This is a genomic window from Clostridium sp. SHJSY1 (assembly GCF_031626875.1).
Lineage (GTDB): Bacteria > Bacillota > Clostridia > Clostridiales > Clostridiaceae > Clostridium.
The window spans coordinates 1-57,671 of record NZ_JANDMF010000033.1; the positions used below are offsets into that span (position 1 = coordinate 1).

At 28.8% G+C, this 57,671-nt stretch carries 58 protein-coding genes (1 of these 58 running past the window's edge); 48 read left to right on the top strand and 10 right to left on the bottom strand.

Annotation, left to right across the window (positions count from 1 at the left end):
- The first annotated feature begins 115 nt into the window (after positions 1-115).
- Entirely contained in the window at positions 116-1,120 is a 1,005-nt protein-coding gene (locus NNC19_RS14905; protein WP_310939460.1) for a non-reducing end alpha-L-arabinofuranosidase family hydrolase, read from the top strand.
- A 97-nt stretch (positions 1,121-1,217) separates the two neighbouring features.
- A complete protein-coding gene (locus tag NNC19_RS14910) occupies positions 1,218-1,952 on the top strand; it encodes a polysaccharide deacetylase family protein (protein ID WP_310939461.1) in 735 nt (244 codons plus the stop codon).
- An 87-nt stretch (positions 1,953-2,039) separates the two neighbouring features.
- On the opposite strand, the gene NNC19_RS14915 is transcribed toward NNC19_RS14910, so the two are convergent.
- Positions 2,040-2,894: an ABC transporter substrate-binding protein gene (locus NNC19_RS14915; protein WP_310939462.1), complete on the bottom strand. Its 855-nt coding sequence runs from the start codon at positions 2,892-2,894 to the stop codon at positions 2,040-2,042.
- A 199-nt stretch (positions 2,895-3,093) separates the two neighbouring features.
- Between NNC19_RS14915 and NNC19_RS14920 the strand changes: the two genes are divergently transcribed.
- The 12 genes from NNC19_RS14920 (at position 3,094) to NNC19_RS14975 (ending at position 15,801) form a co-directional block, all read left to right on the top strand.
- Entirely contained in the window at positions 3,094-3,402 is a 309-nt protein-coding gene (locus tag NNC19_RS14920; protein WP_310939463.1) for a helix-turn-helix domain-containing protein, read from the top strand.
- A gap of 199 nt (positions 3,403-3,601) precedes the next feature.
- Entirely contained in the window at positions 3,602-4,303 is a 702-nt protein-coding gene (locus NNC19_RS14925; RefSeq protein WP_310939464.1) for a pirin family protein, read from the top strand.
- Positions 4,304-4,333: 30 nt separating this feature from the next.
- Positions 4,334-4,933: a nitroreductase family protein gene (locus NNC19_RS14930; RefSeq protein WP_310939465.1), complete on the top strand. Its 600-nt coding sequence runs from the start codon at positions 4,334-4,336 to the stop codon at positions 4,931-4,933.
- A gap of 110 nt (positions 4,934-5,043) precedes the next feature.
- Positions 5,044-6,516 carry a PRD domain-containing protein gene (locus NNC19_RS14935; RefSeq protein WP_310939466.1) on the top strand — a complete coding sequence of 491 codons (1,473 nt, stop codon included), beginning with the start codon at positions 5,044-5,046 and terminating at the stop codon, positions 6,514-6,516.
- A gap of 140 nt (positions 6,517-6,656) precedes the next feature.
- Entirely contained in the window at positions 6,657-7,673 is a 1,017-nt protein-coding gene (locus tag NNC19_RS14940; protein ID WP_310939467.1) for an oxidoreductase, read from the top strand.
- 33 nt (positions 7,674-7,706) lie between these two features.
- Complete coding sequence (gene rpiA, locus NNC19_RS14945; protein WP_310939468.1) at positions 7,707-8,390, top strand: ribose 5-phosphate isomerase A; 684 nt, start codon at positions 7,707-7,709, stop codon at positions 8,388-8,390.
- Positions 8,391-8,422: 32 nt separating this feature from the next.
- Complete coding sequence (locus NNC19_RS14950; RefSeq protein WP_310939469.1) at positions 8,423-9,409, top strand: Gfo/Idh/MocA family oxidoreductase; 987 nt, start codon at positions 8,423-8,425, stop codon at positions 9,407-9,409.
- 91 nt (positions 9,410-9,500) lie between these two features.
- Positions 9,501-9,998: a cupin domain-containing protein gene (locus NNC19_RS14955; RefSeq protein WP_310939470.1), complete on the top strand. Its 498-nt coding sequence runs from the start codon at positions 9,501-9,503 to the stop codon at positions 9,996-9,998.
- A gap of 189 nt (positions 9,999-10,187) precedes the next feature.
- Positions 10,188-10,988, top strand: coding sequence for an SDR family oxidoreductase (locus NNC19_RS14960; RefSeq protein ID WP_310939471.1), 801 nt, complete (start codon positions 10,188-10,190; stop codon positions 10,986-10,988).
- A gap of 26 nt (positions 10,989-11,014) precedes the next feature.
- Positions 11,015-11,839: an SDR family oxidoreductase gene (locus NNC19_RS14965; protein ID WP_310939472.1), complete on the top strand. Its 825-nt coding sequence runs from the start codon at positions 11,015-11,017 to the stop codon at positions 11,837-11,839.
- Between the two features lie 144 nt (positions 11,840-11,983).
- On the top strand, positions 11,984-14,227 hold the full coding sequence (locus NNC19_RS14970) for a glycoside hydrolase family 3 C-terminal domain-containing protein (RefSeq protein WP_310939473.1): 2,244 nt from the start codon (positions 11,984-11,986) through the stop codon (positions 14,225-14,227).
- Positions 14,228-14,247: 20 nt separating this feature from the next.
- The gene (locus NNC19_RS14975; protein WP_310939474.1) at positions 14,248-15,801 is read left to right on the top strand and encodes a glycoside hydrolase family 30 protein; all 1,554 of its coding nucleotides are present in this window, start codon (positions 14,248-14,250) and stop codon (positions 15,799-15,801) included.
- A 60-nt stretch (positions 15,802-15,861) separates the two neighbouring features.
- Here the strand turns inward: NNC19_RS14975 and NNC19_RS14980 are convergent, their stop codons facing one another.
- Positions 15,862-16,866 carry an acyltransferase family protein gene (locus NNC19_RS14980; RefSeq protein ID WP_310939475.1) on the bottom strand — a complete coding sequence of 335 codons (1,005 nt, stop codon included), beginning with the start codon at positions 16,864-16,866 and terminating at the stop codon, positions 15,862-15,864.
- Positions 16,867-17,132: 266 nt separating this feature from the next.
- On the opposite strand from NNC19_RS14980, the gene NNC19_RS14985 reads away from it, so the two are divergent.
- Together NNC19_RS14985 and NNC19_RS14990 are read left to right on the top strand one after the other, a co-directional pair.
- Positions 17,133-17,933, top strand: coding sequence for an HAAS domain-containing protein (locus NNC19_RS14985; RefSeq protein ID WP_310939476.1), 801 nt, complete (start codon positions 17,133-17,135; stop codon positions 17,931-17,933).
- Positions 17,934-18,241: 308 nt separating this feature from the next.
- Positions 18,242-19,678 (top strand): amino acid permease, encoded by a 1,437-nt coding sequence (locus NNC19_RS14990; protein WP_310939477.1) that lies wholly within the window; start codon positions 18,242-18,244, stop codon positions 19,676-19,678.
- Between the two features lie 120 nt (positions 19,679-19,798).
- Here the strand turns inward: NNC19_RS14990 and NNC19_RS14995 are convergent, their stop codons facing one another.
- Together NNC19_RS14995 and NNC19_RS15000 are read right to left on the bottom strand one after the other, a co-directional pair.
- Positions 19,799-20,683, bottom strand: coding sequence for an ABC transporter substrate-binding protein (locus NNC19_RS14995; RefSeq protein ID WP_310939478.1), 885 nt, complete (start codon positions 20,681-20,683; stop codon positions 19,799-19,801).
- Positions 20,684-20,871: 188 nt separating this feature from the next.
- On the bottom strand, positions 20,872-22,146 hold the full coding sequence (locus NNC19_RS15000; protein WP_310939479.1) for an L-serine ammonia-lyase, iron-sulfur-dependent, subunit alpha: 1,275 nt from the start codon (positions 22,144-22,146) through the stop codon (positions 20,872-20,874).
- Positions 22,147-22,319: 173 nt separating this feature from the next.
- Between NNC19_RS15000 and NNC19_RS15005 the strand changes: the two genes are divergently transcribed.
- The 7 genes from NNC19_RS15005 to NNC19_RS15035 all read left to right on the top strand — a co-directional run bounded on the left by NNC19_RS15005 (position 22,320) and on the right by NNC19_RS15035 (position 28,697).
- The gene (locus NNC19_RS15005; protein WP_310939480.1) at positions 22,320-23,186 is read left to right on the top strand and encodes a LysR family transcriptional regulator; all 867 of its coding nucleotides are present in this window, start codon (positions 22,320-22,322) and stop codon (positions 23,184-23,186) included.
- 143 nt (positions 23,187-23,329) lie between these two features.
- Positions 23,330-23,722 carry a cupin domain-containing protein gene (locus NNC19_RS15010; protein ID WP_310939481.1) on the top strand — a complete coding sequence of 131 codons (393 nt, stop codon included), beginning with the start codon at positions 23,330-23,332 and terminating at the stop codon, positions 23,720-23,722.
- Positions 23,722-24,873 carry a sensor histidine kinase gene (locus NNC19_RS15015; protein ID WP_310939482.1) on the top strand — a complete coding sequence of 384 codons (1,152 nt, stop codon included), beginning with the start codon at positions 23,722-23,724 and terminating at the stop codon, positions 24,871-24,873. The genes NNC19_RS15010 and NNC19_RS15015 overlap by 1 nt, the downstream gene beginning before the upstream one ends.
- A 3-nt stretch (positions 24,874-24,876) precedes the next feature.
- Positions 24,877-25,515 carry a response regulator transcription factor gene (locus tag NNC19_RS15020; protein ID WP_310939483.1) on the top strand — a complete coding sequence of 213 codons (639 nt, stop codon included), beginning with the start codon at positions 24,877-24,879 and terminating at the stop codon, positions 25,513-25,515.
- A gap of 84 nt (positions 25,516-25,599) precedes the next feature.
- On the top strand, positions 25,600-26,535 hold the full coding sequence (locus tag NNC19_RS15025) for an ABC transporter ATP-binding protein (protein ID WP_310939484.1): 936 nt from the start codon (positions 25,600-25,602) through the stop codon (positions 26,533-26,535).
- Positions 26,536-26,544: 9 nt separating this feature from the next.
- Entirely contained in the window at positions 26,545-27,633 is a 1,089-nt protein-coding gene (locus tag NNC19_RS15030; protein ID WP_310939485.1) for an ABC transporter permease, read from the top strand.
- Positions 27,624-28,697 (top strand): ABC transporter permease, encoded by a 1,074-nt coding sequence (locus NNC19_RS15035; RefSeq protein WP_310939486.1) that lies wholly within the window; start codon positions 27,624-27,626, stop codon positions 28,695-28,697. Before NNC19_RS15030 ends, NNC19_RS15035 begins: the two co-directional genes overlap by 10 nt.
- Positions 28,698-28,777: 80 nt before the next feature.
- Here the strand turns inward: NNC19_RS15035 and NNC19_RS15040 are convergent, their stop codons facing one another.
- On the bottom strand, positions 28,778-29,818 hold the full coding sequence (locus NNC19_RS15040) for a substrate-binding domain-containing protein (protein WP_310939487.1): 1,041 nt from the start codon (positions 29,816-29,818) through the stop codon (positions 28,778-28,780).
- Positions 29,819-29,960: 142 nt separating this feature from the next.
- The gene (locus tag NNC19_RS15045) at positions 29,961-31,013 is read right to left on the bottom strand and encodes a galactose ABC transporter substrate-binding protein (RefSeq protein ID WP_310939488.1); all 1,053 of its coding nucleotides are present in this window, start codon (positions 31,011-31,013) and stop codon (positions 29,961-29,963) included.
- 253 nt (positions 31,014-31,266) lie between these two features.
- Here NNC19_RS15045 and NNC19_RS15050 point away from each other — a divergent pair, with 253 nt between their 5' ends.
- The 4 genes from NNC19_RS15050 to NNC19_RS15065 all read left to right on the top strand — a co-directional run bounded on the left by NNC19_RS15050 (position 31,267) and on the right by NNC19_RS15065 (position 34,760).
- Entirely contained in the window at positions 31,267-31,647 is a 381-nt protein-coding gene (locus NNC19_RS15050) for a response regulator (RefSeq protein WP_310939489.1), read from the top strand.
- Between the two features lie 3 nt (positions 31,648-31,650).
- On the top strand, positions 31,651-32,523 hold the full coding sequence (locus NNC19_RS15055; protein ID WP_310939490.1) for a hypothetical protein: 873 nt from the start codon (positions 31,651-31,653) through the stop codon (positions 32,521-32,523).
- Between the two features lie 142 nt (positions 32,524-32,665).
- Complete coding sequence (locus NNC19_RS15060; RefSeq protein ID WP_310939491.1) at positions 32,666-33,268, top strand: zinc dependent phospholipase C family protein; 603 nt, start codon at positions 32,666-32,668, stop codon at positions 33,266-33,268.
- A 52-nt stretch (positions 33,269-33,320) separates the two neighbouring features.
- Positions 33,321-34,760, top strand: coding sequence for a DEAD/DEAH box helicase (locus tag NNC19_RS15065; protein WP_310939492.1), 1,440 nt, complete (start codon positions 33,321-33,323; stop codon positions 34,758-34,760).
- A 39-nt stretch (positions 34,761-34,799) separates the two neighbouring features.
- Here the strand turns inward: NNC19_RS15065 and NNC19_RS15070 are convergent, their stop codons facing one another.
- Entirely contained in the window at positions 34,800-35,441 is a 642-nt protein-coding gene (locus tag NNC19_RS15070) for a hypothetical protein (RefSeq protein ID WP_310939493.1), read from the bottom strand.
- 70 nt (positions 35,442-35,511) lie between these two features.
- The gene (locus NNC19_RS15075; RefSeq protein ID WP_310939494.1) at positions 35,512-36,492 is read right to left on the bottom strand and encodes an alpha/beta hydrolase; all 981 of its coding nucleotides are present in this window, start codon (positions 36,490-36,492) and stop codon (positions 35,512-35,514) included.
- A 387-nt stretch (positions 36,493-36,879) separates the two neighbouring features.
- Here NNC19_RS15075 and NNC19_RS15080 point away from each other — a divergent pair, with 387 nt between their 5' ends.
- The 19 genes from NNC19_RS15080 (at position 36,880) to NNC19_RS15170 (ending at position 54,727) form a co-directional block, all read left to right on the top strand.
- Complete coding sequence (locus NNC19_RS15080) at positions 36,880-37,341, top strand: MarR family winged helix-turn-helix transcriptional regulator (RefSeq protein ID WP_310939495.1); 462 nt, start codon at positions 36,880-36,882, stop codon at positions 37,339-37,341.
- Positions 37,341-38,321, top strand: a complete 981-nt coding sequence (locus NNC19_RS15085) for a beta-ketoacyl-ACP synthase III (RefSeq protein ID WP_310939496.1) — start codon at positions 37,341-37,343, stop codon at positions 38,319-38,321. The genes NNC19_RS15080 and NNC19_RS15085 overlap by 1 nt, the downstream gene beginning before the upstream one ends.
- 63 nt (positions 38,322-38,384) lie before the next feature.
- Positions 38,385-38,609, top strand: a complete 225-nt coding sequence (gene acpP / locus NNC19_RS15090; protein WP_310939497.1) for an acyl carrier protein — start codon at positions 38,385-38,387, stop codon at positions 38,607-38,609.
- A gap of 109 nt (positions 38,610-38,718) precedes the next feature.
- Positions 38,719-39,660: an enoyl-[acyl-carrier-protein] reductase FabK gene (gene fabK, locus NNC19_RS15095; RefSeq protein ID WP_310939498.1), complete on the top strand. Its 942-nt coding sequence runs from the start codon at positions 38,719-38,721 to the stop codon at positions 39,658-39,660.
- Positions 39,653-40,588 carry an ACP S-malonyltransferase gene (gene fabD / locus NNC19_RS15100; RefSeq protein WP_310939499.1) on the top strand — a complete coding sequence of 312 codons (936 nt, stop codon included), beginning with the start codon at positions 39,653-39,655 and terminating at the stop codon, positions 40,586-40,588. The genes fabK and fabD overlap by 8 nt, the downstream gene beginning before the upstream one ends.
- 18 nt (positions 40,589-40,606) lie before the next feature.
- On the top strand, positions 40,607-41,347 hold the full coding sequence (gene fabG / locus NNC19_RS15105) for a 3-oxoacyl-[acyl-carrier-protein] reductase (RefSeq protein ID WP_310939500.1): 741 nt from the start codon (positions 40,607-40,609) through the stop codon (positions 41,345-41,347).
- Between the two features lie 9 nt (positions 41,348-41,356).
- Complete coding sequence (gene fabF, locus NNC19_RS15110; protein WP_310939501.1) at positions 41,357-42,595, top strand: beta-ketoacyl-ACP synthase II; 1,239 nt, start codon at positions 41,357-41,359, stop codon at positions 42,593-42,595.
- 15 nt (positions 42,596-42,610) lie between these two features.
- Entirely contained in the window at positions 42,611-43,111 is a 501-nt protein-coding gene (gene accB, locus NNC19_RS15115) for an acetyl-CoA carboxylase biotin carboxyl carrier protein (RefSeq protein ID WP_310939502.1), read from the top strand.
- A gap of 5 nt (positions 43,112-43,116) precedes the next feature.
- Positions 43,117-43,539, top strand: coding sequence for a 3-hydroxyacyl-ACP dehydratase FabZ (gene fabZ / locus NNC19_RS15120; RefSeq protein WP_310939503.1), 423 nt, complete (start codon positions 43,117-43,119; stop codon positions 43,537-43,539).
- Between the two features lie 9 nt (positions 43,540-43,548).
- Positions 43,549-44,901, top strand: a complete 1,353-nt coding sequence (locus NNC19_RS15125; RefSeq protein WP_310939504.1) for an acetyl-CoA carboxylase biotin carboxylase subunit — start codon at positions 43,549-43,551, stop codon at positions 44,899-44,901.
- Positions 44,894-45,760 carry an acetyl-CoA carboxylase, carboxyltransferase subunit beta gene (accD, locus tag NNC19_RS15130; RefSeq protein ID WP_310939518.1) on the top strand — a complete coding sequence of 289 codons (867 nt, stop codon included), beginning with the start codon at positions 44,894-44,896 and terminating at the stop codon, positions 45,758-45,760. The genes NNC19_RS15125 and accD overlap by 8 nt, the downstream gene beginning before the upstream one ends.
- The gene (locus tag NNC19_RS15135) at positions 45,753-46,568 is read left to right on the top strand and encodes an acetyl-CoA carboxylase carboxyltransferase subunit alpha (RefSeq protein ID WP_310939505.1); all 816 of its coding nucleotides are present in this window, start codon (positions 45,753-45,755) and stop codon (positions 46,566-46,568) included. Before accD ends, NNC19_RS15135 begins: the two co-directional genes overlap by 8 nt.
- 129 nt (positions 46,569-46,697) lie before the next feature.
- A complete protein-coding gene (locus NNC19_RS15140) occupies positions 46,698-47,636 on the top strand; it encodes a DUF4003 family protein (RefSeq protein WP_310939506.1) in 939 nt (312 codons plus the stop codon).
- Between the two features lie 25 nt (positions 47,637-47,661).
- Positions 47,662-48,078 (top strand): HutP family protein, encoded by a 417-nt coding sequence (locus NNC19_RS15145; protein WP_310939507.1) that lies wholly within the window; start codon positions 47,662-47,664, stop codon positions 48,076-48,078.
- A gap of 330 nt (positions 48,079-48,408) precedes the next feature.
- On the top strand, positions 48,409-49,605 hold the full coding sequence (locus NNC19_RS15150; protein ID WP_310939508.1) for an acetate kinase: 1,197 nt from the start codon (positions 48,409-48,411) through the stop codon (positions 49,603-49,605).
- A gap of 386 nt (positions 49,606-49,991) precedes the next feature.
- Positions 49,992-51,083: a BMP family protein gene (locus NNC19_RS15155; protein ID WP_396136438.1), complete on the top strand. Its 1,092-nt coding sequence runs from the start codon at positions 49,992-49,994 to the stop codon at positions 51,081-51,083.
- 96 nt (positions 51,084-51,179) lie between these two features.
- Complete coding sequence (locus tag NNC19_RS15160) at positions 51,180-52,718, top strand: ABC transporter ATP-binding protein (protein WP_310939509.1); 1,539 nt, start codon at positions 51,180-51,182, stop codon at positions 52,716-52,718.
- A complete protein-coding gene (locus tag NNC19_RS15165; RefSeq protein WP_310939510.1) occupies positions 52,708-53,778 on the top strand; it encodes an ABC transporter permease in 1,071 nt (356 codons plus the stop codon). Before NNC19_RS15160 ends, NNC19_RS15165 begins: the two co-directional genes overlap by 11 nt.
- A 1-nt stretch (position 53,779) precedes the next feature.
- Entirely contained in the window at positions 53,780-54,727 is a 948-nt protein-coding gene (locus NNC19_RS15170) for an ABC transporter permease (protein ID WP_310939511.1), read from the top strand.
- Between the two features lie 86 nt (positions 54,728-54,813).
- Here the strand turns inward: NNC19_RS15170 and NNC19_RS15175 are convergent, their stop codons facing one another.
- Positions 54,814-55,305 (bottom strand): CarD family transcriptional regulator, encoded by a 492-nt coding sequence (locus NNC19_RS15175; RefSeq protein ID WP_310939512.1) that lies wholly within the window; start codon positions 55,303-55,305, stop codon positions 54,814-54,816.
- A 119-nt stretch (positions 55,306-55,424) separates the two neighbouring features.
- The gene (locus NNC19_RS15180; RefSeq protein WP_310939513.1) at positions 55,425-55,838 is read right to left on the bottom strand and encodes a hypothetical protein; all 414 of its coding nucleotides are present in this window, start codon (positions 55,836-55,838) and stop codon (positions 55,425-55,427) included.
- Positions 55,839-56,084: 246 nt separating this feature from the next.
- On the opposite strand from NNC19_RS15180, the gene NNC19_RS15185 reads away from it, so the two are divergent.
- Together NNC19_RS15185 and NNC19_RS15190 are read left to right on the top strand one after the other, a co-directional pair.
- Positions 56,085-57,260, top strand: coding sequence for a histidine kinase (locus NNC19_RS15185; RefSeq protein ID WP_310939514.1), 1,176 nt, complete (start codon positions 56,085-56,087; stop codon positions 57,258-57,260).
- Positions 57,235-57,671, top strand: the 5' portion of a protein-coding gene (locus NNC19_RS15190) for a response regulator transcription factor (protein ID WP_310939515.1). 241 nt of this gene lie beyond the right edge of the window; the window shows 437 of its 678 coding nt (coding positions 1-437); its start codon is at positions 57,235-57,237; its stop codon lies beyond the right edge, outside the window. The genes NNC19_RS15185 and NNC19_RS15190 overlap by 26 nt, the downstream gene beginning before the upstream one ends.

Sequence of the window (57,671 nt, forward strand, 5' to 3'; positions counted from 1 at the left end):
ATGTGAAGTTTGTCTCTATTTTTTTATAAAATTTTTTAACTGTAAATATATGTTATGATATTTTCTCAACTATAGTTAATAAATCAATAATTTAAAAAATAAGGAGAGATTTTAAATGGTAAAGAAAAAAATAATGAAAAAAGTAGGTCTACTTTCAATTGGATTAGGTATGTTCTTAGGGACAATGACTTCAGGAGCTTCTTTAGTTGCTAATGCTGCAGCAAATCCAAATCCTACTTGGTATGTAGGGGCAAGATGTTTCTTTAATGGGCCAACAGGCGCATGGGATGATATTTCTGTTAAGGATCCATCTATTGTTTATGCTAATGGTAAATACCATTTATTTTATACTGGTTATGCTCAAAGTGGTACATTTCAGATGGGATATGCTTCTGCACCTACAATTAGTGGGTTAAGCACTGCTCAGCATAAAAAGTTAGACTTAAATGGATCATGGGGACGTAATGGAAGTTATGGAGCACCACAAGTATTTTATATGGAGTCTAAACATATGTGGTACCTTATTTACCAAGGTAGTCTAGGAGCTTGTTATGCAACAACTACTAATATAGATGATCCAAATTCATGGAGTGGACCAAAATCCATGGGAGCTAGTGGAAACATGGGTTGGGATTATTGGGTTATTTGTGATGATCAAAACGCATATATGTTTAATACACCATCAGATGGTTCACATAATATTTACTGTCGTAAGACATCTCTTGCGAACTTTCCAAATGGTTGGGGACCAGCTACAGTTGCAGTAAGAGATACTTTTGAAGGAGCTTGTGTTTATAAATCTAAAGCAGATAATAAGTATTATTTGATAGTTGAAGATATGAAGGATAATAGATACTATGAACTTCATCAAGCTAATAGTTTAAATGGTCCATGGACAAAGGTTAGTGAAAAATGGGCATCATCTCATAATTTATCTTACACTGCAGATAAGTGGACAAATCGTGTTTCTCATGGTGAAATACTTCGTTCAGGCATAAATCAAAAATTAGAGATTAATGATATTAATAGAGCTGATTTCTTAATTCAAGGTTCTATGGATGGTAATGTTGCATATGAAAAAATCAAATGGGATCTTGGGATTATAAAAAATTACAAATAATTATTAAAAGCAAATGCTAAAAAAGAAACTCTAGTATCTTTGTGGAATAATACTAGAGTTTCTCTAAACTTTAATTTCGAAAGGTGGACATATTAATATGAAAAAAATATTTTTTGTACTTGTTACTATACTATTTTTAAGTATTCCGTATAATTGTAAGGCAGCAACAAATATAAAGATACCTGTTATGCTATATCATGTAGTTTCTTCAAATCCAAGTGGACAATATCAATTTAGTTTAACAGAATTTAAAAAGCAGATGGAATACTTAAAGGCTAATGGATATACAACATTATCTATAGATCAATATTACAACATTATTAATAAAACAGCCTCTATACCAAATAAGCCTGTATTACTTACCTTTGATGATTGTACTAGTGACTTCTATACAAATGTATATCCTATTTTAAAACAATATAATATGAAGGCAACTGAATTTGTAGTTACCAACTGGATTGATACTATGGGGCATATGACTACAAATCAGATAAAACTTGTAAGTAGTAATGGCATAGATATACAAAATCATACTACAAATCATTCGAATATTACTACTCTAACACATAATCAAAAATATGCTGCTATTAATGATGCAACTAATAAGATTAAGTCTATAACTAATAAGGCATCAGTTTACTGCGCATATCCTTATGGAAGTTATGATACAGATACTACTTCAATACTTAAAAGTTTAGGGTATAAAACAGGGTTTAAAGTAGGTGGTGGATTAAGCACAGATACAAGTGATAAGTATGCTATGCCTCGTACTATGATAATTAATGGTGATACTTTAAATGTATTTATAAGAAAACTTTCATCAGGAAATTAGAAGTGATTAAAAAGTTAGTTATGAAATAATACAAAGATTAAAATACTCTCCTTATAATAATACTATTATAAGGAGAGTATTTATCTGTTAATTATTAATATAGTGAGATGTTAATCCATACTGAGTTAAAATATTATACAAAGTTCCATCTGATTTCATTTCTTGTAACTTTTCATTAAAAGCATTTACTAATGTAATATCTTCTTTCTTAAAAGGATAGGACACATCCATAGTTAATTCTGTTTTATATTGATTTGGAGAGAGAACTTTAAAATTTGAATTAGATTCTTTTAAAATAAGATTATTAGCTTGCATAGAATCTGTTATTATAGCATCAACTAATTTGTTTTTTAATGATAATATTAAAGAGGTATTATCATGAAATGCAATATAATCTTTCAATAGATTTTGTTTTTTCCAATCACTAGCTAAATCTAAAAAAACTGTATTACTAAATGTGCCAACAGTTTTATTCTTTAAATCAGTTTTAGAAAATATTTTTGTGTCATTTCTAGTTAATATTGTTTCACCTTCAGTGTAAATTGGGTTAGTGAAATTTAATATATTTTTTCTATCTTTTGTTATATATATAGCTTTAGCAATCATATCAGCTTCAGGGTTGTTAAGCAAACTTTCTACAATATAAGGAAAATTCACATATTTAACCTGAACTTCATTTATACCTAAACGTTTTGCTACTTCAGTTATAATGTCTGCATCAAGGCCAGTAAAATCACCAGAGTTAGGATTTTTATAGGAGTAAGGTTCTATATTCGGAGAAAGAACTGTAAGCACTCCTTTTTCTTTAATTTTTTCTAATCTATCTTGGTTAATAACTACAGGTATGGCATGATTGTTTTGTGTTAATATTCTATTATTTGCACTAATGCTAAGATTTAAACAAAAAATCAATGAAATTAAAAATTTAAAACATTTTTTCATGATCATCCATCCAGTCATATATAGTTTTTATGTATTAATTTTATATTTCCTGTTATCCAAAATAATTATTCACTTGAAAATATAGAATGAATTTTACATTTTATAAGAATTAATAACATATTAAATAATCTTGTATTATGATAAGTTACTTACTTTTATGAAGTAACTGTGATAAAATAATCATAGGTGGTGATTATAGATGGACAAATTCCAGATGTGCCCAAGGTTCGAAAATGCCTTTGAATTATTAGGAAAGAGATGGACTGGATTGATTATAAGAACATTATTAGGTGGGCATAATCGATTTTCTGATGTAGAAGAAGCAATTCCAAATATGAGTGCACGTATGTTAACAGAAAGATTTAAAGAACTAGAGAAAGAAGGCATTATTGTAAGAAAGGTTTATCCAGAGACTCCAGTAAGAATAGAATATGAATTAACTGAAAAAGGTCATGCACTAGAAAGTGTTATGGATGAAATTCAAAAGTGGGCAGAAAAATGGAACTAATTAAAATATCAAAAAGCTTATATAGAATCCCCTATTTAAAATAATAGGGATTCTTTTTTTTATAAAAAAAATACTATTGACTAATCTAAATTGATATGTGATAATTAATTTAAAGTTACTTACTAAAAGTAATTAGATTGAATAAAATATATGAATTAAGTTTTGTAAGTTAAAAAAGAGTAATATAAGGAGGTATGGAATGTTAAGAAAGATTGATAATAGGAATATGGGAAGTAGTAATCTTGGATGGTTAAAGAGTAAATTCCACTTTTCTTTTGCAGAATACTATAATCCTAATAATATAAATTTTGGAGCATTAAGAGTTATAAATGATGATTTAATTCAAACTGATACTGGATTTGATACACATCCTCATAAGGATATGGAAATAATAACTTATGTGATTCATGGTGAACTGACACATAAAGATAGTATGGGAAATAAAAACACAATAACTCGTGGCCATGTTCAATATATGAGTGCTGGAACAGGAGTATATCATAGTGAGCATAATTTAGGAAAAGATGAATTGAGATTATTACAGATATGGATTTTCCCAGATGAAAAAGGTTATATCCCTAACTATGGAGATTTTAGATTTCAATGGAATGATAGAAAAAATAAATGGCTTCATATGGTTTCTAATAAAGACGGTGCTGCACAAATAAAAATAAATCAAGATGTTAATATTTATTCTTTAGAACTTGATAAAGGAAAAGAAATTAATTTTGAAATAAATAAAAATAGGCAAGCATATTTGGTACAGATTGAAGGTACTTCTATAATAGATGAAATTGAGTTAAATGAACAAGATGGAATGGAAATCATTGAAGAATATATTTTAATCAAAGCTAAAGAAAATACTCATATTTTAATTTTAGAAATGAAGAAAGAAAATTAATATTATTTTATAGAAAGAGGAGAGATGATTATGTCAAAAGATTTTTATACTGCAGTAGCAGATAGACGTTCATATTATGGAATTAGCAAGGAATCAGTGGTTTCAGATGATAGAATTAAGGAGATTGTAGAGCATGCTGTGAAACATACTCCATCATCATTTAATTCCCAAAGTGCAAGAGTTGCTTTATTACTTGGAAAAGAACATGATAAGCTTTGGGATATAACAAAGGAAGCTTTGAGAAAAATAGTACCAGTAGATCAATTTAGTACTACTGAAGATAAAATAAATTCATTTAAAAATGGATATGGTACAGTTTTATTCTTTGAAGATAATAGTGTAATAAAATCGTTGCAAAAACAATTTGTTTTATATAAAGATAATTTCCCAATTTGGTCTGAGCAAGGAAGTGGAATGCATCAATTTGTTATTTGGACAGCATTAGAGATTGAAGGGTTTGGCGCATCTTTGCAACATTACAATGAACTTATTGAAAATGATATAAAGAAAGAATGGAATATACCTGACAACTGGAAACTTATTGGACAAATGCCATTTGGAAAACCAACATTAGATCCAGGTGAAAAACAATATCTTCCATTAGAAGAACGTATTAAGGTGTTTAAATAAATTAGTTTGAAATTAAAGGATTGCTTTTAAAAATAGGCAATCCTTTTAAAATTGCTAATTTTGATATAATATATATATTAAACTTATATAAAAAGTAGGTGGAAGGAAATTTGAATAGAAGACATCGAGATATATTGAATTTAATTTTAAATACGGATGATTGTATTACTGGTAATGAGTTAGCTAAGATTTGTAATGTAACAATTAGGACAATAAGAAGTGATATTAAAGATATTAATGATTTATTAAAGGAGTATACTGTAGAAATTAAGGCAAATATAAAAAAAGGTTATTTTCTTAACCAGAAAGATAAAGATATTTTAAAATATAATAATGTTATAAGAAAGGTATTAGATTATGAATATATAATTGAAACTCCTAACTTACCTATAGATAGACAAATGTATATATTATTAAAATTAACTACATTTGAATATATGTATGTTGAAGAGTTAGCAGAAGCTTTATATGTATCAATAGCTACTATAAATAATGATATTATTCTTATTAACAAATGGATTAAAAGAGATTTGAAATTAGGAATAAGCTATTCTTTAAATAAAGGAATTACGCTTAAAGCTGATGAAAAAGAGAAAAGAAATATTATAAGCTGGGTTTTATCTAAAAGACTTAACATAAGTACCGTTTTGAAGTATTGGAATTATCTATTTCAAGATAAAGAAGTTGTTAAAGATGCAAGGAATATTTATCATATATTAGGTGATGAGACAAGGAAACATAACTATCATTTATCTGGACATAGTGCTCAAATTTTTTGCTATGAAATATTAATTGCTTTTAATCGTGAAAGGTTAGGATTTTATTTAGAGCCATTAGATGGTATGTTGAAGAATATAATTAATGATATTAGGAGTAGGGTTGAAGATAAATTAGGGATTAATATGTCACAAAGGGAATGGATAAATTTACAAGAATATTTTGAGTCTAAGCAATTTCTTTATGGAACAGATATTAAAAATATTGAAACTGAAGAGGCTAATTGTGTAGTAGATGAGTTTTTAGAAACAGTAAAAGAAAAGTTTGATGTAGACTTAATGAGTAATAGAGAGAATAGATATAAATTTTTATTATATGTTGCTCCAATGATAAGGAGGTTAAAATATAATCATTGTATAGCAAATAAGATAGATGAAAATGTGGTTAAATGTTATAAAATTGAATTTAAAATGGCTAACGAAATAAAAAAAATTTTAAAAAGAAAACTTAACTTGGAAGCTAGATCGAGTGAGATTGCATATATAACTATTCATTTAGCTTCTATGTGTGGACTATGGAAAAAAAACTTAAAAACTATAGTTGTTTGTGATTATGATGAATCTATATTTGAACTTATAAAAGAAAAAATTAATAACTCATTTGGAGAAAAGATAGAGATATGTAGGTTTTATGATTATCAAGGGTTTATGTATGAAAATAAGGAAGAACTTAAAAATATTGATTTTATAGTTACAACATCAACAATTGCAGATATTACAAATATTCCTTTTGTTAGAATAAATTATGTAATGGAACAAAAAGATATGGATATTATAGCAGAATATTTAAAGAGTAAAGTAAATTAATCCTATAGTTTGATTCTAGACTATAGGATTAATTTTTAAAAGTAAAAAATTTCACTATTTAAGGTGAAATGTTTTAGTTTGTTCTAGTGTATTGAAGTTATTATAATAAGGTTAAACTAATGTATAAGAAGGAGGCTTTTATGCTTACAATTGGTTATATTGGAAATGGAAAAAGTACTAACAGATATCACTTGCCATTTGTTGTACAAAGAAAAAATATAAAGGTTAAAACAATTTATCAAAGAAATCCTGAAAACGAAAAATGGAGCAGGATTAATGGAGTAAATTATACTTCTGATTTAGATGAAATATTAAATGATAAAGAAATACAACTTATTGTGGTTTGTACTATACATAATAGTCATTATGAGTATGCAAAAATGGTGTTAGAACATAATAAACATTGTTTGGTTGAAAAGCCTTTTATGGAAAATTCAAAGCAGGCAAAAGAAATTTTTGAGTTGGCAAAAAATAAAGGATTAATAGTTCAAGCATATCAAAATAGACGTTTTGATAGTGATTTTTTAACAGTACAAAAAGTTATTCAAGAAGGGAAATTAGGGGAATTACTAGAATTAGAAATGCATTTTGATTATTATAGACCAGAAATTCCTGAATCTATTAAATATTTTGATCCACTTCAATCATATTTATATGGGCATGCTTGTCATACATTGGATCAAGTCATTAGTTATTTTGGAAAACCAGATAGTATTCATTATGATGTACGACAATTACTTGGTTCAGGCAGAATGAATGATTATTTTGATTTAGATTTGTATTATGGGAAATTAAAAGTATCTGTAAAGTCTAGTTATTTTAGAATAAAAGAAAGGCCTAGTTTTGTTGTATATGGAAAAAGAGGATGTTTTATAAAACAAACAAAGGACAAACAAGAAGAACATTTAAAATTATTCTATATGCCCAATAATAATGATTTTGGGGTGGATTCATTTAAACATTATGGAGTTCTTACATATATAGATGAAAAAGGTGAAGTGCATGAAGAAAAAGTGAAATCTGTAAATGGTGATTATGGGAGAGTTTATGATGATTTGTATGAAGCAATCATAAATGGTAAAGATAAAACTATTACTGATGAAGAGACATTACTTCAAATGGAAATATTAGAAACTGGAGTAAAGAATTTAACTTAATTTATATAGTGATTAAGTTTAGGAGGATATAGGGTGAATGATGAAGCTTTAAGAAAATTATGTGCTAAAAAAGCTATGGAATATATAAAAAATAACACTGTAATAGGGTTAGGAGCTGGAAGAAATATAGCTTGTTTAATTGAGCTATTAAAAGAAAAGATAGAGAAAAGCAATTTTAAAATTAAAGTAGTAACACCATCTGAAAATACAAAAAATCTTTGTATTAAATCTAAAATAGAGGTTCTTCCAACTTATTTAGTAGACAGTGTTGAAGTTGCATTTGACGGATGTGGAGAAGTTGATGAAAATTTTTATGCTTCAAAAGGTGGTAGTGGAGTATTTTTGAGGGAAAAAATAATTGCTACTATGGCTAAAGATTATATTTTGTTAATAGATGAAGGAAAATTGAAAGAAGAATTAAGTAGTGATATTTCACTAGAAGTGGTTAAAGATTCATTAGGATATGTAGTCAAAGAGGTTAAAGCTTTAAGTGGAAATCCTGTAATTAGAACAAGTAATAATAAAGATGGATATTTAATGACTGATAATGGTAACTACATATTAGATATTAAATTTGATGTTATAGAAGATTTTGAAAAGCTTAATAATAGATTAATTAATATTATAGGAGTGGTTGAAACTTCTATATTTACAAAAGAAATTACTAAGATGATAATTGCAGGTGAAAATGGAGCAAGAGTTATTTCAAAAAAATAATTATAAACCATTTAGGGGAAGGCGGGATTAACATGAGATTAGGGATTGTTGGAGCAGGAATGATAGTAAAGGATTTATTATCAATAAGTACTCTTTTAAAAGACATTGAATTTGTAGCTATTTGTGGCACTGAAAGAGATAAGGAAACAATGAATCAATTTAGAAAAGATTATAGGGTTGAAAATATATTTTATAATTATGATGAATTATTAAATATGGATTTGGATGGGATTTATGTAGCATTACCTAATAATTTGCATTTTGAATTTGCTAAAAGAGCATTAGAGGCAAATAAAAATGTTATTGTTGAAAAACCATTTACTTCTACATATAGTGAATCATTAATTTTAAGTAATTTAGCCAAAGAAAGACAGTTATTTATATTTGAAGCTATTACAAATCAATATCTTCCTAACTATAAAAAAATAAAAGAGCTACTTAAGGATTTAGGCGATGTAAAAATAGTTCAATGTAACTATTCTCAATATTCTAGTAGATATAATAGCTTTAAAGAAGGAAATACTTTACCAGCTTTTGATCCTAGATTTTCTGGTGGGGCATTGATGGATATAAATATATATAATATACACTATGTAATAGGTTTATTTGGAAAGCCAGAAGAGATTGAATATTATCCAAATGTTGAGAGAGGAATAGATACATCTGGGGTATTAATATTAGATTATGGGAAGTTTAAGTGTGTATGTATTGGTGCGAAGGATTGCAAAGCACCTATTGTAAATAATATACAAGGAGATAATGGCAGCATATATCAAAATACTCCAACTAATGTTTGTGAGAGCTTTGATTTACTAATGAATGATGGGACAAGTTCGAAAGTCAACATAAATAATTATGCTCATAGAATGGTCAATGAATTTATTGAATTTGCTGATATGATTAAAAATGATGATTTAAAAAGATGCTATGAAATGTTGGAGCATAGTTTGATAGTTAGTGAAGTTCAAACAATTGCAAGAAAAAAGGGTGGAATAGTTTTTCCTGCTGATATGATATAATTGTTAAAGTTGAAAATTCAATTTAATTGATATATAATGATTAAATCCTAAAAAGGATATAATAAGTTATAATATTGTGAGGAGTAATTATATGTATACAGCAGACTATTTTATAAAGAACTTAAATATGACACCACATCAAGAAGGTGGATTTTTTAAAGAAAGTTTTATTTCAAAAGATAATATTTCAGATAGCAGGTTAAATGTTGAAAGTGAAGAAGCAAAAAAACTTTGGACTAGCATATATTTTTTGCTTAGAGATGGTGAAGTTTCAAATTTTCATAGATTAAAGTCAGATGAGATGTGGTACTATCATTCAGGTTCTTCACTTACTATTTATATGATTAGCCCTGAAGGTGAACTTATTACAGAAGAACTTGGATTGAATATTGAAAAAGGAGAAAAACCTCAAATATTAGTTCCAAAAGACTATATATTTGGTTCTGCAATGAATAATCCAGGTTATGCCTTAGTTGGATGTATGGTATCTCCAGGCTTTGAGTTTAAAGATTTTGAATTGTTTGATAGAGAATATCTATTAGAAAAATATCCAAAGTATGAACAGATAATTCTTAAGTTAACTAAATAAAAACATATTTATAGAAATGAAAGTATAAGTTTCAAATCCTAAGATATTTGGGTTTGAAACTTTTTTTGCCTCAAAGTACAATATGTTTTGCCCAAAAGTACAATTGTTACTTCAATATATTTATTATATATTTTTAGTATGATGAATTATCGAAAAAAGATAGATTGATAATTTTAGGAGGTTAGTAGCATGAAAGTAATAAATAAAAATATAGTTGTAACTGGTGGAGGAAATGGGGTGGGAAGGGAGTTAGTTCTCCAATTATTAGCCAAAGGAGCAAAAGTTATTGCAGTTGATATAAGTGAATCAGCTCTTAAAGAAACATTTACTATATCCAAGGAAAATGAGAAGTTATTAATTAGAACTTTAGATATTACAGATAAAGAAGCAGTTCTGAAATTTGCAGATGAAATCATTTCTACAGTAGGGCATATGGATGGAGTTATTAATAATGCAGGGATTATTCAACCTTTTGTACATTTAAAGGATTTGAAATTTGAACAAATAGATAAGCTAATGAATGTTAATTTTTATGGAACTTTATATATGACAAAGGCATTTTTAAATCACTTATTAACAAGGCCAGAAGCTCATATTGTTAATATAGCTAGTATGGGCGGATTCTTTCCGGTGCCTGGACAAAGTGCATATGGGGCATCTAAGGCAGCTGTTAAACTTATGACAGAAGGGTTATATTCAGAATTATCAGATACTGGGGTGCATGTTTCCGTTGTATTTCCAGGAGGAATTGCAACAGATATCATGAAAAATTCTAAAGTTACTGATAAAAGTGCTCCAGAGAAAGAAAAAAATTCTAAGCTATTATTATCAGCATCTGCTGCAGCTGAAAAGATTATTAATGGAATGGAAAAAAATAAGTATAGATTTTGTATTGGAAAAGACTCTAAGTTGATGCATTTTGTATATAGCTTTAGTCCAAGTTTGGCAACTAAATTAATTAAAAAAGTTCTGGGATCTAAAGTACACTAAAAATCTATTTATGAAAGGAAAATAAGATGAAAAAGGTATGTGTAATCACAGGCGGTGGCAGCGGAATGGGGCTTGGAACTGCAAAAATATTAGGAAAAGAAAATTACATTATTATAGTAGGAAGAACAAGAAAAAAACTTGAAGATGCAATAGAAGAATTAAGAGAAGATGGTATAGAAGCTACATCTTTTGCTTGTGATATTTCAAATAGAGAATCAGTAGAGAAACTAGCAAAAAGGGCAAGAGAGATTGGTGTTATTTCGTCTGTTATACATGCTGCAGGCATGTCACCACATATGGGGGATGCACAAACAATAATGGAAGCCAATGCAATTGGAACTATTAATATTAATGAAGCTTTTTTTAATGTTATGGAAGAAGATTCTTGTATTATAGATGTAGCATCCATGTCTGCATATCTTACTCCTAAGTTCATAATGCCAACTAAAAATTATAAGTATAGTAGAATAGATAAAGAATTTTTTATGAAAAAAATGATGGCAAGGGTTAATTTCTTTCCTAAAAAAGCTAGATCTGGTGTTGCATATGGTATATCTAAAAATTTTGTTGTTTGGTATGCAAAAACTGATGCAGCAAAGTTTGGGGAAAAGGGAATTCGTGTGCTTTCTGTGTCTCCAGGCTCATTTGAGACACCTATGGGTGAATTAGAAAAAGACGAAGTAGAGAGTCTTATAAAGTATTGTGCTATAAAACGTCTTGGAAAGGTAGAGGAAATAGCTAACTTATTGGCCTTCTGTGCAAGTGATAAAGCAGGCTATTTAACTGGTGTTGACATACTTTGTGATGGAGGATGTGTTGCATCTGGATGCAACCCTCTTAAGAAGAATTAATTATATAAGAAAATGTAGATAAGAGTTATATTACTTTTTATTAGGTAGTATAACTCTTATTTTTATTTAGGAAGTAATTTACATTTAAATATATGTTCATCTATAATAAAACATAACAAGAAAATTATGTGAGGAATGAGAATCATGAAAAAAGAGTTAATTAAAGAGTTAATAACCATAAGTATAGTATTATCATGTATAACTATGAGCAGAAATGTAGCTTTGGCTACTAATACTAAACTAGAATTAGTAACATTAACTGATGAAAATTCAATTCCTAAAGTTATTGATGAAATGACCTTAGATGAAAAATGTCAGATGGTTTGTGGAATAGGCTTAATGACTAAATATGGAGGAGCAGGTGCTTCTTATAGTATTCCAATACTTGGAATACCAAGTGTTGAATTAACTGATGGGCCACAAGGTGTGAGAATGGGAGGATTAACAATTACGCCAAATTATGCACCAACTAAGTATGCAACTTGTTTTCCTAATCCTTTATTAAATGCATCAAGTTGGTCAAAAGAATTAATAAATCAAGCTGGACAAGCTATGGCAGAAGAATGTAAGGATTATGGTGCAGATGTTTTGCTGGCCCCTGCTATGAATATTATTAAAGATCCTTTAGGTGGAAGAACTTTTGAATATTACTCAGAAGATCCTTATATAACTGGAGCTTTAAGTACTGAGGCTGTTAAAGGGATTCAATCAAATGGAATTGGAGCATGTATTAAGCATTTTGCATGTAACAACCAAGAAAATAATAGAGTGGATGGAGATGAAGTAATATCTGAAAGGGCATTAAGGGAACTATATCTTTCACAGTATGAGGATACAGTAAAAAATTCAAATCCATGGACAGCTATGGCTGCATATAATAAAGTTAATGGAACAAGAATGACAGAAAATAAATATCTAATGGAAGATGTGTTAAGGGGTGAATTTAGATTTAATGGCATGATTATGTCAGATTGGGGAGCTTACAACAGAGCAGAAGCTTTTAAAGCAGGCCTTGATATGAATCAACCAGGTGGATTTTATAATATGGGAGGGATTATATTCCCTGCTTGGATAATGCAGATTAAACCAGCTGTTACTTCTTGGGGTGCAATTAGTGAAAGTGATCTTGATAGGGCTGTTACAAATATATTAAAGCTTGTAATTAAAACGCAAACATTTAAAGGAAATTATGGTGATAAGACTCAATTTTTGAATAAAACTACTTTGAGTACTGGCTTAGCTGAAAAAGATGATGATTTATCAAAAAGTATTGCTTCTGAAGGAATAGTACTTTTGAAGAATGAGAATAATACATTACCTATTGATATATCAAAAAAAGTAGCAGTGGCAGGAGAAAATGCATATTCTAATAAAGGAATTATTTATGAAGGAAATGGAAGTGCCACTGTTAATGTAAATCCTAATGGAGTGGTATCTCTTCCACAAGGATTAAGCGATGCTGGATTTAATGTAGTTACGAAAGTAAATAATAGAAATATAGTTGAAGGTATAACAGAGGCAAGTGCAAAAACTTTAGCAGATTCTACAGGGTTAGGAGTTGTTTCTATAGGACTAGCAGGTCATGAAGGTTTAGATTATAGTTCTATGAATTTAAGTGATAAACAGATTAATCTTATTAAAACTATAGGGCAAGCTTATCATAGTGCAAATAAAAAAATGATTGTTGTGCTTAACACTGCAGCACCAGTAGAAGTTGCAAGTTGGGAGAAAAGTGCAGATGCTATTCTTTGGGTTGGACTTCCAGGAAGTAAAGGAGCAGATGCTATAGGAGACATAATGAAGGGAAGTGTAAATCCATCAGGAAAACTTACAGTTACATGGCCCAAGAAATATTCTGATGTGCCAGATTCAAGTTATTTTCCAAAGAATGCAAATACCTCTATAAGTTATGATGAAGGAATTTATGTAGGTTATAGAAATTATGAAGCAAAAAATATTGATCCTATGTATAGGTTTGGATATGGACTTTCATATACAACTTTTAAATATGACAACATTAACTTGAGCTCAGATAAGTTTAATTTAGGTGATGATGACTTTAATATAACAATGAAAGTTGATGTAACTAACACAGGAAAAGTGGTAGGAAAAGAGGTAGCTGAAGTTTATATAAAAGATAATCAATCATCAATAGATAGGCCAAATAAAGAATTAAAGGGATTTGTTAAAACAAAAATGTTAAGCCCTGGAGAAACTCAGACAGTAGAATTTAAAATAGATAAAAAAGCACTTTCTTTTTATAGTGAGAATGATAAATCTTGGAAGGTTGAACCAGGTGGATTTAATATATATGTTGGTGGGACTTCAGATGATAAAATACTTCAAACAGAAGGAAGTGGAGTAAGTAAAACTTTTAATGCAAATTAATTATAATGGGGGATAAAATAATGACACTGAGAAAAAATAAATTAATTTCTATGATGCTTATTATGACAACAGTTTTCTATACTGGAAGTATAAGAGCATTTGCGAAAAATGAAAAAAATTTAGTGGAAGTCACTGTGACTTCAAAGGATGGAAGTAATTTAGAAAAAATACCTAATTTAGTTATGAAAGATATTAAAATAGATGATGGAGATAATTATATAGATATATTTCCAAAAGAAAAACGTCAAGAAATGTTAGGAATAGGTGGAGCTATGACAGAATCAGCAGCCTATAGCATAAGCATGATGTCAGAAGATATTCAAAAGCAGATTTATGATTCATACTTTTCAGAATCAGGGGCAAACTATTCAGTTATGCGTACACCTATTGGTTCTTGTGATTTTACTTTAAGTGGATATTCTTATGATGATGGACCAATTGACGCTGAGTTAGCTAATTTTAGTATAGACAAAGATAAAAAATATCTAATTCCAGCTGTACAAAGAGCTTTGAGCTATGATAAAAACATTAAAATATTTACAGCTCCTTGGGCACCTCCAGCTTGGATGAAAAAAAGTGGAATAAGATCAGGAAATGGCCCGGCACTTCCTTTTATTGGAGATGGAATATTTAACAATGCCCAGATTAAACCAGAATATTATCAAACTTATGCTAATTATCTTAGTAAATATGTTCAAGAATATAAGAAGCTTGGTATAAATATTTGGTCACTATCAGTACAAAATGAAGCTCAGAATGCTGCACCTTGGGAAGCTGCAACTTATACTCCAGAAAGTATGGCAAACTTTGTTGGAAATTATTTAGGGCCTACATTTTTGAAGGATAATGTAGATTCAAAGATTCTTATTTGGGATTGGGACAAAGGTAATGATTCTGTACATCGTGATGGCTTTATTAATTTCAATACAAAAGTCCTATCTGATAGTGATGCAGCAAGATATATTTATGGAACAGCTTTTCATTGGTATGCGGGAGATTTATGGCATGAAATGATAGGAAAACCTATGTGGTCTCAAGATTTTTATAGTTTAGATACACTTAAAAAGAATTTTCCAAACATACACCTCCTTGCAACAGAAGGTTGTCAAGAAAAGGGGCCATGGCTTAATGATTGGACGCCAGCTGCAAGATATATTTATGATATGATTAATGATTTTGAATCTTATACGGAAACTTGGATAGATTGGAATATGGTATTAAAGGATGATGGAGGACCTACTCATGATGTTAAAAATTATTGTCATGCTCCAATAATGGTTAATTCAACAACAAATAAAGTTACTTTTAATCCTTCATATTATGTATTAAAGCAATTTAGTCAAAATATTCGTCCGGGATCATTTAATATTAAAACAACAGGAAGTTTATCAAGTAAATCAGGAACAAGTGGAATATTTAAAACTGCATTTATTAATCCAAAGGATAACAGTGTAGCAGTATTTGTTGGAAATACTTCTGATAATGATGAGGTAGTAAAAATTAGAGATAGAGATAAAGGATTTTCCGCAAATATAAGAGCAAATTCACTTATGACATTTAAATATTATTTGTAAAAATAAAATACCATTGGATTGCAAAAAAAACAATCTAATGGTATTTTAAAGACACAATACTTATTTTTCTAGAACTCTAGTTAATGTAAACTGCTTAATCTTATGATATAGAAGTTTATAATTTCCAATAAAGAAACTCCATAATAAACTCAATGTTATAGTAAATACAAGTATTGTAAACTCACATTTTAAAATATCAAATATAGTTTCTATGTTTGTAAAATGATATTTATAAAGTAATTGTACAATAAAGCTATGAGATACATATAAGACTATTGAATTTTTGCCTATTATAGATAATTGTGTTTTTACAGTTGGTATAATGCTAAGTATAAAAGCACAAACAATAAAAGAACCAACATAGTGGAAAATTCTAATATATAATGGGATAACATCAGTATCAGCATAATAGGAATATTTAGTGTATTCAAAAAACATTTCTACTGTAATTGAATCAGATAAATAATAAAGCACAGCAAAGAAGATAACGGATGTCACAGCTAGTACATATTTAAACCTTCTTAGTTTTTCAAAATATTCTTCTTTAAACCCCATTCCTAATATAAAGTATGGTAAGAAGAAAAATGTTCTTGAAATACTTGCATAAGAACCAACACTTTGATCATGTCCTATATATAAAGCTAATGCTATAGATATAATAAACCACTTTTTCTTATCCTTAATAAAATCAGAAATAATGTACCAACTCATTAAAGAAACAAAATACCACATTGTCCATTTTGGAGAAAATAATTCAAGTTTTGAACTAGTTTCTTCAAATATAACTTTATTAACAATAGTATAGAAAAGTTGAGCAAACAAATAAATTTTTAATATGCCTATTACTTTTTCTTGAGTTGTTCTTTTACTTTTTCTATTAAAATATCCTGAAACAAATGCAAATAGAGGCATGTGAAAAATGTACAAGCAAAGAATTAAATAATGAGCTTTTTCAGAAGCTACAGTATCATGTTCTAAAGAATTTCCAATAATCACACATATAATAAGAAAACCTTTAAGAGTATCAAATAAAAAATTACGTTTTTCGATAATAAATCCCCCCAAATTTATTTGTTTTATATATATACTTTAACATATACTTAACAATTATAGTAACTTTTTTTACAAAACACAAATGATATTATTATAAAAATAGTTTTTTAAGGAAAAATGTAAAAAGACAAAATATTAAGAAAAAATCAAGTATATATATAGAAAAAGTTTTGTAATATTTAAATCTTCATTTTTTCTTAAAAGAATATTGATTTACAGTTTAATTCTTTTGAGTTAAAATAAACTTTAAAATTAATTAAGCAAGGGGACGTAGAGAATTGGATAATTTTGAAGTTTTAGGAGTGAATAAAAATTCATCTTTAGAAGAAATAAAATTGGCTTATGAAAATAAAGTTAAAGATATTGATAGACAAGTCACAAATGAAAAGAATGCAGAGGCTTTTAAAAAGGTATTGAAAGATGCATATGATGGAATAATATCTAATAAATCATCAATGAATGAGAATGGACAGGCATTGGGGAACACTACAGTTATGTCAAAAGATGAAATAGATGAATTATTAGATTCCACAAAGGATGAGTTTGAAGAGGATTATTATGATGATAATTATGATTATGAAGAAACAAGAGTAAATAAAAAAACTAGAAAAAGACGTAGTTCCAGTGGTTCAAGCAGTAAGAAAAGAAGTAAAGGCAAAGATGATGAGTATGATAAAGAAAAGTCTAAAAACAGGAAAAGAAAAAAGGATAAAGATTATAAAGAAGAACATGATAAACATCATCATAAAGAAGAATCAAGTGGAATCTTTAGCTTTTTAATGATACCATTAAAGATATTAGTTATACCAATAATTATAGTATTATCAATAATCATATTAATACTTGAGGTAATAAGTATAGCAGTTTGGATAGTGAGTAAAGTATTATTCATAGCATCTATTGCTGTTGCATCTGTATATGGATATCAAGTATATACTGGTAGTGCACCTATGAGGTATGATTTATTTGCAGCATGTGGAGCAGCGTTTATTTTGGGAATATTATTACCTTTAATAACAAAAATATTTAGAGCACCTTTAAAAGAAATTAATAATAGTTTGAAAGATTTTGTTTTTTAAAGCTGAAAGAATTAAATGTAAGTAGAGAGAACTTTGTAATTTAGAATTTATATATAAAAATTAAATTTACAATTATAAACAAATTTTCAACAAATAAACAAAGTATTAAATTATTAAATTATCAGCTTTCAATATTGATGAAATTAATAAAATGTTAAAAAAAATATATATTCAATCTATATTTGCAAAAGAAATGATTATTTTGTTGCAATTTTATGATTTTTAGTGCAATATAAATATGGGTCGAAATTATGTTGATTAAATTTCTTTGGGGCAAGAAATTTTTAACTGTAAATAGGGAGGACATTATGAATATTTTTAAGAAAAAATCTGTGGACCAGATGTTAAAAGGTGCACAGAATTCAGCTCTAAAGAAAAATCTTAAAGCTAAAGATATAGCTGCATTTGGGATTGGAGCAGTAGTAGGAGTAGGTATTTTTGTTGCTACAGGAGAAGGAGCACATGCAGCAGGTCCAGCAGTAATTATTTCATTTATACTGGCTGGAATGGTAGCTTGTCTTTGTGCTTTAAATTATTGTGAACTTTCAACAATGTTTCCAGTAGCAGGAAGTACATATTCTTATTCATATATAGTATTTGGAGAAATAATTGCAATGATAGTTGGTTGGTGTTTGACAGCTGAGTACTTGGTTGCTTGTAGTGCTGTTGCATCTGGTTGGTCTGGAACTTTTGTTGGTATTTTGAAATCATTTGGAATAACACTTCCAACTGCAATTACTGCATCACCAGCAAAAGGTGGAATAGTTGATTTACCAGCTATATTAGTAATTGGATTAATAACATATATTTTATTTTATGGAATGAAGGAAAGTGCTAGAGTAAATAATATAATAGTTGGTGTTAAGATAGCTATAATCGTTGTTTTTGTTGCTCTTGGAGTAGCACATATAGAACCTTCAAATTATACTCCATTTATGCCATTTGGCTGGGGTGGAGTATTCACAGCAACTGCTACGATTTTCTTTTCATTTATAGGATTTGATGCAATATCAACAGCTGCAGAAGAAGCTGAAAATCCTAAGAGAGATATTCCTATGGGACTTATAATTTGTTTAATAGTTGTTACATTACTTTATGTTGCTGTTGCTTTTGTACTTACAGGAATGGTTCCTTTTAAAGAGATAATCTCAGAAAATGCAGTTCCAGGAGCTTTAGCAAGAGTAGGTATTAATTGGGGTTCAGCATTAGTTGGAACAGGAGCTGTACTTGGAATGATTTCTACTATGATGGTGGTACTTTATGGACAAGTTAGAGTATTTATGGTTATGTCAAGAGATGGACTTTTACCAAAGGTATTCTCAAAGGTACATCCTACACATAAAACTCCATATATTTCAACAGCAATAACAGGAGCTATAGCTGCAATAATAGCTGGATTTTTACCATTAGATATTATTACACAATTTTTAAGCATAGGAACATTATTAAGCTTTACAGTAGTAGCACTAGCTGTTATAGTGCTTAGATATACTATGCCAGATTATGAAAGAGTATTTAAAGTGCCTGGAGCACCAGTTACTCCAGTATTAACTATAATAGGATGTTTGGCTTTATTAACAACATTAAAAGCTATAACATGGATAGGATTTTTAGTATGGCTTGCTATAGGGCTTATAACATATTTTATTTATGGAAGAAAGCATAGTTTGCTTCAAAGAGGAATAGAAGTAGGGCATGAAGAAAATGAAGATAAAACAGAAGTTGCATCAGAATTAGAAAAATAATTTTTTAGAAAAAGCTATAGATAGAGTTAAAAATAAACTCTATCTGTAGCTTTTTTTAAAGGGATATAAATTTATTTAAAAATAAAAAGTACTTCTAGCAACTTAAGTTAAATAGAAGTACTAATTTAAATGAAAATATGGAGGAGGTGGAATTATACTATTTTCATTTACTCCATATTTTTTTACAATTTGAGAGAAAGTTTTGTCTCTTTTCATTTCATTAATTTTTTCGTTTACTGCACTCAATAAGGTTGTATCCTCATGTCTAATTCCAGCAGCTACTTCCCCCATAATATCTGGAGCAATTGGAATTTCATTTAATGATCTTAATCGTAGCTTTTTATCTTTTTGTAATAAATAAGGGAAAGTAATAGCATCACTTATACCTATAACTACTTTACCTGAGTTTACTGCATTTAATAATTCTGGTTGATTTGAAAAAAGTATGAAATCTTTTATGATTCCTTCTTCTTTTAGTTTCCTAACATAGGGTTCATCAACAGCTCCTGCTAGTGCACCAACTACTTTATCTTTTAATTGGGACATAAACTGAATATTTGAAAGCTCAGGGACAACAAAAATATCATAGTCTTTATACCATGGTGTTGAAAAATTTACATACTCCTTTCTGGGTTCAGTAATATATATTCCACTAACTATCATATCAATTTCATCATCTGCAAGTATTTCAGTAAATAATTTATCGAATGTAGTAATTTTCATTTCTACCTTGTTAACTCCAAGGCGTTTTGCAACTTCTGTTATAATATCACCATCTATACCTGTTAATTTTCCAGTTTCAGAATCTAAAAAGGAAAATGGTGGATTATTAGATGAAACAATTGTTAAAACACCTTTTTGTTTGATTTTTTCTAACCTATCAATAGCAACTGTACTATTAGGTGTTGGAGAGATATTTATTTTTGCATTACATATATAAGATGAATTAATACAATCTATAAAAAAAAGAATCAAGGTTAAAAAGCATATTTGAAATCTTTTCATAATGATTGTGTGTTCCTTTCAAAATTATTTATAAATTTAATATATAATAATATTTATTATTTGTAATAAATATTATTATATGCAACCATAAAAATATTAAAAGTTAATTTATTATATATATTCAGATGACTATGTAACTATACTAGCGTTAGATATATCACAACTTGCTATAATATATCTACATATTTTTATCCAAGCATAAGGTTAATGATTTTTTTATCAGTTTCTTTCATTCCTTCTTTAGCAAGTTTACCTATAGTATATATAGTAGCCTCTACACCTTTTTTTACTATACCATCGCCAGCTTTAAATTGTTGTCCATTTTTATACATATGATATCCTAAAATGCCAGCATCTACACCTGCTGCAATTTTAGCGGCACAAGAAGCTTTAGCTCCATCACAAACAATACCTGAAACTATAGATAAGGAATTAACAATTGTATGTGAAATTTCTTTGTATCCTCCATCATGAAGATAAGCAATACCAGCTCCACTTCCTATTCCTGCACTTATAGCACCACAGTATGCAGAGAGTCTTCCTATTCCAGTCTTTTGATGTATTGTAACTAAATCTGAGACAATTAGAGCTCTATAAAGTTTTTCTTTCGATACATTTAATTCTTTAGCATACTCAATAACAGGAAGTGAAGCTGCCATACCTTGATTTCCGCTTCCTGAAATAATAATAACAGGAAGTTCACAGCCATTCATTCTGGCATCTGATCCTGCTGCAGCTTTGGCTTTTGCCCTTACCTTAATATCATGACCATATGTTGAAAGTAAAACACTTCCTATATTAGCCCCATAGTTATTTTTTAAACCTTCTTCTGAAATTTTTGAATTATATTTTATTTGTCTTCCTATAATATCTTCTACATCTTTAATGTCTACAGAATTTGCAAAATCAATAATATCCTTTACATTTAATAAATTTTTATTACAAATATCTTCTTCTTTATAAAGATTTGCTTCTTTTTTATACAGAATTGTATCATTTTTTTCAATTAGTACAATATTAGTATGATAATCTACAATTCTAACTTTTACATGTGAATTTTTATAAAATAAATTCACTTGTATGTAAAATATAAATGGTGTATCTGTTGAATTAACCTCTATTAGAGAATTAGCTATGTAATTTTTAATTTTTTGCTTCTCTTCTTCAGATACTTCAGAAATAACTTCTAACTTCTTTTCTGCTTTTCCAGCAATAATTCCTGCAGCTGTTGCTGTTTCTATTCCCTTTAAATTATTTGTATTTGGGACTATAACACTTTTAACATTCTTTACAATATTTCCACTAACTTCTACAACAACTTTTTCAGGAATCGATCCTAATATTTCTCTAGCTTTTGCTGCAGCATACGCTATTGCTATAGGTTCAGTGCATCCCATAGCTGGCACTAATTCCTCTTTTAAAATTTGTACATAATTCTTATACTTTAAATCATTCTTTTTCATTTTTTTGCTCCTATTTAATAATATGTAAGTATTATTCTTGTATAATTTCATAATATAAATCAACATTTCATATATGTTTAAAAACTTGTTTATATTTTATCATTAACATTTACATTAATAAAACAAATTATTATAATGTTTATATTAGATTTACTAATGTAAAGGAGTACTTGATGAACCAATATTATGCATTTATTAAAATAATTGAAACAGGTAGTTTTACAAAGGCAGCAGAAGAACTTGGATACACACAATCAGCAATAAGTCAAATTGTACGTTCATTAGAAAGGGAACTCTCTACTACACTTATTCTACGTTCTAGAAAAGGAATTATCCTTACTCCTGATGGAGAAGAGTTTTTGCCATATATAAAAAAAGTACATAATTCATATAGGGAGCTTATAGAGAAGAGTAAAGAAATGCAGGGGTTACAGGGTAGCGTTATTCGCATTGGGACCTTTTCAAGTATTTCATCTAGTTGGCTTCCGCAGTTAATAAAAAGTTTTAAAGAAGTATATCCATCAGTAAAATTTGAACTTCAGCAAGGTGAATATACAAGTATTATACAGTTAATTAAAGAAGGTAGTGTAGATTTTGGCTTTGTTAATTCTGATGTAGGAACTAATCTATATAAAATTCCTTTAAAAAGAGATGAAATGTTAGCAGTTTTACCTTATGATCATCAATTAACTAATAATGAAAACGTAACTTTAAAAGAATTATCAGATGAACCTTTTATACTTTTAGACGAAGGACAATCAAGTATACCATTAAAGTTTTTTGAAGAGAATAATCTACAACCTAATATACAATATTGTGTTTATGATGATTATACAATTATGTCTATGGTAGAAAAAGGATTAGGAATTGCTATCCTGCCAGAATTAGTGTTGGATAGAATTAGCTATAATATTATTAAGAAAAAAATATATCCTCCTATTGTTCGGAATATAGGTATAGCATTTAAAGATAAGAATGCATTACCTATTGCTAGCAAGTATTTTATTGATTTTATTTTGAAAGAGTTTAAACAGAATTAGAAAATAAAAATCGTATAATGTTCATTAAGAAATAACATTAGAATGTATTAAATTTCTTAACTACATTATATGAGAATATGCGGAAAAATAGGAATTTCAAGTTTTAAAATAGATATATACTAACTTTAAAAGGGGAAAGAAAAATGATGGAAGTTGATATTTACAGAAAAGATGATTCTATTTCTGTTAAAAAGGAAAATGGAACAGAGGTAAGCTATTTTATATTTGATGAGTATGAGATTCATCTAAACCGAATACCTCCAAAGACAATTCAGGAATGGCACAAACATTTGCAAATAGAAGAGAATCTTGTTGTAACAAAAGGCGAGATATTTGTTAAGTGGAGAGAAGATAATGAGGAATTTAGTAAAAAAGTAACTAAAGATATGGTGGTTAGGGTTAAAAATTCTATTCATACAATTGAAAATTCATCAGAAGACTTTGCAGAGTTTATTGTCTTTAGATTGGTCTTAACAGGAGAGAACAAAAGAGAAATTATAAAGAAAGATAAAATTTTATATCAGGGTGATAATTGATGATTAAGAGTAAAGAACTACTTTTTATACGGTATATAAGTTTTTTTATGTTACTCATACAAATCTTTGTAGAAACAGATAAAGATAAATTTATAAGTGTAGCATTTATTTTTATTATTATAATAAACAATCATTTAAGGATTAATTTTATAGAAGATAATAAAAAACTTTATGTTTCAATGGGAGTAGAAATAGTATTTGCTATTTTAGGACAACATTTTTTTGGAGGATCTATACTTTTTTATCTGATTGGATGTTTAATTGATGGATTTATAATAAAAAATAGAACCATAAAGTATCTAATAATAGTTTTAATAAATATAATAACTATATCAATAACTTATTTAAATTTAAATAATATTTCATATATAACCATAGCACTTATGATACTATTTACTTTACTTTTATTATATATAGATGAACTTTATAAAAGTAAAATAGATGCTCAAAGTCTTTATGATAAATTGAGACTATCAGAGACGAAGCTTAAGGAAATGAATAAAGAACTTGAAAACTATGCTGATTCTGTTGAACAGATAACATTATTAAAAGAAAGAAATAGGATTTCAAGAGAAATTCATGATAGTGTAGGACATGCATTGTCCACTGCTATGATTCAGCTAGCTGCTATGGAAAGTATTACTGAAAAAGAAAATCCCAATATATATGAAATGGCGAAAATGTTAAGAGGCTTTATAGATGAAAGTTTAACTGATGTAAGAAAAGCTGTAAAAGAGTTAAAGCCAGATGAGTATGAAAGCTATCAAGACTTTATTATATTAGAAGACATCTGCAAAAATTTTGAGAGACTAACAGGGGTTAAAGTTAAAACAACAATATCTAAGAGCGATTGGAATTTAACTGAAAAACAATTACATCATTTAGAGAAAATAACAAAAGAGATTTTATCTAATTCTTTAAAACATGGAAAAGCAACATTAATAAATGTAGTAATAAATTATACTTTAGAAGAGTTTTTGATTTCTTTTAAGGATAATGGAGAAGGCTCTGCAGAGATTATAGAAAGCGGAGTAGGTTTAAGAGGAATAAAAGAGAGAGTAAAGGAAATGGATGGTATAGTTGAAATGCAATCAAGAAAAGAAGAAGGATTTTTTATAAAAGTTATAATACCAAAAGATATGGAGGTTTAGACATTGGATAAAATAAAGTTATTAATAGTTGATGACGAAAAATTAATTAGGGAAGGGCTTAAGATTATGATGTCAACCTTTGAAGATATTGAAGTGGTGGCCTTAGCTGGAAATGGGTATGAAGCTTTAGATATATGTAAGGATAACAATATTGATATAGTTCTTATGGATATAAGGATGGAAACTTGTGATGGAGTTATGGGGACAAGACTTATAAAAGAGCAATTTGAAAAAATTAAGGTATTAATACTTACTACATTTAAAGATAAAGAATATATAGAAGAAGCTTTAAGTTATGGTGCATTTGGATATCTTTTAAAGAATAGTTCTCATGATGTAATTTATGAGGCAATTAAAAGTGCATATAAAGGAAATATGGTAGTTAATCCTCAAGTAGCTAAGGAAATATTTATTTCAAATGGAGTTAATAAGCATGATATAGGCAAGTATAATCTTTCAGAAAAAGAGATTAAAATAATTGAAGGAATAGCTAATGGTCTTACTAATAAAGAAATATCAGATAAGCTGTTTTTATCAGAAGGAACTATAAAAAATAATATTACAAATATACTTTCGAAGCTTGAATTAAGGGACAGAACACAAATAGCTATATTTGCTTTTAAAAATAAAATAGTGACTTAAGTCATTTTAAGAGTGACTTTTAGTGATGGTTAAACCTTCTAGGTTGTCTTATTATAAATGTAAGATGATTTAGGAGGTTTTTCTATGAAGGTAATAGAGATAAATAATATTTCAAAAAGATTTAAAGACAAGCTTGCTCTTGATAACGTTAGTATTCAGGTTGAAAAAGGAGAAATTTTTGGATTACTTGGACCAAATGGAGCAGGAAAATCAACACTTATTAATATAATGGTAAATACATTGCTACCTGATAGTGGAGATATAAAAATTTGTGGGCATGATGTTGTTAAAGAACCAATTGATGCTAAAAAAGATATAGGATATGTTCCTCAAGATATTGCACTTATGGAAACTTTAAATGCTTATGATAACTTAGAATACTTTGGGGCCTTATATGGGTTAAAAGGAAAAGAACTTAAAGAGAGAATAGATGAAGCATTAGACATTATTGGGCTAAAAGATAAAAAGAAACAAGTAGTAAAAAAATATTCAGGTGGAATGAAAAGGAGGTTAAATATAGGAATAGCAATACTACATCATCCTAAAGTTTTGATTTTAGATGAACCAACAGTTGGGGTTGACCCACAATCAAGACAGCATATATTTGATTTTGTAAAAAGGATAGGAAATGAATGGGGAACAACAGTACTCTATACTTCACATTATATGGAAGAGATAGAAGAGCTATGCGAAAGAGTGTTTATAATGGACCTTGGAGTTGAGGTAGCCTATGGGAGAAAAGAAGATATTAAGTCTTCAGTATTTCCTAATAATAAGGTTTTAATAGATGTAAGTGATGTAAAAGGTGAAACTATTATTAAGATTAAGGAAACAAAAGGTGTAATCAAAGTTTTAGAAGGAGAAAAGCAGATAAGTTTAACTATAAATCATGATTTTAAACTTGGAGAATGTTTAAGCATACTTGAAAAAGATAATATAAATATAAATAGAATCAGCTATGAAGAAGTGAAGCTAGAGGATGTATTCCTAACACTAACAGGAAAGAATCTAAGGGATTAGGTGAAAGGTATGAAATTTATAGTATATCTAAAAATAACATTAAAACGTTATATGTCAAATTGGATTACTTCAGCGGCACTACTTATATTACTTCCAATATTACTTGCTAGTGTAATGGGAATGTTTAAGGATGGAATAAATAAAAATCCTTTAAAGCTAAGTAAACTTGAAATAAGTGTAATTGATGAAGATGATTCTAAAATGTCAACTGATTTAGTTGAGTTTTTAAAAAGTGATGATATGAATGATTTAATCCAAGTAGTGGATAAAGGAAAGGCAGAAATTAAAATTCCTAAGGGTTATGAAGAAAGTATAAAAGATAAGAAGGAAAATAAAATTATTTTAGTAGATAAAGGTAAAGGAAAAAGTGTTTTAGAAACTCTAAGATTGATATTAGATAAATATCATAAAAGTCTTTATTTAGGTTCATCAGGTGAAAAAAATCAAGAGTTATCAAAGATACTAAATGAGGATAGTGTGGAAACTGAAATAATTGACTCAAAGAAAGAGGCTAACAATTATGAATTAATGGCCGCATCTATGAGTGGATTTGTAATAATGTCATTAATTTATACTATGATTAATGCTAACTATACTCCAGATGTTGAGAATTTAGAAAGAAGAACCATAGTGACACCAATTAAGAGACAAACAATATTTATATATGAGTGGATAACAACATTTATCTATGGGGCTTTAGTACTAATATGTTATATTTTATTCTTCAAAATATTTAAAACAGCCTTTAATGGTAGTATTTTAGCCATTTTAGAAATAGTAATCCCAGCTTCAGCATTTATAGCAACAGTTAGTAAGTTTATTACAACTTTATTTGGAAAAAAGTATGGTCAAGCTGTTGGCTTAATAATATTTTTGATTCCAACTCTTTGTATGGAAATGTTTAGTGGACAATCAAATTTGTTATCTAAATTTATGCCAACTCATTATATAACAAAAGCTTTAAATACTTTAGACACAAATGGAAATTTAATAGGATCAGAGAAAGATTTAATATTTATATTAGGAGCTTCAGCATTATTATTTTTAATTATTTTCATAAAAGAAAGCTTTAGTAAGGGGGGAGAAAGATGGGCTTAATAAGAATTACTTTAATAAATATGAAAAGATATTTGAAAAATCCATTGATAGTATTAATGTCATGTATTCTTCCTGCTGTTATGATAATTGGAATAAGCAAAGCAAGTGATAGTTCAAGCTCAAACAAAACTATTGGAATAATTGATAGCGATAAAAGTGAATATTCAGAGGAACTTGTAAAGAGCTTATCAGATGATTATAAGGTTTTAACATTAAATGGAGAAGCAGAAGAAAATTTTAATTCCTTAAAAAATAGTGATATAGGAGCACTATATGTGATAGGGGATAAATTTGAAGATAATATTAAAGATAAGATTCAGCCCAAAATCAAAGCATATAAAATACAAAATGAAACAGGTTCTATAATAGCTGAAGTTAAAATAGAAGATTTTATAAAAGAAAAGTTTGAGAATAATTTAGAGTCTGGGCTTGGTGATAAATCTATTTCTACTAAAATAGAAAAGATTGAGAATGAGGATAACACAGAGTTTAATATGATTACTTTAATGACTTGTTATTTTATGCTAATAGGAGGGTCTATAATAGCACAAGATATTGTGAAACTTAAAGTATGGAAGGTATTAAAAAGAACTATAGTAACACCTAATTCTGATAAAAAAATATTAGGAGGCATGTTCTTGGCTACTTTTATAATACAAAGTGTATTAAGTTCAGTGGCTTTTGTTGTGGCAAGTAAAGTTACTTCGCTACCTACCCAAAATCTTATGTTAGCCATTTGGGTTATAACTTTAAGTAGTTTAATAACAACATCTCTTGTTATAGCCACAACAAGATGGACAAAAAAACCTGAAATAGCTAATTTAATTATAATAACTTTGGGAATATTAAGTTTCTTTATAGCTATTTTTAATATGAATTTAATTGATTTTTCTAATGTACCACCAGTTATAAAAAGACTGGCTGTAATATCTCCATTTTATTGGTTTGTGGAAATTTTAAATAGTACAAATATCATTAAAGCAACTACCGTTATAGTGTTAATTTCAATTGTATTCTTCACTTGTGGCAGTTTTAGGTTAAGGGATTTTGTTAAGGAAGATTAATTATAAAAACATAAGGTTACATTGAATTTTGAATGTAACCTTATATTTTTATCTATAATAAACTTATTTATTGATTTTTCTTAATTTATATATTGTTTTGGCATTGCTGTAATAGCAATATTCTTACCATTTATTTTTAAAGTTGTGCCTTCAATAGGATTTTTATTAGAAATTAAATTCATAGAAACATCATATAAAGCTTTCGATTTTTCATAAGGATCGAAGTAAAATGTGCCAGCCATATATCCTTTTTTTATCATATCAACAGCTTGAGGGAGGGCATCAAATCCAACAACTACTATGGTGTTTGATTTATTCCCCTTATTGTATCCATATTTTTGTAAGGCTTTAACAGCACCTACAGCTAAAGAATCGCCAGTAGCAATTATTGCTTCAATTTTATTACCATATTTTAAAAATAGTGAGGATACTATAGATTCTGCTAATTCTGTATCCCAGTAAGCAAATGTAGATTCAAGTTCTTCTGTTTTTATACCTTCAGTATTAATTGATTCAATAGAAAGCTTAGTTCTTTGTGTATCTAATGGATTATTAGTATAACCACGTAATTGTATGTACTGTAATACATTATCACTATTTTTATCTATAGCTTTTCTATTAGAATTCCATAGATTTGCAATGAATTTTCCTTGCATACTAGCAAGTTCTTGATTTTCTTCATTCATAACATAAGCTTTAGGATAGTTTTTTAATGCATCTGTTTTTGGAATACTTGAAGCATAAAAAATTAATGGAATATCCTTTTTGCTAGCTTTTATAATAAAATTATCTACTATATTACTTCTATTTTCTAAAATAGTTAAGATTAAAAGATCAAAATTTTCTTCAAGTACTTGGTTCAAGATGTCAAGTTGTATAGAAGAATTCTTTTTGCAATCAAAAAAGGTAAAGTTAACTTTATTACTGTTTTCTTTTTGAATTTTTTCTAAATTATCATGAATTTCTATAAGATAAGGATGTTCGAGTTCATAAAATATCACACCTATTTTAGAAGGCTTTTCTATATTAATATTTGAAAAAGCGTAAATAATATTTGAGTTATAAAATATCTGTAAGATTAGAATTAGAGTAAAAGTTAATAATTTTTTGAATTTCCTCATAGTATTCCTCCACACTTATGAAATAATAATATTATTATGTGGGTTAATAGAAAAAATATAAGGCAGAATGTCATATTTTTATTAATATAATATTCTGCCTTATATATTAAATAAGATTTAGATATTAATTTATAAATCTATATTAATCTTTTTTATATTCATAATAAGGCATTTCGATAATAGGATATGAATCTTTAGGAGAATAACTTATATTTTCAAGAGGTGGTTTATTATTAATAAAGTTAAGTCCAATATGATAAATTGTAGTTGCTATTTCTTTTGGGTCTTGAATTACAGTTCCGCTCATTATTCCTTTATTAACAAGTTCTTTAGCTTCTGGTATTCCATCAATACCAACAACAATAATATTTTTTTTACTATTTTCAGTATTATAGCCATATTTCTGTAAAGCTTCAATAGCACCGATTGCCATTGCATCATTATTTGAAATTATAGCTTCAATATTATTTCCATACTTAAGGAATATTTGTTCTATGTTTTGTCTTGCTATATCTTTACTCCAATCAGCACTTAAAGATGCAATTTCTCTTGTTTTTATATCAGCATTTTTAATTGTTGAAATAGAATTTACTGTTCTATCAATTGTAGATGTAGCTAAAGATTTACCTTTAATAATAACATATTCTAAAATATTGTTATTGTTTTTGTCAATAATAGATTTGCTATTATTCCATATGTCTACAATAAGTTTTCCTTGCAAAATACCAGATTGTTTTGTATCTGTTGATATAATAAAAAACTTATTATATGATTTTACCATTGGTGGTATAGTTGTTGGACTAGTATTAAATAAAATAACGGGTTTATTTGAGGCATTTGCACCATTAATTACATATTCAAGAGAAGTATCATCTATAGTAACTAAATTAACTAATAATAAATCAAAATTGCTCGTAAACAGTTGATTTAAAATCTCATTTTGGATTGCCTGATTATTTTTTCCATCAAAAAATGTAAATTGTATATTTTCACCACTTGTTTTGGATATATCCATTAAATTATCTCTAATTAAATTCATATAAGGATCATCAAATTTAAATAATACTACTGCTGCATTTATGGGTTTGGTGATATATTCCATATTAAGGTTTGAATAAGCATAAATAGTATTTGAATAGGTAAATAGTAGAGAAAAAGCTATAATAAATAATATTAATCTTTTAAATAAATTCATCATATATCTCCTCATTTCTTTGATTAAGAATGGTTTTAAATAAAGTATTTAATATTAGGTTACTCTTTTTAAAATAATTTAGTCATTTTTGATAATGTTTTATAGCTATCAATTTATGAAAGTTAATGATTAAATAAAAGAATTTAATTTAAATTCACACATACTTCATATGCATTATACACATACTACATAATAGTAAGATATATTGTAATGGTTAAATTGTACATAAAAGGTAGTTATGGAGGATGAATTTATGTCAGAGAGCGTATTAAAAATACTTATATGTGATGATTCGATTTTAATGAGAAAGAAATTAAAGGATGCTTTAAAATTATGTGGATCTGTTGAGCTTTTAGAAGCTAGTGATGGTCAAAAAGCAATAGATGTTTATAAGGAAAATAATCCAGATTTAGTATTTATGGATATTGTTATGCCAGTAAAGGATGGAATAGAAGCCGTTTCAGAAATAAAAGTTTATGATAACAATGCTAAAATTGTTATGGCTTCTTCAGCTGGAACTAAAGAGCATTTAAAGAAGGCACTTGAAGCAGGTGCATTTGAATTTATTCAAAAACCTTGGAATCAAGAACAAATTCAAAATATAGTGAATAAATTTATTAAAAAGGGGGAATAGATTATGTTTACTCAATATTTTGGTCAATATTTATTGAACAAAGGATATCTTACTCCTGAACAATTGCATTATGGGTTAGAAAATCAAAATAATACACGATTAAAATTAGGTGTTTTAGCTGTAAATGCTGGATATATGACTGCAGATGACGCAGAGAATGTAAATGAAGCACAAAAGAGGCTTGATAAAAGATATGGTGAACTAGCAGTAGATATGGGTTACTTAAAAGAAGAACAAGTAGAAGAGTTGCTATCTTCTCAAAAGGTAGGGTATCTTTTATTAGGTCAGGCACTTGTAGATAAGGAATATATGACACTTCAACAATTTGAAAAGGCTATAGGTGAATATAAAAAAGATTATAGTGTTACAGATGAGGAATTTGAAGCATTAAAAAAAGATGATATAGATGAAATAATAAATACATATGTAAAATTTGAAGAGAGTAAAAATGAAAAAGTACTTAAAGATTATATATCTTTATTTGCAAGAAATTTAATTAGATTTATAGATACAGAAGCTGTTATAATTGATGTGATTAAAATGGAGGAATATGAGGGGAAGTTCTTTGCTAAACAAGATATAATAGGTGGAGTTAATCTAAATACATTTATTGAAGCAGATGAAGATTCTTATATAAAATTTGCAGCTAAATACGCTGAAGAAGAATTAGATTCTGTTGATGAGATGGCAGAAGCTTCTGTTGGTGAATTTTTAAATTTACAAAATGGAATTTTTATAGTTAACATGTCTGATGCAGGTATAGAATTAAACCTTACTCCACAAGAAAATTATTCGAATATAAAGGTTACTAACGCATATGTAGTATCTATTGGTCTATCATTTGGAAAAATTAATATTATAATTAAGGAAGCCTAATATTTTTTGTTAATATAGATTACAAGATATCTTAAATTTAAGATGTCTTGTAATTTTTTTTATAACAGTTTATAACATATATATAATTCACTTTTAACTTTAAATTGTTAAAATTAAGAAAAAAGGTAGGAGTGGGTTGGTTATGGATACATTACTTCATGGAAAGTTTGGAAATATATTAGGAAAAGAGATTAAAAAAAAGGGGTATAATATACACATTGGATATTTTACCTTTGGGAATATGCTACCAGATTTAAGTCCTTTTTATAGATTTTCACCACATGAAAAAGAAACAAACTTTAAAGATGTAATAAAATTAATGGAAGAATTAATATTTAAGAGTGATACACTTTCTTTGAAAAATATATCTATAAAACTTGGGATGATTGTGCATTACTTATGCGATTTCTTTACATTTCCTCATAATAAAGGATTTACTAAGTCTATTATCAAACATGAATTTTATGAACAAACTCAGAGAATGCTAATGTGGAGTAAACTTGGAGTTGTTTGGAATTGGTATTCTAAAGAGGCAAGTGTTAATTTAAAGACATTTGAAGATATTATAAATTATATAGAAGATATGCACTTGATATATAATAATAATTTAAGTAATAAGGAAAGAGATATTTATTTTATGAGTATATTAAGTAGGGTTATATGTTATTCTTTGCTTGAACTAGGGAGAAAATTTTCATTTGTAAGGAAGGAAATTATTGAAGAAATAAAGATAGGTTGTTTATAAGTTAATATGATGTATAATAGTAGCTGGATATTATGTACATGAGGAGAAAAATATGAAGAACAGTTTTGATAGATTTAATTTAAGTGAGGATATTCTAAAAGCTTTAGAAGCATTAGAATACACAAGTCCAACAAAAGTTCAAGAAAGAGTTATTGGTGAGGTTTTATTAAATAATGACTTAATAGTAAAAGCTCAAACAGGAACAGGAAAAACAGCATCTTTTGCTATACCACTTTGTGAAAAAGTAGAATGGGAAGAAAATTTACCACAGGTATTAATACTTAGTCCTACAAGGGAACTTGCAATTCAAATTGGTGAAGATGTAAAAAATATTGGCAGGTTTAAAAGAATTAAACCTGTTGTAGTTTATGGAAAGTCACCTTTTAAAGATCAAGCAAGAGATTTAAAAGGGAAAACTCATATGGTAGTTGGAACTCCAGGAAGAGTCTTAGATCATATAGATAGAGGGAGCTTTGATACATCTGGTATTAGATATTTAATAATAGATGAAGCAGATGAAATGCTTAATATGGGATTTATAAGTCAAGTTGAAGGAGTGATTAAAAGAATCCCTAAAAAGAGAGTAACTATGTTATTTTCAGCAACTTTACCAGAAGAAATAATAAAGCTTTGTTCAAATTATATGAATAAACCTAAAAATATTGAAATAGAAAGTGAACACTTAATTGGAGATAGAATAGATCATTATATTTATAAAGTTAAAGAAGAAGAAAAGTTAAATTTCCTAAGCAAAGTATTGATAAAAGAAAAACCAGAAACAGCAGTTGCTTTTTGTAGAACAAAAGAAAATGTAGATTTGGCATATGAAAATCTAAAAAAGAAGGGATATTCTGTAGATAAAATACATGGTGGCATGCTTCAAAAAGATAGGATAGAGACTATGAATAGATTTAAAAAAGGAGATTTTAGAATCTTAGTTGCAACAGATGTTGCTTCAAGAGGTATTGATGTAGAAGATGTAACTCATGTAATAAATATTGATATCCCTTTAGAAAAGGAAAGTTATGTGCACAGGATAGGAAGAACTGGTAGAGCGGGAAAAAAGGGAAAAGCAGTTACTTTTATGACTACTTATGAAGATAGATTTGTTGATGATATTAATGAATATATAGGGTTTAAAATACCAGAAAAAAATTTGAGTGAACTAAATATAAGTAAAGAGGAAGAGAAGTTAGGGATAGAATTTTTAAAGAAGTCTGGGAAAAAGAAAAATTTAAAGGCCAGAGATGTTAATAAAGGTATATTAAAATTATACTTGAATGGTGGAAAAAAGAAAAAAATAAGAGCTATTGATTTAGTTGGAACTATTTCTAATATTGAAGGTATTTTGGCTGAAGATATTGGAATAATAGATATACAAGATATGGGATCTTATGTAGAAATACTAAATGGAAAGGGAAATAAGGTTCTTATATCACTTCAAAATATGACTATTAAAGGTAAGAAATTAAGAGTGGAAAAAGCAAGGTAAATTAAAAGGCAATTGATTAAATTTCAATTGCCTTTTAATTTACCTAAGTTTTATAACATTTTCTAAATTTTGAACATGTTCATATTCAATTTTTTCATTATTATATAAAAATTCAACATAATTAATCCAATCACCTGTATATGAAGATTGCTTAAAAGTTTCAATTAATGACTTAGTAGTTATTGCACCGCCAGTTGTTCCTTGAAAATATGTTCTAGTCCAACTTATTGAGTTATCGGTTGTTAAGTTTTCTAAGTTTATAGTGGCTTTTTTAGAACCATTAATTGTTTCAACGTTAACTACTTTAATAGGCAATCCGCTAAAATTTTTAGAAGAAAGTTCATTCGCAAGCTGTGTTAATTTATCTTTAAGAGATAAATTATCTTCAATTTGAATTGAACTTAAAGTTTTTATAGATAAATTTTCTTCATCTGCAGTATAGGTTTTTAAAGTTACTAAGCTGGATTTTTTTTCTTCAACTTTAGTAGTATTTTCATTTTCAGTTTTTGTATCTTTCCTTGTATCTGATTTTGTATCTTCTTGTTTGGTAGTAGAGTCTTTTGCAGTATTTGTTATTTCTTCAGGCTTGTTATTTTCAGTCTCCTTATCTTTGCTAGATGAACATGAAATAAGAGTTAATCCTAAAATGAGACATAAAATAAATGACAATAACTTTTTCATATTAACACCTCCCACTTATTTAATATAATTATATATTAACAGTGATAATATAACAATATCTTATATTATTCTACAAAGGTGAATTGTTTATAATGTAAGTTAATACATTTAATACTAATAGTTTTGAATCATCATAATTCAAGTTAGATAAATCATGATTTGTATTATTGAGTGTAACAAGTTTAACGTTATTTCCAAGTGCCTTACTAGATTCGTAAAGATTGGAAGAATTGTTATAGGGAACCATAGTGTCAGCTTTACTATGAACTATAAGCGTTTTGGGTAAGTCTTTCTTTACATAATTAATAGGACTATATTTTTTTATATATTCAGCTTTATTTTTAACAGATAAAAGAAATGGAACTGCTTCTTTTATAGCTGATTTTTCATCAAAACTTGAAAGATCAGTTGGTCCAAAAAAATCTATAAGATATTTTATCTTATAAGGATAGTCTTTAAGGCTTTGATCATCAACAAATTCTTCAGTATCAGAGTAAGTTGCCAAAAGGGAAAGATGTGCCCCAGCAGAGATTCCAATTACTCCAATTTCATCTGTATTAAAGTTATAAGTGTCCTTGTTTTTATATATCCACTTTATGGAATCTTTCACATCAGCAACCTGTTTTGAAAAATCTGCTTTTTTATTTAATAGTTCATATGAAACACTTATTATTGTATACCCTTGATTAAGAAAAGGTTTTAAAATTGGAGATAAAACCTTAGGAATTTCATTACTTCCATAGGCCCAACTACCACCATGAACATAAAGAAGTACAGGAGATCCTTTAGATGGTGATTTATCAGGTCTATAAATATCCAAGGATACAGGAGTGTTTCTAGTGTTCTTATATTGAATGGATTCCTTTTTTAAGTCAGAAGTATTTGCGTTATTTAGCAAAGAAGTGGAATCTAATGAACTAAGCTCATCTTTATATGAATCATATTGCTTATAAATGGTGTAGTATAGTGATAATCTATTTCTAAATATTATAGTTGTAAAAATAGCTAAAATTAGAAATAGTAATAAAAAATATTTAAAAAATTTTTTCAATGATATAAACCCTCCATTTTATTGTTTTTTAACATTATCTTTCTATTATATACTATTTTTTTATTGTTAATAAAATATTTTATTACTATTATCATGTTTAAATAATTATTAGAATTTTAAATTGGGATTAGTCTATAGTAATAAAAGTAAAGAAAATGAGGAATAATAACAAAGATTATTAAAAAAATTAGAACATTTAAACCCTATATATGTAATGAAATGAAATGTTAATAGTTTGTACCATCCAACCTCCAAAATAGTTGACAAAGTATTTTGAGTGTAGTATATTTTGAATATCAAAGTATTTTATTGCTTTGGCTATTTCCGGCTCTCATGGAAGAAAATCTTCTTTGGTGGGCTAGATACTATTAGAAGTGGAGGATTTTAATGGAAGAGGGAAATAGAGTTGTTAATGATCTATTTGTGCAACTGTTTAATGATCTTTTAGAGATTGAAGAGAAAACTTTAAAAAGTGGACCTTTAAAGGATATTTCTATAACAGAGATGCATACTATTGAAGGCATAGGAATGTACAAGGAAAGAACTATGACAGAAGTTGCACAAGATTTAAGAATAACGGTTGGAACGTTAACAACAGCAATTAGCAAACTGATAAAAAAGGGTTATGTTGAACGAGAAAGGACAGAAGAGGATAGAAGGGTAGTATTAATTCGTTTAACCAAAAAGGGAAAACTTGCCTATAGATTACATGAGAAATTTCATAATGACATGGTTAATCAAACGATTGAAGGACTAAATAAAGAGGAAGAAAAGATATTAGTCTCATCCTTGGATAAAATAAATTTATTCTTTAAAGGCAAAATAGAAGATATTGATAAGGAGAAGTAATGGAAGTGATTAACATTAAAGGGTATGGAGCCTATGCACCACCCCTTATAGTATCAAATGAAGATCTTAGTAAAATTGTAGATACTAGCAATGAATGGATTGTAACTAGAACCGGAATAGAAGAAAGAAGAATTTCTCAGGGAGAGGATACATCTAGTTTGGCTACTAAAGCAGCTCAAACAGCATTAGATAGAGCAAATGTGCTAGCTGAAGATATTGATTTGATAGTAGTTGCAACAATAACTCCAGATATGGCTACACCATCAGTTGCATGTATGGTTCAAAAAGCTATAGGAGCAAAAAATGCTATGGCATTTGATGTTAGTGCAGCATGTTCAGGATTTATCTATGGTCTTGAAATTGCATTTTCGATGATGAATAGTAACAATAGATTCAAAAAAGCTGTTGTTATAGGTGCAGAGGTTCTTTCTAAAATCTTAGATTGGGAAGATAGAAGTACTTGTGTATTATTTGGAGATGGTGCAGGAGCTGTGGTTTTATCAAAAGAAGAATCTGATGTAGAAAAACTTATAAGTTTTTATTCTTTATCAGAAGGTGAAAAGGGTGACGCTCTTACATCGGGATCCTTTGATGTATTAAATCCATTTGTTGAAGAACCTGTTGTTAAAAATAAAAAGGTATCAATGGATGGGAAAGAAGTGTTTAAATTTGCTTCAGGAGCAATGGTTAATGCTATTAATGAGTTGTTAAAGAAAAATAACTTGACTTTAGATGATATAGATCATATTGTACCTCATCAAGCAAATATAAGAATTATTGAGTATACTGCAAAGAAGATAGGAGTTAGTTTGGATAAGTTCTACATCAACTTGCAAAAGTATGGAAATACTTCATCTGCGACAATTCCTCTTGTACTAAATGATATGTATGAGGCAGGTATGCTTACAAAAGGTAAGAAACTGATTATGGTTGGTTTCGGTGGAGGCTTAACATTTGGTTCAACATTGATTGAACTATAATATATATTTTATTTATTAATTATTTATTTGGAATTATGAAAAAAATTTTAGGAGGATTTTAAAATGATATTTGAAGAAATTAGAGAAGTAATATGCGAACAATTAGAGGTGTCAAAGGAAGAGGTATCTATAGATACTACATTTGAAGATTTAGGAGCAGATTCATTAGATTTATTTCAAGTGGTTATTGAAATAGAAGAAAAGTATGGAATTCAACTTGAAGATGCAGAAAAAATTAAAAGCGTTAGAGACGCAGTTAACTATGTAGAAGCAAAGGTTAAGGCATAATAAAATATTTCACTTAATAAATCGGGGGTTAATATTTAGTTTCCCGATTTATTATTTATTTATAATTATATAATTATTTTTTAGTTAAGGATATTAGGAGGATATTTTAATGAAGAGTAGTAGGATTTGTCAATTGTTTGATATACAATATCCAATAATTCAAGGAGGAATGGCTTGGATTGCAGATTCATCCTTGGCTGCAGCAGTTAGCGAAGCTGGAGGGCTTGGCATAATAACTGGAACAGCTCCTATTGAATGGATTAGAGAAGAAATAAGAAAAACAAAGAAGCTTACAAATAAGCCATTTGGAGTGAACATCATGTTAATGATGCCAAACGCTGATGATGTAGCTAAATTAGTATGTGAAGAAAAAGTACCTGTAGTAACTACTGGTGCAGGAAGTCCAGGAAAGTACATGGAGATGTGGAAAGAATATGGAGTTAAAGTTGTTCCTGTAGTTGCTTCAGTTGCATTAGCTAAGAGAATGGAGAAGGCTGGAGCAGATGCTATAATAGCTGAAGGAACTGAATCAGGAGGACATATTGGACAGTTGACAACAATGGCTTTAGTTCCACAAGTAGTTGATGCTGTTGAAATACCGGTTCTAGCAGCAGGAGGAATTGGTGACGGAAGAGGAATGGCAGCAAGTTTTATGTTAGGAGCTGAAGGTGTACAAATAGGCACTAGATTCTTAGTAGCTAAAGAATGTACAGTTCATCAAAATTATAAGGATAAGGTTATCAAAGCTAAGGATATTGATACTGATGTCACTGGTAGATCAACAGGTCATCCAGTAAGAGTAATAAAAAATAAATTCTCAAAGCAATATCTAAAACTTGAAATGAAAGAAGTAACTCCAGAAGAACTAGAAACTTTAGGAGCTGGGTCATTAAGAAGAGCAGCTGTAGAAGGAGATAATGATAATGGATCATTTATGGCTGGTCAAATTTGTGGATTAGTTAATAAAGAGCAAAGTGCAAAAGAAATAATCGAAGAAATCATTAGTGAAACTAAGGAAAATTTAAGGTATTTTGGAGGACAAAATGAGTAAAAAAGTAGCTTTTTTGTTTGCAGGACAAGGTGCTCAGTATGTTGGGATGGCAAAGGACTTATATGATAATATTTTAGAATGCAAAGAGATTTTTGATAGGGGAGAAGAAATTCTACAAATGACTATTAAAGATTTGATTTTTAATGGACCAGAAGAAGAATTAATGCTTACTGAAAATGCTCAACCAGCTATAATATTAACAGAATTAGCTATACTAAAAGCGTTAGAAATACAAGGAATAAATTGTGATTCTTCTGCTGGACTTTCACTTGGAGAATATGCATCATTAATCCATGCTGGAGCTTTAAATTTTGAAGATGGACTTTTACTTGTAAAAGAAAGAGGAAGAATTATGGGATGTGCACTTCCTAATGGTCTTGGAAAAATGGCGGCTATAATGAGACTAGATGATGAAAAAGTTGAAAAACTAATAAATGAAGCAAAATCTTTTGGAGTCTGTGAAGGAGCTAACTATAATTGTCCAGGGCAGGTTGTAATAGCTGGTGAAAATCAAGCCATTGAAAAAGCTATTGAAATAGCAAAAGAACTTGGTGGTAAAGGGATAGAGCTTAAGGTAAGTGGCCCATTCCACAGTTCATTGCTAAAGGGAGCTAGTGATGAATTTTATGAAACTATAAAAGGTGTTAATATAAATAAATTGCAAAACAAAGTATATTCAAATACAAAAGGTGAATTATATACAGAGGATGATAATATGAAAATATTATTAAAAAATCATATAATGTCACCAGTATATTTTGAGAAAATTATAAGAAGTATGATGGAAGAGGATATTGATACTTTTGTAGAAATTGGACCAGGAAAAGCTTTAAGAGGTTTTGTTAAAAAGATAGATAGAAGCGCTAGTGTATTAAATGTTGAAGATTTACAGTCTTTAAACAATACAATAGATACTTTAAAAGAGTAGATTTAGGAGGTTATTTCTATGTTAACTGGAAAATGTGCAATTGTTACAGGTGCAGCTAAGGGAATAGGGAGAGCTATAGCTTTAAAACTTGCATCGCTTGGTGCTAATATAGTTTTAAATTATAGAAGTAGTGAGGATAAAGCTATAGAATTAGAAGAAGAAATTAAAGAATTAGGTGTAGAAGTACTAAGAGTCAAAGGTGATATTAGCATAGTTGAAGATGTTGAAAATCTAATAAATCAAGCTAAAGAAAAGTTTGGTAAAATAGATATAATGATAAACAATGCTGGAATTACTAAAGATACTTTAATCTTAAGAATGAGCAAAGAAGACTTTGATTCTGTAGTAGATGTTAACCTAAAAGGAGTGTTTAATTGCTTAAAAGCTATAACTCCAGTTATGGTAAAACAAAAGAGTGGAAAGATAATAAACATGTCTTCAGTGGTTGGATTAGTTGGTAATGCTGGTCAAGTGAACTATGCTGCTTCAAAAGCAGGAGTTATAGGAATGACTAAATCTCTTGCAAAAGAAATTGGAGCAAGAGGTATAACAGTAAATGCTGTTGCACCAGGATTTATAGAAACTGATATGACTGAAGTTTTGGGAGATAAATTTAAAGATGAAGCTAAAAAGAGTATTCCTTTAAAAAGATTAGGTACACCAGAAGATGTGGCAGGAGTTGTTGCTTTCCTTGCTAGTGATGCTGCTAGTTATGTTACAGGTCAAGTTATTAATGTTGATGGCGGAATGGTAATGTAGGAGGAAAATATGAATAGAAGAGTTGTAATTACAGGAATGGGTGCCGTGACACCTTTAGGTAATAATGTAGAAACTTATTGGAATAATATAAAAGAAGGTAAGTTAGGAATTGATTACATTAAAAATGTAGATAGTTCAAACCTTGATGTAAAAATAGCTGGAGAAGTTAAAGACTTTAGTCCAGAAGAAGTTATAGGAAAAAAGGAAGCTAGAAGACTTGATAGATTTACACAATTTGCCTTAGTAGCAGCAGATGAAGCTGTTAAAAATTCTGGCTTAGACTTAGAAACAATAGATAAAAAGAGATTCGGAGTTTATGTAGGATCTGGTATTGGTGGACTTATAACTATAGATAATGATATAAGAAAACATGAATCTAGTACAAATAAAAGAGTTTCTCCATTCTTTATTACTATGTCTATAGTTAACTTAGTAGCAGGAAATATTGCAATTAAATTTGGAGCTAAGGGTCCTTGTACATCAATGGTTACAGCTTGTGCTACAGGTAATAACAATATAGGTGAAGCATTTAGGTTGATAAAAAATGGATATGCTGATGTTATGCTTGCAGGTGGAAGTGAGGCTTCAATAACACCTATTGGAATTGGTGGATTTTATAGCATGAAGGCATTAAGCCCAACTTCAGATCCAAAGAGGGCATCTATTCCTTTTGATAAGGATAGAAATGGTTTCGTAATGGGTGAAGGTGGAGCAATACTTGTTCTAGAAACAGAAGAGTCAGCTAAGAAAAGAGGAGCAACAATACTTGCTGAAGTAGTTGGTTATGGAAGTACTTGTGATGCTTATCATATAACAAGTCCAGACCCAGAAGGTGAAGGAGCAGCAGATTCTATGCTAGATGCTATAACTGAAGCTGGAATAGCTAAAGATGAAGTGTCATATGTAAATGCTCATGGGACATCTACACCGTTAAATGATAAATATGAAACAATTGCTATTAAAAGAGCATTAGGAAATCATGCATATAAGATTCCTGTTTCTTCAACTAAATCTATGACAGGACACTTACTTGGTGGAGCTGGGGCTATAGAAGCAGTTGCATGTATAAAAGCTCTTCAAGATGGTTTTGTTCCACCAACTATAGGGTTAGAAAATGTAGATGAAGGATTAGATTTAGATTATGTTCCAAATGTAGGTAGAAAACAAGATCTTAAATATGTTTTATCAAATTCATTAGGATTTGGTGGACACAATGCTACACTACTTTTCAAGAAATGGGAAGAGTAAGTAGGAGGTAAAGAGATGAATTTTAAAGAAGTAAAAGAGTTAATTGATTCTATTAACTCATCAGATATAGCTTTATTTGAAATAAAGACAGCAGATATAGAAATAAAAATGGATAAATCATTAAATAGAGTAAGTGGGGCAGCAACTAAAGAAGTAGTTACTACTGAAAATATAGTAACTAAATCAAGTGAAGTGAATCTTGATAAAAAGGTTGAAAATGAAGTTGTGGTTAAAACAACAGAAGTACTAGTTGAATCAGAAGAAATTGATGATGATTTATCTATAATTACATCACCAATGGTTGGGACTTTTTACAGTGCATCTTCTCCAGATAATGATTCTTTCGTTAAAGTTGGTGACAGCATAAATGTAGGAGATACTTTGTGCATAGTAGAGGCTATGAAATTAATGAATGAAATCGAAGCTGAAATAAAAGGAACTATTAAAAAGATTTTAGTTAAAGATGGAGATATGGTAGAGTACGGTCAACCTATCTTTAAGGTTAAGGAGGAATAATAATTATGATGGGAATAAAAGAAATACAAGAAATATTACCTCACAGATACCCATTTTTGCTAATAGATAGAGTTACAGAAGTAATTGAAGGAAAAAGTGTTACAGGTTACAAAAATGTGACTATGAATGAACAGTTTTTTCAAGGACATTTTCCAGGCAATCCAATAATGCCTGGGGTACTTATACTTGAAGCCTTAGCTCAAGTTGGAGCTATAGCGGTGCTTCAAATGGAAGAGTATAAGGGAAAAACTCCTATGTTTGCTGGAGCTGATAAAGTTAAATGGAGAAAGCCAGTAGTTCCAGGAGATAAATTAGAATTAAGCTGTGAAATAATAAAATTAAGAGGCCCTATTGGAATCGGAAAAGGGATAGCTTCTGTAGATGGAAAGAAAGTTTGTGAAGCAGAGATAATGTTTGCAATAGGATAGGTGATTAAAATGTTTAAAAAAATACTTATTGCCAATAGAGGTGAAATAGCTGTTAGAATAATTAGAGCTTGTAGAGAAGCAGGAATTTTAACTGTTGCTGTTTATTCAGATATAGATAAAGAAGCTCTTCATACACAACTTGCAGATGAAGCGGTTTGTATTGGGCCGGCAGCAGCTAAAGATAGTTATCTAAATGAAACCAATATAATAAGTGCATGTGTCTTAACAGGTGCTGAAGCTATACATCCTGGTTTTGGTTTTTTGTCTGAAAATGCAAAGTTTGCTAAGATGTGTCAAGAATGTAATATAAAATTTATAGGACCAGACTATACTTCCATTGATCTTATGGGAAATAAAGCTATGGCAAGAAAACTTATGAAAGAAGCTGGAGTCCCAGTGGTACCAGGTTATGAAGGTGTAATTGAAAATGAAGACCATGGTGTTAGTATTGCTGTAGAAATTGGATATCCTGTAATGATAAAAGCTGCAGCCGGTGGTGGCGGAAAAGGTATAAGAATTGCCTATAATGAAACTGAATTCAGAAAAGGCTTTAATACAGCAAAAGCAGAATCTAAAGCATGTTTTGGTGATGATACTCTTTATATAGAAAAATTCGTTGAAAATCCAAGACATATTGAATTTCAAGTTTTAGCAGATGAACATGGAAGTGTTATTCATTTAGGTGAAAGAGAATGTTCTCTTCAAAGAAAAAATCAAAAAGTATTAGAAGAGGCACCATCAACATTTTTATCTGAAGAGTTAAGAAATGAGATGGGTGAAGTAGCTAAAAGAGCTGCAATAGCTGCTAAATATAAAAATGCAGGAACTATTGAATTCTTAGTAGATAAACATTGTAATTATTATTTTATGGAGATGAATACAAGAATTCAGGTTGAACATCCTATAACAGAGATGATTACTGGTGTTGATATCGTAAAAGAGCAATTAAAAATAGCATCAGGTATTCCTCTAGAATTAACACAAGAAGATATTAAGCTAAAAGGACATGCAATTGAGTGTAGAATAAATGCTGAAGATCCTAGCAAAAACTTTATGCCTTGTCCAGGAAAAATAGAAGAGTTATATGTTCCTGGTGGAATGGGAATTAGGCTAGATTCAGCAGCATATTGTGGATATAAGATACCACATTGTTATGATTCCATGATTGCTAAACTTATAGCTTTTGGAAAAGACAGGGATGAAGCTATTATAAAAATGAAAAGAGCTCTAGGTGAATTTGGTGTTGGTGGAGTTAAAACAAATATAGATTTTCAATATTCTTTATTAGAACAAGAAGAATTTTTAAAAGGAGAATATGATACTTCTTTTATCGGAGAAAAGATGGTGATTGGAAATGCTTAAGGATTTATTTAAGAAAAGTCAATATGCTACAGTAAAAACTATTACTAAAAGTGAAGAAGATAAACCTAATATTCCTTCAGGCCTTTGGGCAAAATGTGATAAGTGTGGGAGCATAATATATAAAGAAGACTTAATGAGTAATTACTATGTTTGCACAAGTTGTAATAATCATCTTAGAATAAAAGCTAGTACAAGAATAGAATTTTTCTTTGACAAAGGTTCATTTAAGGCTGTTGGAGAGGAAATAAAAACATCAAATCCTTTAAAGTTTCAAGGATATGAAGAAAAAATAATTAGAAGCAGAAAAAGCACTGATAGTAGTGAAGCTGTGGTCACAGGTATCGCAAAGGTAAATGGAATTGATGTAGCAACAGCTGTAATGGATAGCTATTTTATGATGGGGAGCATGGGGTCGGTAGTTGGTGAGAGAATCACATCAATAATAGAATATGCCACAGAAAATGGATTACCATTGATTATATTTACTACTTCAGGTGGAGCTAGAATGCAAGAAGGAATTATTTCACTTATGCAAATGGCTAAAATTAGTGCAGCTATTGCAAAGCATGATGATGCTGGATTATTATATATAACTGTTTTAACAGACCCAACAACTGGTGGAGTTACTGCTAGTTTTGCTATGGAAGGAGATATAATAATAAGTGAACCAAACGCTTTAGTAGGTTTTGCAGGTAGAAGAGTTATTGAAGATACAATAAAAGAAGTTTTGCCTGATGATTTTCAAAAAGCTGAATTTTTATTAAAAAAAGGATTTATAGATACAATTATAGATAGAAGAAATTTAAGAAAAGAGATTTATAATATTTTAGCTATACATGAGGTGAAGAATAATGGGTAGAGAAATTATAAAAACGACTGCCTGGGATAGAGTTAATATAGCTAGACATAAGGATAGACCTACTGGAGCTTTTTATATAGAAAATATATTTAATAATTTTATTGAATTACATGGAGATAGAGTATTTGGCGATGATGGAGCAATAATTGGAGGAATAGGTACTATTGAAGGTAAACCTGTTACTGTTATAGCTATATCTAAAGGGTCTAATACAAAAGAAAACATTCAAAGAAATTTTGGTATGCCAAAGCCAGAAGGATATAGAAAAGCATTAAGACTTATGAAAAATGCAGAGAAGTTTAAAAGGCCAGTAATCTGTTTTATAGATACTCCAGGAGCTTTCTGTGGAGTTGATGCGGAAGAAAGAGGGCAAGGAGAAGCTATAGCTAGAAACCTTCTTGAGATGAGCAGATTAAAAACTCCTATTATATCTGTTTTGATGGGAGAAGGAGGAAGTGGAGGCGCATTGGCTCTTGCTGTTGCAGATAAAGTTCTAATGCTTGAAAATTCAATTTATTCAATACTTTCGCCAGAAGGTTTTGCTTCAATTTTATGGAAGGATGGAAGTAAAGCTAAAGAAGCTGCTGAAGTGATGAAAATTACTGCAGATAATTTAAAAGAGTTAAAGGTAATTGATAAAGTTATATCAGAGCCACGAGGTGGGGCTCATAAAAATCCTACTAAAATGGCTGATATATTAAAAGGTGCTATATTAGAAGAATTAAAAAATCTAAATAATAAATCTATTGATGAAATTATTGAATTTAGATACGAAAAGTTTAGAAATATGGGTAGTTTTACATTGTAAGAAAAAACCTTTCAAATTTAGAAAATTAAATTTGAAAGGTTTTTTTATAAGTTAAAATAAAAAGTATCCAAGATGTTTTAATTTTATGATATTATATTAATATAAAATACAAATAAAAAGGATGATGATATGGATATTGAGCTGAGAAGTAAGGTAGACTTATTTTCTGAGAATTATAAAGAGATAAGAAGAGTATTAAGATGGGATGGGAAAAGAATAAATATAATAGAAGCTCTTCTTAATAATAGAACAGATAAGGAAATAGATTTAGAAAAGTTAAAAAAGATTAGAGGATATTTAGAAGTTGAAGAAAGTGAGAAAAATATTTTTTCAAGGAGATTCAGTAATATATTTTCCTTATTAATTGATGAGAGTAAGGATTATAAAAAGGTATTTCAAGATACTGTTACAATATACGAGCATTTAACTTCAAAAGGATTTTTGGAAAATGAAGCTACACTTTTTTCTGCATTTATGCTTTCTAATAGATTTTATGGACAAGAGTTAGATAATAGGATTATTAAGACTATAGATATTAAATATGCATTTAAAGGCGATAATTATATTAGCTATACATTACTTGCCACGGGAGATAAATCTATTGACACTATTATGGATGAATTTAATACAATATCAGACAATATAAAAAAAGCAGGTAATTATGGTGAAGAAATAATCAATAATCTAACATTTTCGCTTATTTTAGAAGATAAAGAAGTAGTAAAAAAGGTTGAGAAAGTATTAGATATATTGTGTAATATAAAAAGTGAAATAGGTATATTAAGAAGCGAAGTATATTCTATGTTGGGAATAACTTCTACATTAATTAAAAATCCAATGAATTTTTCTAAAGAAATTAAAGATGTTTTTGATAGACTTAACAAGAAAAGATTTTTTAAGTATTTCATGAAAAAAGAATTAAAAATAATGATTTCAATTGGAATAGTTTTAAATATGTATATAGAGGAAGTTAAAGCTGATTTAATAGATATAAGTTTTAATGATAAAATAAATATGTATTTGGCTTTAGAGGAATGTTTAGTTTTCACAATATGTGATATAAATTAGTTAATAAACGAATGGAGATAATTATATGAGTGGTGAAACTAGTACTCAAGTTGCAAAGATTGCGACTAGAATGGCTATAAGTAGTAGAGAGGAAGAAGAGCTACTTAAAAGTGAATATTCAAAATTATCAGCAAGGGTTACAGCTGTTAATGTAGGTGGTAATATTAATGAGTCTGTTCATAAAATATTGGAAAGAGCATTAGTTGCATCAAAGAGGAATGGACTTATTAGAGAAGAGCATCTTCATGAGGGGGCTGTTATAGGGGCTACAAGGGATGCTTTGATGCAAGTAAGCACTAGAGCAAATGGACAAAATGTTGGGGGAAAGATTGGAATAGCTAGAAAAGGAGAACATATTTCAGTATGTATTTTTCTAAGTATTGGGCTTCTTCATTTAGATGAAGTTGTAATAGGAATTGGTCATAGATCATTACCAGAATAAAAAGAAAACTGAGAATAAAGAGATTAGGGAAAAATTCCTTAATCTTTTTTTGTGCTTGTATACAAGAAGATTAAGTGTGATTATATTTTTTATAAAAAAATATTGACTAAACTAGTGGGTTGCTATTATTATATAAAAGATGCAAAAAAAATAGAGTACAAGTATTTTGAAAAGTGTAAACGTTATTTGAAAGATGAATTTTTTTATAATAAAGTGTAAATAATGTTATGGATACTCTAGTATATTTGTGCAGATAATTGCGCAAATTCTACAATAAAGTGCATAAAAATACAAAAGATTAATTTAATATAAGAATTGGAGGAAAAGAATTTGAAGGTTTTAGTAATTAACTGTGGGAGTTCTTCTTTAAAATATCAATTAATTGATATGAATAATGAAAGTGTTTTAGCAAAAGGGATAGTTGAGAGAATTGGTATAGAAGGTTCTATGCTAGTCCAAAAAGTAGATGGAAGAGAAAAGTATGTTTTAAATGAAGAAATGAAAGATCATAAGATTGCTATATCATATGTATTAAATACATTAGTAGATGATAAAAATGGTGTAATAAAATCTATGGATGAAATTTCAGCTGTTGGTCATAGAGTTGTTCATGGTGGAGAAAAATATTCTAAGTCAGTAATAATAGATGAAAAAGTAAAAGAATCAATAAATGAATGTAGCAAATTAGCGCCACTTCATAATCCACCTAATTTAATAGGAATAGAAGTTTGTGAGGAACTTATGAAAGATACCCCAATGGTAGCAGTTTTTGATACAGCATTTCATCAAACTATGGATAAAAATGCTTATCTTTATGCATTGCCATATGAATTATATACAAAACATGGGATAAGAAAATATGGATTTCATGGAACTTCACATAAATTTGTATCAGAAGAGGCAGCAAAATATTTAGATAAAGATATTAAATCATTAAAAATAATCAGCTGTCATCTTGGAAATGGAGCATCAGTATGTGCTATAAAAGATGGTAAATCACTAGATACTACAATGGGACTAACTCCACTTGAAGGAGTTGTAATGGGAACAAGATCAGGAAGTATTGACCCTGCTATACCATTATATTTAATACATAGACTTGGATATTCTGTTGATGAAGTTGATAACATATTGAATAAAAAATCAGGAGTTTTGGGTATATCTGAAATTAGCTCAGACTTTAGGGATATAGAAACAGAATACGAAAAAGGCAATAAAAGAGCTATATTGGCATTTGATATATACCATAATAGTATTAAAAAGCAAATAGGAGCATATACTGCTGCAATGGGCGGAGTTGATGTTATAATATTTACAGCTGGCGTTGGAGAAAATGGACCTATTACAAGAGAATTAGCTTTAAAAGGTTTAGAATTTATGGGGATAAAACTTGATCATGAAAAAAATAAGGTTCGTGGAGAGTTTGAGGAAATATCAACAGTAGATTCAAAGATTAAAGTATTAGTAGTGCCTACTAATGAAGAACTTGTTATAGCAAGAGATACAGTTAATTTAATTAAGAAGTAATAAAATTTTAATATATATTTAAAATATCCATGAACGAGTAGTTAACCTTCACTTATGAATAATATAAGATTTTATAACATAATATATATTGAGAATTAAAATCTATATTTAATATTGATTTTAGGAATGAATTAAAGTTTTTTACATTTTGTATTGCATATTTATATTTAAATATAGCCTTATTTCAACATAGTTACTTAACACTAATAAAAAAAAGTTAACGATTTCTTTTTTTAATAATAAATCATTAACTTTCTATTGCAATATGTAACTTTAAAGGATAAAATTATATAGATAATGCGATACATGTGATAAATTTCCTTATAAAATGAAGAAATTTATCACAGAATCTTTTTGAAAGTAAATTGATACTTGGAGGGTTTAAAATGAAAAAAAAATCAATTGCGTTAGCATTAACTACTTTCTTAGTAACGGGGTTAATGGTTGGATGTGGAAACAGTGATAAAAGTCAAAAAAATTCAGTAAAGGTTGGAATGGTTACAGATTCAGGAACAATAGATGATAAATCATTCAATCAAGGTAGTTGGGAAGGAATATTAAAAGCTAAAAAGGAATTGGGAATCACAGAAAAATATCTTCAACCAGATGGGCAAACTTTAGCTGATTATACATCAAAGATTAAGGATTTATATGATGGAGGATTCAAATTCATAGTTGCACCTGGATTTAAATTTGAGCAAGCAATATTTGAATCTCAAGAGAAGTACAAAGATGCTAAATTTGTATTAATAGATGGTTCTCCTAATAATGGTAAAGAGGGAAGCGAAAAGCAAGCAAAGGTTGGAGAAAATACAGTTGCTGTATCATTTGCAGAGCAGCAATCAGGATTTATGGCAGGTGTAGCAGCTTCAGTTGAATTAAAAGAAGGAGATTTAGGTTTTATTGGAGGAATGGAAATTCCAGCAGTTCAAAGATATAACTGGGGATTCCAACAAGGTGTTAAATATGCTAATGAAAAATTAGGAACAAAGATGACATTAAAACCTGAAAACATAATTTATCAAGGTACATTTAACAGTTCTGATGCAGGCCAACAAATAGCAGCTACTATGTATGGTAGAGGAGTTAAGGCTATTTTTGCAGCAGCAGGTGGAACTGGAACTGGTGTTATTACAGAAGCAAAAACTAGAGCTAAAAAAGGTGATAAAGTTTGGGCAATTGGTGTTGATACTGACCAATATCAAGAAGGTATCTATGATGAAGGAAAATCAGCAATTTTAACTTCAGCTATGAAAAAAGTAGATGCTACTACTTATAAGTTAGTTAAAGATGAATTAGATGGAAATTTCCCAGGTGGGCAATCACTTGTATTAGATGCTAATACTGATAGTGTTGGAATACCAGATCAAAATCCAAATTTAAGTGATACAACTATTAAAAGTTGTAAAGAAGTATTTGACAAGATTAAGAGTGGAGAAGTTAAAGTTGCAGCTGAACAAGGTAATTTAATAAAGTAATAATTTAGGAAGAGTATGTAGAAAAAAGACGGTTCTTCCGTCTTTTTTTGTGTACAATGTTTAAAGTGTTAAATTAATTAAGATGGAGGATAAGGAATGGAATATGTAGTTGAAATGTTAAACATTCGAAAAGAGTTCCCTGGAATAGTTGCTAATGATAATATTACATTACAGCTGAAAAAAGGTGAGATACATGCTTTGCTTGGCGAAAATGGAGCTGGTAAATCAACCCTTATGAGTGTTTTGTTTGGTATGTATCAACCAGAAGGTGGAGTTATAAAAGTTAAAGGCAAAGAAGTTAAGATTGGTAACCCAAATGTGGCAAATGATTTAGGGATTGGAATGGTACATCAACATTTTAAACTAGTTGAAAATTTTACTGTTACAGAAAACATAATTTTAGGTAAAGAATCAAAGCGTTTTGGTTTGTTTTTAGATACAAAAAGTGCAGCAAAAAAAATAGAAGAGTTATCCAAAAAATATGGATTAAATGTGGATCCATATGCAAAAATAGAAGACATAAGTGTTGGTATGCAACAAAGAGTTGAAATATTAAAGATGTTATATAGAAATGCAGAAGTTTTAATATTTGATGAGCCAACAGCTGTTTTAACACCTCAAGAAATTGAAGAACTAATAAATATTTGGAAAACATTAATTAAAGAAGGTAAATCTTTAATTATCATTACACATAAGTTAAAAGAAATTAAAGCAGCTGCAGATAGATGTTCTGTTATAAGAAGAGGAAAATACATAGGAACAGTTGATGTTAAAAATACATCTCAAGCAGAAATGGCTAAAATGATGGTTGGAAGAGAAGTTTCATTTAAAGTTGATAAAAAACCAGCTAATCCTGGTGATGTTTTAGTTAAGATAGAAAATTTAAATGTTAAAAACAATAAAAAAGTTTTAGGGGTTAAGGATTTCTCAATAGACATTAGAGCTGGAGAAATACTTGGAATTGCTGGGGTTGAAGGTAATGGACAAAGTGAACTTATAGAGGCTATTACTGGGCTTAGAAAAATTGAGTCTGGAAAGATTGATTTAAAAGGGAATAATATAAGTAATTTAAAGGTTCGAGAGAGAATTGAAAGTGGTATTGCTCATATACCAGAAGATAGACAAAAAAGAGGTTTAATTTTAGAGTATACATTAGAAGAAAATATGATATTGCAAAAATATATGAAAGAACCTTTTTCGAATAAACTAGGTATACTTAATAGAAGTGAAATTAGAAAATATGCTGATGGAATAATTGAAGCTTTTGACGTAAGATCAGGAGAAGGTGCTGTTTCAAGATCAAAAACATTATCTGGAGGAAATCAACAAAAGGCTATTATAGGACGTGAAATTGGATTAGATCCGGAATTATTAATAGCTGTTCAACCTACAAGAGGATTAGATGTTGGATCAATAGAATATATTCACAAAAGACTAGTTGAGCAAAGAGATAATGGAAAAGCTGTACTTTTAGTGTCTTTAGAACTTGATGAAATTTTAAATGTATCTGATAGGATAGCTGTTATTAATAATGGAGAATTAATCGGAATAGTAAATGCTAGCGAAACTGATGAAAAAGAAATCGGATTAATGATGGCAGGAGTTAAAAAGGAGGATAATAAAAATGAAGAATAATGGATTAAAATCTTTTCTTGCAATTCTCCTAGGACTAGTAGCAGGAGCAATATTGATGGCAGCAATGGGGCATAACCCATTAGAAGGTTATCTCTATTTAACTCAAGGTGGATTGATGACTACAGAAAGAATAGCAAACACTATTGCTACATCAACCCCTTTAATACTTACTGGCCTATCAGTTGCTTTTGCATTTAGAACTGGATTATTTAATATAGGGGCACCTGGACAAATGTTATTTGGAGGGTTTTGTTCAACAGCAGTAGGATTAACTTTTACAAGCTTACCAAGACCTATTTTGTTATTATTTGCTATATTAGCAGGTTTAGTAGGTGGAGCATTGTGTGCAGGATTGGTTGGATTTTTAAAAGCTAAGTTTAATGTACATGAAGTTGTTGGTTCTATAATGCTAAATTGGACAATTTATTGGTTTGTTTATTATACAATACCAGCTCATTTTAAAGCTGAAGGAATTGAAACCGAATCAAGACAATTACCAGAAATAGCTTCGTTAAAAACTAGTTGGTTAACAAATATGTTTGATGGATCATTTATAAATTATGGTATTATTATAGCAATTATTGCAGTTATAGTAATTTGGTTTATTATAGATAAGACGGTTTTAGGATATGAATTAAAAGCAGTCGGATTTAATAAATTCTCTGCAGAATATGCTGGAATTTCAGTTAACAAAAATATAGTTATTTCTATGATGATTGCTGGAGCTCTTGCAGGACTTGCAGGTACAGCACAATATATAGGTAATGCAACTAATATTCAAATTGGTGTTTTACCTGATCAAGGTTTTGATGGAATAGCTGTTGCTTTACTTGGAGCAAGTTCTCCCTTTGGAGTATTAGCAGCTGCGCTTTTCTTTGGACTTTTATATGCAGGAAAAGGATTCATGACAACAATGGCAAGTATTCCACCAGAAATAGCAGATACAATAATGGCAACAATAATTTACTTTGCTGCTACAAGTATGATAATGGATAAGTTAATAAAGAAGTTTAAAAAACGAAAAAATCATGAAAAATTAAATATAAAGGAGGAGAAGTAATATGTTAGATACTTTAGAACAAATCTTTCCTTATGCAATAGCATATACAGTGCCTCTTTTATTAACAGCTCTTGGTGCTGTATATTGTGAAAGAAGTGGAGTGGTAAATGTAGGGCTAGATGGACTTATGATATTTGGGTCATTTGTTGGGGCATATACTATAGTTACTTTACAAAATCAAGGTAATGAATATGCTCTATGGATAGGTTTATTTGCAGCAGCTTTAGCCGGAGTAATCTTTTCGTTATTACATGCATTTGCAAGTGTGACATTAAATGCAAATCAAGTTATTAGTGGTACTGCAATTAACATGATAGCAGGGGCTTTAACAGTTTATTTAGCAAGAAATATTACAGGAAGCGGAAATATAAGAATAAGACTTGGATTTATACCAGGAGAAGTTCCTGTGCTTTCAAAAATACCAGTAGTGGGATCATTATTATTTACAAATTCATATGCTACAACATGGTTAGCTTTAGCAATATTAATATTAAGTATTTTGGTGTTAAATAAAACAAGTTTTGGATTAAGATTAAAATCTTGCGGTGAACATCCCCAAGCAGCGGATGCAGCAGGGATTAATGTTTATAGAATGAGATATATCGGTGTTATGATATCTGGAGCTTTGGCTTCTCTCGCTGGAGCAGTTATAATAGTAACTTATGGGGGAGAATTTACTGGCTCTGTATCAGGGCTTGGATTCTTAGCATTAGCAGCTCTTATTTTTGGACAATGGAAGCCATTAGGAGTTTTGGGTGCTACATTATTCTTTGGATTTGCATCAACAATTGCGAATATTTCACAAGTAATGCCATCATTAGCATCAGTACCGCCAGTTTATCTTAAGATTTTCCCGTATGTTGCTACACTTTTAGTACTTGTATTCTTCTCTAAGAGAACTCAAGCGCCAAAAGCATCAGGAGAACCATTTGAGGTTGGCAAAAGATAAGTAGAATTAAATAAAAGGCTGTATCTTTAGGAAGTTACAAAAAACTTTTAGAGATACAGCCTTTAACTTTGTATAATATGTAGAATTTAAAGTGATAAGTTTTTTTCTAATAAATCATTAGCTTCGTTATCAGTAATATTCTTAACAAGGCTAATTTCTTCTATAAGTACTTTTTTTATCGTATTTAACATTTGATTTTCACTTGAGTTTAATGAATGGCTTCTCTTTATTAAAGAGAGGTTTAAGAAAACTTCAATGTAATCTTGTAATGATCCAGATTTTACTTTTGCTGAGTTGGTTAAAAACCTATCTTTACTATTAGTTGAATCTATAGCATCATTTTGTTCACTTAGCCTTTTTAAATTATCTAAAATATTATCTAAAGTGTTAGAATCACATATTAACCGTATGCTAGAATTCTCAATGCGGTTACAAGGTAAAGTAATTTTTAGAGAATTGTTTAATAAGTGAATGTTGTAGAATTTTTGCGTTTCACCACGAAACTCTTTTTCTTCAATTAAATCTATAATACCTACACCTTGGTTTGGATAAACTATTTTATCTCCTGTTTTAAACAAATTAAGCACCTCCAAAATAATCATATTTATATTATACCACATTTTAGAGATATTAGCCAAAAATTTTTATTTTATCATAGAAGAAAAAGCATGTCAATTATATAATGATAATATTTTTTTTATAAATTAATACCTTGTTTTTTTAAGTAAGCTGATAATTCAGTTTTGCAATTACACTTTAGTTTACAGTTACAAATACTTAATAAGTAGACATTTTTAAAAGAAGTAATAGCCTTGGAATAATTATCTTTTGGTATTTTTGTTATATAAGTAGAAATCAATATAGAACCATTTATAATAACTAGAAATTTAGCGAATTTAAATACATTATCTAAATTTGAAAAGTATCTTACTGTATAGAAAGTCTTTTTGAAATAGTAAATAAAAATAATGGAAATTGTACAATATATAAAAAGTGATATCTTTTCAGATGCATTTTTTATTTTAGCTGCTTTTAGTAAAGATTTAAATTTATCTTGAACAGAAGGAGTAAGATTTTTATAAAAGTTTTCTTTAAGTAATGAATTTTTCATTTTTTACCTCAAAATAAGTACTATAATTATTTTTATTTGAACTATCAACAATATATTACTTATGGTAAAAAATAATAAGACATAGACAATATTAGTCAGAGATAACATAGTTTTTAAGAATAAAAATAGTGTAAATATATAATTTTGATAATACTAAATATTAAAATGACAATATTATTTGAAAATAGACAAAATTCTATGTTATAATTTAATAAAACTATAAGATGAAGTTGAAATGGTGATGTTATGGGTGAAGAAAAAAGTAATGTAAATTCTATACTTTCTGTTGTTATTGAAGACATTCATAATGGCAAAGACAAAATATTTAATATTGCCGAATCCTTAAAAAGTGAATATGAAACTCAAGTAATGGAATTAAATATAGTTGAAGATCAAATTAAAAAACTTATTAAGGAAGTTGACAGACTAGAAAAAGTTGATAAGCAAATGAGAGAAAATTTAGCAAAGGCATCTGCAAATTTTGAAGTGAAAGAAGAAGAAGTTAGATTAATATATGAAGAAGCTTTAAATATTAGAGTTGAATATATTACTATGCAAAAAGAAGAAAGAAGATTGCAAACTAGAAGAGAATCTTTACAAAGGTCTATTAAAAATAATTTTCATAATATTAAAGATGCAGATAATGTAATTGAGCAAGTAAATGTAGCATTAAGCTATTTAAAAGGTGATGTTTACAAAAATATAGAGTCTGCTGAAGAAAATAGTAAAATAGCTTATGCCATAAAGTTTGTTGAAGCACAAGAGAAGGAAAGAAATAGGATAGCAAGAGATATTCATGATGGTCCAGCACAATATTTAGCAAGTACTCTTATGAGAATTGATTTTTGTAAAATGTTGCTAAATAAAGATTTAGAAGAAGGATTAGAAGAATTAGAAGATCTTAAATCAAATGTTAGAAAAACATTAAAGGAAGTTAGGGGAATAATATTTGATTTAAAACCTCCATTTTTAAACGGAATTACTTTAGAGGCAGCAATAGAGGATTTAAAAGAAGCTTTTATAGAGGAGACATCTACAAATTTAATAGTAGATATTGAAAGTAGTGATTGTGCAGTTGATTATGTAATAGAAGTTGCTGTGTATAGAATAATTCAAGAAATCCTAAATAATATTAAAAAACATGCTGGAGCAAAGAATTCAGAAGTTCAATTGGATATAGGAGAAGATTATATCTATTTGAGTATTAAGGATGATGGTAAAGGTTTTAATGTTACTGAATTTTTCAAGAATGCTAGAAAGAATACAAAAAGCTATGGATTAAAAGGAATTTACGATAGAATAGATGAATTAGGTGGATCTATGCAAATAAAGTCTTTAATAGATGAAGGGACAGAGTATAGGATAAAGCTGCCTACAATTAGGGGGAACGAAAACAGTGATAAAGTTAGCTATAACGGATGATCATGCATTAATAAGAGAAGGTCTAATCAGAATAATTAGTTATGAAAAAGATTTAGAAATAGTGCTTGAAAGTGATAGTGGAGAAGATTTAATAGAAAAATTGAAAGAGATTACTCCAGATATAATATTATTAGATATTAATATGGATAAACTCGATGGGGTAGAAACGTTAAAAATTGTTAAAAAGAAATGGCCTGATATAAAAATAATAATCTTAACTGTAGAAAAACAAAAAAGGAAAATAAAAGAAGTGCTAGATTTTGGGGCTGAAGGATATGTATTAAAAGAATCAGCTGGAAATGCTATAACTAATGCCATAAGAGCTGTATTTAGCGGTGAAAAATATATTGATAAGACACTTATGGAATCAGTATTCATTGATGATTATATAAGTACAAATGAAAACAAACT

Excerpts from the sequence above, each read along its gene's own strand:
- NNC19_RS14905 (WP_310939460.1), top strand. The coding sequence starts at position 116 with ATGGTAAAGAAAAAAATAATGAAAAAAGTAGGTCTACTTTCAATTGGA.
- NNC19_RS14910 (WP_310939461.1), top strand. The coding sequence starts at position 1,218 with ATGAAAAAAATATTTTTTGTACTTGTTACTATACTATTTTTAAGTATT.
- NNC19_RS14915 (WP_310939462.1), bottom strand. The coding sequence starts at position 2,894 with ATGAAAAAATGTTTTAAATTTTTAATTTCATTGATTTTTTGTTTAAAT.
- NNC19_RS14920 (WP_310939463.1), top strand. The coding sequence starts at position 3,094 with ATGGACAAATTCCAGATGTGCCCAAGGTTCGAAAATGCCTTTGAATTA.
- NNC19_RS14925 (WP_310939464.1), top strand. The coding sequence starts at position 3,602 with ATGTTAAGAAAGATTGATAATAGGAATATGGGAAGTAGTAATCTTGGA.
- NNC19_RS14930 (WP_310939465.1), top strand. The coding sequence starts at position 4,334 with ATGTCAAAAGATTTTTATACTGCAGTAGCAGATAGACGTTCATATTAT.
- NNC19_RS14940 (WP_310939467.1), top strand. The coding sequence starts at position 6,657 with ATGCTTACAATTGGTTATATTGGAAATGGAAAAAGTACTAACAGATAT.
- NNC19_RS14950 (WP_310939469.1), top strand. The coding sequence starts at position 8,423 with ATGAGATTAGGGATTGTTGGAGCAGGAATGATAGTAAAGGATTTATTA.
- NNC19_RS14955 (WP_310939470.1), top strand. The coding sequence starts at position 9,501 with ATGTATACAGCAGACTATTTTATAAAGAACTTAAATATGACACCACAT.
- NNC19_RS14960 (WP_310939471.1), top strand. The coding sequence starts at position 10,188 with ATGAAAGTAATAAATAAAAATATAGTTGTAACTGGTGGAGGAAATGGG.
- NNC19_RS14965 (WP_310939472.1), top strand. The coding sequence starts at position 11,015 with ATGAAAAAGGTATGTGTAATCACAGGCGGTGGCAGCGGAATGGGGCTT.
- NNC19_RS14970 (WP_310939473.1), top strand. The coding sequence starts at position 11,984 with ATGAAAAAAGAGTTAATTAAAGAGTTAATAACCATAAGTATAGTATTA.
- NNC19_RS14975 (WP_310939474.1), top strand. The coding sequence starts at position 14,248 with ATGACACTGAGAAAAAATAAATTAATTTCTATGATGCTTATTATGACA.
- NNC19_RS14990 (WP_310939477.1), top strand. The coding sequence starts at position 18,242 with ATGAATATTTTTAAGAAAAAATCTGTGGACCAGATGTTAAAAGGTGCA.
- NNC19_RS14995 (WP_310939478.1), bottom strand. The coding sequence starts at position 20,683 with ATGAAAAGATTTCAAATATGCTTTTTAACCTTGATTCTTTTTTTTATA.
- NNC19_RS15000 (WP_310939479.1), bottom strand. The coding sequence starts at position 22,146 with ATGAAAAAGAATGATTTAAAGTATAAGAATTATGTACAAATTTTAAAA.
- NNC19_RS15005 (WP_310939480.1), top strand. The coding sequence starts at position 22,320 with ATGAACCAATATTATGCATTTATTAAAATAATTGAAACAGGTAGTTTT.
- NNC19_RS15010 (WP_310939481.1), top strand. The coding sequence starts at position 23,330 with ATGATGGAAGTTGATATTTACAGAAAAGATGATTCTATTTCTGTTAAA.
- NNC19_RS15015 (WP_310939482.1), top strand. The coding sequence starts at position 23,722 with ATGATTAAGAGTAAAGAACTACTTTTTATACGGTATATAAGTTTTTTT.
- NNC19_RS15025 (WP_310939484.1), top strand. The coding sequence starts at position 25,600 with ATGAAGGTAATAGAGATAAATAATATTTCAAAAAGATTTAAAGACAAG.
- NNC19_RS15030 (WP_310939485.1), top strand. The coding sequence starts at position 26,545 with ATGAAATTTATAGTATATCTAAAAATAACATTAAAACGTTATATGTCA.
- NNC19_RS15035 (WP_310939486.1), top strand. The coding sequence starts at position 27,624 with ATGGGCTTAATAAGAATTACTTTAATAAATATGAAAAGATATTTGAAA.
- NNC19_RS15040 (WP_310939487.1), bottom strand. The coding sequence starts at position 29,818 with ATGAGGAAATTCAAAAAATTATTAACTTTTACTCTAATTCTAATCTTA.
- NNC19_RS15045 (WP_310939488.1), bottom strand. The coding sequence starts at position 31,013 with ATGAATTTATTTAAAAGATTAATATTATTTATTATAGCTTTTTCTCTA.
- NNC19_RS15050 (WP_310939489.1), top strand. The coding sequence starts at position 31,267 with ATGTCAGAGAGCGTATTAAAAATACTTATATGTGATGATTCGATTTTA.
- NNC19_RS15055 (WP_310939490.1), top strand. The coding sequence starts at position 31,651 with ATGTTTACTCAATATTTTGGTCAATATTTATTGAACAAAGGATATCTT.
- NNC19_RS15060 (WP_310939491.1), top strand. The coding sequence starts at position 32,666 with ATGGATACATTACTTCATGGAAAGTTTGGAAATATATTAGGAAAAGAG.
- NNC19_RS15065 (WP_310939492.1), top strand. The coding sequence starts at position 33,321 with ATGAAGAACAGTTTTGATAGATTTAATTTAAGTGAGGATATTCTAAAA.
- NNC19_RS15070 (WP_310939493.1), bottom strand. The coding sequence starts at position 35,441 with ATGAAAAAGTTATTGTCATTTATTTTATGTCTCATTTTAGGATTAACT.
- NNC19_RS15080 (WP_310939495.1), top strand. The coding sequence starts at position 36,880 with ATGGAAGAGGGAAATAGAGTTGTTAATGATCTATTTGTGCAACTGTTT.
- NNC19_RS15085 (WP_310939496.1), top strand. The coding sequence starts at position 37,341 with ATGGAAGTGATTAACATTAAAGGGTATGGAGCCTATGCACCACCCCTT.
- acpP (WP_310939497.1), top strand. The coding sequence starts at position 38,385 with ATGATATTTGAAGAAATTAGAGAAGTAATATGCGAACAATTAGAGGTG.
- fabK (WP_310939498.1), top strand. The coding sequence starts at position 38,719 with ATGAAGAGTAGTAGGATTTGTCAATTGTTTGATATACAATATCCAATA.
- fabD (WP_310939499.1), top strand. The coding sequence starts at position 39,653 with ATGAGTAAAAAAGTAGCTTTTTTGTTTGCAGGACAAGGTGCTCAGTAT.
- fabG (WP_310939500.1), top strand. The coding sequence starts at position 40,607 with ATGTTAACTGGAAAATGTGCAATTGTTACAGGTGCAGCTAAGGGAATA.
- fabF (WP_310939501.1), top strand. The coding sequence starts at position 41,357 with ATGAATAGAAGAGTTGTAATTACAGGAATGGGTGCCGTGACACCTTTA.
- accB (WP_310939502.1), top strand. The coding sequence starts at position 42,611 with ATGAATTTTAAAGAAGTAAAAGAGTTAATTGATTCTATTAACTCATCA.
- fabZ (WP_310939503.1), top strand. The coding sequence starts at position 43,117 with ATGATGGGAATAAAAGAAATACAAGAAATATTACCTCACAGATACCCA.
- NNC19_RS15125 (WP_310939504.1), top strand. The coding sequence starts at position 43,549 with ATGTTTAAAAAAATACTTATTGCCAATAGAGGTGAAATAGCTGTTAGA.
- accD (WP_310939518.1), top strand. The coding sequence starts at position 44,894 with ATGCTTAAGGATTTATTTAAGAAAAGTCAATATGCTACAGTAAAAACT.
- NNC19_RS15135 (WP_310939505.1), top strand. The coding sequence starts at position 45,753 with ATGGGTAGAGAAATTATAAAAACGACTGCCTGGGATAGAGTTAATATA.
- NNC19_RS15140 (WP_310939506.1), top strand. The coding sequence starts at position 46,698 with ATGGATATTGAGCTGAGAAGTAAGGTAGACTTATTTTCTGAGAATTAT.
- NNC19_RS15145 (WP_310939507.1), top strand. The coding sequence starts at position 47,662 with ATGAGTGGTGAAACTAGTACTCAAGTTGCAAAGATTGCGACTAGAATG.
- NNC19_RS15155 (WP_396136438.1), top strand. The coding sequence starts at position 49,992 with ATGAAAAAAAAATCAATTGCGTTAGCATTAACTACTTTCTTAGTAACG.
- NNC19_RS15160 (WP_310939509.1), top strand. The coding sequence starts at position 51,180 with ATGGAATATGTAGTTGAAATGTTAAACATTCGAAAAGAGTTCCCTGGA.
- NNC19_RS15165 (WP_310939510.1), top strand. The coding sequence starts at position 52,708 with ATGAAGAATAATGGATTAAAATCTTTTCTTGCAATTCTCCTAGGACTA.
- NNC19_RS15170 (WP_310939511.1), top strand. The coding sequence starts at position 53,780 with ATGTTAGATACTTTAGAACAAATCTTTCCTTATGCAATAGCATATACA.
- NNC19_RS15180 (WP_310939513.1), bottom strand. The coding sequence starts at position 55,838 with ATGAAAAATTCATTACTTAAAGAAAACTTTTATAAAAATCTTACTCCT.
- NNC19_RS15185 (WP_310939514.1), top strand. The coding sequence starts at position 56,085 with ATGGGTGAAGAAAAAAGTAATGTAAATTCTATACTTTCTGTTGTTATT.